The sequence below is a fragment of the Isoptericola sp. BMS4 genome (genome assembly GCF_011634835.1).
Classification (GTDB): Bacteria; Actinomycetota; Actinomycetes; order Actinomycetales; family Cellulomonadaceae; genus Isoptericola.
This window is the reverse complement of the sequence record NZ_SIRP01000001.1, coordinates 2335679-2392785: the sequence shown is the minus strand read 5'-3', so window position 1 is coordinate 2392785 and position 57107 is coordinate 2335679. Positions and strand designations below refer to the sequence as shown.

At 75.0% G+C, this 57107-nt stretch carries 53 protein-coding genes, 1 tRNA gene, 1 pseudogene and 2 riboswitches (1 of these 57 cut by a window edge); of the genes and pseudogenes, 19 read left to right on the top strand and 36 right to left on the bottom strand.

Going from position 1 to position 57107, the window contains the following annotated elements; all coding sequences use genetic code 11:
• The 3 genes from EYB28_RS10675 to EYB28_RS10665 form a co-directional block, all read right to left on the bottom strand.
• Window positions 1-721: the 5' end (the start) of an ABC transporter ATP-binding protein gene (locus EYB28_RS10675; protein ID WP_166847568.1), read on the bottom strand. The gene continues 1118 nt to the left of window position 1, outside the view; the window shows 721 of its 1839 coding nt (coding positions 1-721); it begins with the start codon at window positions 719-721; its stop codon lies beyond the left edge, outside the window.
• On the bottom strand, window positions 718-2742 hold the full coding sequence (locus EYB28_RS10670) for an ABC transporter ATP-binding protein (protein WP_166847565.1): 2025 nt from the start codon (window positions 2740-2742) through the stop codon (window positions 718-720). The genes EYB28_RS10675 and EYB28_RS10670 overlap by 4 nt, the downstream gene beginning before the upstream one ends.
• Before the next feature lie 93 nt (window positions 2743-2835).
• Window positions 2836-4569, bottom strand: a complete 1734-nt coding sequence (locus EYB28_RS10665) for a bifunctional hydroxymethylpyrimidine kinase/phosphomethylpyrimidine kinase (protein WP_166847562.1) — start codon at window positions 4567-4569, stop codon at window positions 2836-2838.
• Window positions 4560-4686, bottom strand: a riboswitch (TPP riboswitch). It overlaps the preceding gene by 10 nt.
• Before the next feature lie 81 nt (window positions 4687-4767).
• Here EYB28_RS10665 and EYB28_RS10660 point away from each other — a divergent pair.
• The 3 genes from EYB28_RS10660 (at window position 4768) to EYB28_RS10650 (ending at window position 6932) form a co-directional block, all read left to right on the top strand.
• A complete protein-coding gene (locus tag EYB28_RS10660) occupies window positions 4768-5412 on the top strand; it encodes a hypothetical protein (protein ID WP_166847559.1) in 645 nt (214 codons plus the stop codon).
• Between the two features lie 117 nt (window positions 5413-5529).
• Window positions 5530-6279, top strand: coding sequence for a YcnI family protein (locus EYB28_RS10655; protein ID WP_166847556.1), 750 nt, complete (start codon window positions 5530-5532; stop codon window positions 6277-6279).
• On the top strand, window positions 6276-6932 hold the full coding sequence (locus EYB28_RS10650) for a copper resistance CopC family protein (RefSeq protein WP_166847553.1): 657 nt from the start codon (window positions 6276-6278) through the stop codon (window positions 6930-6932). Before EYB28_RS10655 ends, EYB28_RS10650 begins: the two co-directional genes overlap by 4 nt.
• Window positions 6933-6976: 44 nt before the next feature.
• Here EYB28_RS10650 and EYB28_RS10645 read toward each other — a convergent pair whose 3' ends face one another.
• Together EYB28_RS10645 and EYB28_RS10640 are read right to left on the bottom strand one after the other, a co-directional pair.
• Window positions 6977-7684, bottom strand: a complete 708-nt coding sequence (locus tag EYB28_RS10645) for a hypothetical protein (RefSeq protein WP_205710889.1) — start codon at window positions 7682-7684, stop codon at window positions 6977-6979.
• Entirely contained in the window at window positions 7681-8280 is a 600-nt protein-coding gene (locus EYB28_RS10640; RefSeq protein WP_166847550.1) for a TetR/AcrR family transcriptional regulator, read from the bottom strand. The genes EYB28_RS10645 and EYB28_RS10640 overlap by 4 nt, the downstream gene beginning before the upstream one ends.
• Before the next feature lie 147 nt (window positions 8281-8427).
• Here EYB28_RS10640 and EYB28_RS10635 point away from each other — a divergent pair, with 147 nt between their 5' ends.
• The 4 genes from EYB28_RS10635 to EYB28_RS10620 all read left to right on the top strand — a co-directional run bounded on the left by EYB28_RS10635 (window position 8428) and on the right by EYB28_RS10620 (window position 11867).
• Window positions 8428-9873 (top strand): hypothetical protein, encoded by a 1446-nt coding sequence (locus tag EYB28_RS10635; RefSeq protein WP_166847547.1) that lies wholly within the window; start codon window positions 8428-8430, stop codon window positions 9871-9873.
• 221 nt (window positions 9874-10094) lie between these two features.
• Entirely contained in the window at window positions 10095-10403 is a 309-nt protein-coding gene (locus EYB28_RS10630) for an acylphosphatase (RefSeq protein WP_166847544.1), read from the top strand.
• A gap of 34 nt (window positions 10404-10437) precedes the next feature.
• Window positions 10438-10950, top strand: a complete 513-nt coding sequence (locus tag EYB28_RS10625) for a VOC family protein (RefSeq protein WP_166847541.1) — start codon at window positions 10438-10440, stop codon at window positions 10948-10950.
• A gap of 50 nt (window positions 10951-11000) precedes the next feature.
• Window positions 11001-11867 carry a MerR family transcriptional regulator gene (locus EYB28_RS10620; protein ID WP_166847538.1) on the top strand — a complete coding sequence of 289 codons (867 nt, stop codon included), beginning with the start codon at window positions 11001-11003 and terminating at the stop codon, window positions 11865-11867.
• On the opposite strand, the gene EYB28_RS10615 is transcribed toward EYB28_RS10620, so the two are convergent.
• The gene (locus tag EYB28_RS10615) at window positions 11824-12492 is read right to left on the bottom strand and encodes a class I SAM-dependent methyltransferase (protein WP_240930503.1); all 669 of its coding nucleotides are present in this window, start codon (window positions 12490-12492) and stop codon (window positions 11824-11826) included. The genes EYB28_RS10620 and EYB28_RS10615 overlap by 44 nt on opposite strands.
• A 4-nt stretch (window positions 12493-12496) precedes the next feature.
• The gene (locus tag EYB28_RS10610; protein WP_166847535.1) at window positions 12497-14665 is read right to left on the bottom strand and encodes a hypothetical protein; all 2169 of its coding nucleotides are present in this window, start codon (window positions 14663-14665) and stop codon (window positions 12497-12499) included.
• A 389-nt stretch (window positions 14666-15054) separates the two neighbouring features.
• On the opposite strand from EYB28_RS10610, the gene EYB28_RS10605 reads away from it, so the two are divergent.
• Together EYB28_RS10605 and EYB28_RS10600 are read left to right on the top strand one after the other, a co-directional pair.
• Window positions 15055-15768 carry a class E sortase gene (locus EYB28_RS10605; RefSeq protein WP_240930502.1) on the top strand — a complete coding sequence of 238 codons (714 nt, stop codon included), beginning with the start codon at window positions 15055-15057 and terminating at the stop codon, window positions 15766-15768.
• On the top strand, window positions 15768-15953 hold the full coding sequence (locus tag EYB28_RS10600) for a hypothetical protein (protein ID WP_166847530.1): 186 nt from the start codon (window positions 15768-15770) through the stop codon (window positions 15951-15953). Before EYB28_RS10605 ends, EYB28_RS10600 begins: the two co-directional genes overlap by 1 nt.
• Before the next feature lie 32 nt (window positions 15954-15985).
• Here the strand turns inward: EYB28_RS10600 and EYB28_RS10595 are convergent, their stop codons facing one another.
• Complete coding sequence (locus EYB28_RS10595; RefSeq protein WP_240930501.1) at window positions 15986-17761, bottom strand: ABC transporter ATP-binding protein; 1776 nt, start codon at window positions 17759-17761, stop codon at window positions 15986-15988.
• Between the two features lie 140 nt (window positions 17762-17901).
• On the opposite strand from EYB28_RS10595, the gene EYB28_RS10590 reads away from it, so the two are divergent.
• The 4 genes from EYB28_RS10590 (at window position 17902) to EYB28_RS10575 (ending at window position 20771) form a co-directional block, all read left to right on the top strand.
• Entirely contained in the window at window positions 17902-18483 is a 582-nt protein-coding gene (locus EYB28_RS10590) for a DUF2231 domain-containing protein (protein WP_166847527.1), read from the top strand.
• Between the two features lie 222 nt (window positions 18484-18705).
• Window positions 18706-19707, top strand: coding sequence for a D-isomer specific 2-hydroxyacid dehydrogenase family protein (locus EYB28_RS10585; RefSeq protein ID WP_166852164.1), 1002 nt, complete (start codon window positions 18706-18708; stop codon window positions 19705-19707).
• 88 nt (window positions 19708-19795) lie between these two features.
• On the top strand, window positions 19796-20218 hold the full coding sequence (locus EYB28_RS10580; RefSeq protein WP_240930500.1) for a hypothetical protein: 423 nt from the start codon (window positions 19796-19798) through the stop codon (window positions 20216-20218).
• 52 nt (window positions 20219-20270) lie between these two features.
• On the top strand, window positions 20271-20771 hold the full coding sequence (locus tag EYB28_RS10575; protein WP_240930499.1) for a bifunctional 2-polyprenyl-6-hydroxyphenol methylase/3-demethylubiquinol 3-O-methyltransferase UbiG: 501 nt from the start codon (window positions 20271-20273) through the stop codon (window positions 20769-20771).
• 126 nt (window positions 20772-20897) lie between these two features.
• Here the strand turns inward: EYB28_RS10575 and EYB28_RS10570 are convergent, their stop codons facing one another.
• From EYB28_RS10570 to EYB28_RS10560, 3 genes are all read right to left on the bottom strand, one after another.
• Window positions 20898-22091: an RNA polymerase sigma factor gene (locus tag EYB28_RS10570; RefSeq protein ID WP_240930498.1), complete on the bottom strand. Its 1194-nt coding sequence runs from the start codon at window positions 22089-22091 to the stop codon at window positions 20898-20900.
• Window positions 22088-22501, bottom strand: a complete 414-nt coding sequence (locus tag EYB28_RS10565; protein ID WP_166847521.1) for a YciI family protein — start codon at window positions 22499-22501, stop codon at window positions 22088-22090. Before EYB28_RS10565 ends, EYB28_RS10570 begins: the two co-directional genes overlap by 4 nt.
• 152 nt (window positions 22502-22653) lie before the next feature.
• Entirely contained in the window at window positions 22654-22923 is a 270-nt protein-coding gene (locus EYB28_RS10560) for a Rho termination factor N-terminal domain-containing protein (RefSeq protein ID WP_166847518.1), read from the bottom strand.
• A 375-nt stretch (window positions 22924-23298) separates the two neighbouring features.
• On the opposite strand from EYB28_RS10560, the gene EYB28_RS10555 reads away from it, so the two are divergent.
• Window positions 23299-23925, top strand: a complete 627-nt coding sequence (locus EYB28_RS10555) for a hypothetical protein (RefSeq protein WP_166847515.1) — start codon at window positions 23299-23301, stop codon at window positions 23923-23925.
• A gap of 745 nt (window positions 23926-24670) precedes the next feature.
• Here EYB28_RS10555 and EYB28_RS10550 read toward each other — a convergent pair.
• The 14 genes from EYB28_RS10550 to EYB28_RS10485 all read right to left on the bottom strand — a co-directional run bounded on the left by EYB28_RS10550 (window position 24671) and on the right by EYB28_RS10485 (window position 38789).
• Window positions 24671-24744: transfer RNA gene (locus EYB28_RS10550), tRNA-Pro, on the bottom strand.
• A 138-nt stretch (window positions 24745-24882) separates the two neighbouring features.
• A complete protein-coding gene (locus EYB28_RS10545) occupies window positions 24883-26571 on the bottom strand; it encodes a metallophosphoesterase (protein ID WP_166847512.1) in 1689 nt (562 codons plus the stop codon).
• A gap of 141 nt (window positions 26572-26712) precedes the next feature.
• Window positions 26713-27204 carry a 6,7-dimethyl-8-ribityllumazine synthase gene (gene ribH, locus EYB28_RS10540; protein WP_166847510.1) on the bottom strand — a complete coding sequence of 164 codons (492 nt, stop codon included), beginning with the start codon at window positions 27202-27204 and terminating at the stop codon, window positions 26713-26715.
• Entirely contained in the window at window positions 27201-28571 is a 1371-nt protein-coding gene (locus EYB28_RS10535) for a bifunctional 3,4-dihydroxy-2-butanone-4-phosphate synthase/GTP cyclohydrolase II (RefSeq protein ID WP_166847508.1), read from the bottom strand. The genes ribH and EYB28_RS10535 overlap by 4 nt, the downstream gene beginning before the upstream one ends.
• Window positions 28568-29206, bottom strand: a complete 639-nt coding sequence (locus tag EYB28_RS10530; protein ID WP_166847506.1) for a riboflavin synthase — start codon at window positions 29204-29206, stop codon at window positions 28568-28570. Before EYB28_RS10530 ends, EYB28_RS10535 begins: the two co-directional genes overlap by 4 nt.
• 1 nt (window position 29207) lies before the next feature.
• Window positions 29208-30314 (bottom strand): bifunctional diaminohydroxyphosphoribosylaminopyrimidine deaminase/5-amino-6-(5-phosphoribosylamino)uracil reductase RibD, encoded by a 1107-nt coding sequence (gene ribD / locus EYB28_RS10525; protein ID WP_240930497.1) that lies wholly within the window; start codon window positions 30312-30314, stop codon window positions 29208-29210.
• 210 nt (window positions 30315-30524) lie between these two features.
• Window positions 30525-30654: riboswitch (FMN riboswitch) on the bottom strand.
• Between the two features lie 151 nt (window positions 30655-30805).
• Window positions 30806-32362 (bottom strand): ribosome biogenesis GTPase Der, encoded by a 1557-nt coding sequence (der, locus tag EYB28_RS10520; RefSeq protein WP_166847504.1) that lies wholly within the window; start codon window positions 32360-32362, stop codon window positions 30806-30808.
• A gap of 118 nt (window positions 32363-32480) precedes the next feature.
• Window positions 32481-33176, bottom strand: a complete 696-nt coding sequence (gene cmk / locus EYB28_RS10515) for a (d)CMP kinase (RefSeq protein ID WP_166847502.1) — start codon at window positions 33174-33176, stop codon at window positions 32481-32483.
• A 97-nt stretch (window positions 33177-33273) separates the two neighbouring features.
• Window positions 33274-34053 (bottom strand): pseudouridine synthase, encoded by a 780-nt coding sequence (locus tag EYB28_RS10510; RefSeq protein WP_240930496.1) that lies wholly within the window; start codon window positions 34051-34053, stop codon window positions 33274-33276.
• A gap of 60 nt (window positions 34054-34113) precedes the next feature.
• Window positions 34114-34755, bottom strand: a complete 642-nt coding sequence (locus tag EYB28_RS10505; RefSeq protein WP_166847498.1) for an SMC-Scp complex subunit ScpB — start codon at window positions 34753-34755, stop codon at window positions 34114-34116.
• Complete coding sequence (locus EYB28_RS10500; RefSeq protein ID WP_166847495.1) at window positions 34752-35696, bottom strand: segregation/condensation protein A; 945 nt, start codon at window positions 35694-35696, stop codon at window positions 34752-34754. Before EYB28_RS10500 ends, EYB28_RS10505 begins: the two co-directional genes overlap by 4 nt.
• The gene (locus EYB28_RS10495; RefSeq protein ID WP_166852155.1) at window positions 35697-36590 is read right to left on the bottom strand and encodes a ParA family protein; all 894 of its coding nucleotides are present in this window, start codon (window positions 36588-36590) and stop codon (window positions 35697-35699) included.
• A gap of 112 nt (window positions 36591-36702) precedes the next feature.
• Window positions 36703-37707 (bottom strand): site-specific tyrosine recombinase XerD, encoded by a 1005-nt coding sequence (gene xerD, locus EYB28_RS10490; RefSeq protein ID WP_166847493.1) that lies wholly within the window; start codon window positions 37705-37707, stop codon window positions 36703-36705.
• 92 nt (window positions 37708-37799) lie between these two features.
• Entirely contained in the window at window positions 37800-38789 is a 990-nt protein-coding gene (locus tag EYB28_RS10485) for a heme o synthase (protein WP_166847491.1), read from the bottom strand.
• Between the two features lie 440 nt (window positions 38790-39229).
• Here EYB28_RS10485 and tkt point away from each other — a divergent pair, with 440 nt between their 5' ends.
• The 5 genes from tkt to pgl all read left to right on the top strand — a co-directional run bounded on the left by tkt (window position 39230) and on the right by pgl (window position 46057).
• Entirely contained in the window at window positions 39230-41350 is a 2121-nt protein-coding gene (gene tkt / locus EYB28_RS10480; RefSeq protein WP_166847488.1) for a transketolase, read from the top strand.
• A 115-nt stretch (window positions 41351-41465) separates the two neighbouring features.
• Entirely contained in the window at window positions 41466-42590 is a 1125-nt protein-coding gene (gene tal, locus EYB28_RS10475) for a transaldolase (protein ID WP_166847485.1), read from the top strand.
• Between the two features lie 95 nt (window positions 42591-42685).
• Window positions 42686-44233, top strand: coding sequence for a glucose-6-phosphate dehydrogenase (zwf, locus tag EYB28_RS10470; protein WP_166847482.1), 1548 nt, complete (start codon window positions 42686-42688; stop codon window positions 44231-44233).
• 103 nt (window positions 44234-44336) lie between these two features.
• A complete protein-coding gene (locus tag EYB28_RS10465) occupies window positions 44337-45272 on the top strand; it encodes a glucose-6-phosphate dehydrogenase assembly protein OpcA (RefSeq protein ID WP_166847479.1) in 936 nt (311 codons plus the stop codon).
• Entirely contained in the window at window positions 45269-46057 is a 789-nt protein-coding gene (gene pgl / locus EYB28_RS10460; protein WP_166847476.1) for a 6-phosphogluconolactonase, read from the top strand. The genes EYB28_RS10465 and pgl overlap by 4 nt, the downstream gene beginning before the upstream one ends.
• A 55-nt stretch (window positions 46058-46112) precedes the next feature.
• On the opposite strand, the gene EYB28_RS10455 is transcribed toward pgl, so the two are convergent.
• The 11 genes and pseudogenes from EYB28_RS10455 to EYB28_RS20325 all read right to left on the bottom strand — a co-directional run.
• Window positions 46113-46997: a phenylalanine 4-monooxygenase gene (locus tag EYB28_RS10455; protein ID WP_166847473.1), complete on the bottom strand. Its 885-nt coding sequence runs from the start codon at window positions 46995-46997 to the stop codon at window positions 46113-46115.
• Between the two features lie 79 nt (window positions 46998-47076).
• Window positions 47077-47442 carry an RNA polymerase-binding protein RbpA gene (locus EYB28_RS10450; protein ID WP_166847470.1) on the bottom strand — a complete coding sequence of 122 codons (366 nt, stop codon included), beginning with the start codon at window positions 47440-47442 and terminating at the stop codon, window positions 47077-47079.
• Between the two features lie 152 nt (window positions 47443-47594).
• Complete coding sequence (gene secG, locus EYB28_RS10445; RefSeq protein ID WP_166847468.1) at window positions 47595-47837, bottom strand: preprotein translocase subunit SecG; 243 nt, start codon at window positions 47835-47837, stop codon at window positions 47595-47597.
• Window positions 47838-48008: 171 nt separating this feature from the next.
• A complete protein-coding gene (tpiA, locus tag EYB28_RS10440; RefSeq protein ID WP_240930722.1) occupies window positions 48009-48776 on the bottom strand; it encodes a triose-phosphate isomerase in 768 nt (255 codons plus the stop codon).
• A gap of 166 nt (window positions 48777-48942) precedes the next feature.
• Complete coding sequence (gene pgk / locus EYB28_RS10435; RefSeq protein WP_166847462.1) at window positions 48943-50142, bottom strand: phosphoglycerate kinase; 1200 nt, start codon at window positions 50140-50142, stop codon at window positions 48943-48945.
• Window positions 50143-50343: 201 nt separating this feature from the next.
• Window positions 50344-51348, bottom strand: a complete 1005-nt coding sequence (gene gap / locus EYB28_RS10430; RefSeq protein WP_166847459.1) for a type I glyceraldehyde-3-phosphate dehydrogenase — start codon at window positions 51346-51348, stop codon at window positions 50344-50346.
• A 258-nt stretch (window positions 51349-51606) separates the two neighbouring features.
• Window positions 51607-52587: a DNA-binding protein WhiA gene (gene whiA, locus EYB28_RS10425; protein WP_166847456.1), complete on the bottom strand. Its 981-nt coding sequence runs from the start codon at window positions 52585-52587 to the stop codon at window positions 51607-51609.
• A gap of 79 nt (window positions 52588-52666) precedes the next feature.
• A complete protein-coding gene (gene yvcK / locus EYB28_RS10420) occupies window positions 52667-53638 on the bottom strand; it encodes a uridine diphosphate-N-acetylglucosamine-binding protein YvcK (protein WP_166847453.1) in 972 nt (323 codons plus the stop codon).
• Window position 53639: 1 nt separating this feature from the next.
• Window positions 53640-54614: an RNase adapter RapZ gene (gene rapZ, locus EYB28_RS10415; RefSeq protein WP_166847450.1), complete on the bottom strand. Its 975-nt coding sequence runs from the start codon at window positions 54612-54614 to the stop codon at window positions 53640-53642.
• Between the two features lie 174 nt (window positions 54615-54788).
• Complete coding sequence (gene uvrC, locus EYB28_RS10410; protein ID WP_166847448.1) at window positions 54789-56900, bottom strand: excinuclease ABC subunit UvrC; 2112 nt, start codon at window positions 56898-56900, stop codon at window positions 54789-54791.
• A gap of 82 nt (window positions 56901-56982) precedes the next feature.
• Window positions 56983-57107: pseudogene (locus EYB28_RS20325) on the bottom strand (carbohydrate ABC transporter permease); the annotation flags it as partial.

Here is a 57107-nt window from a genome sequence, read left to right as displayed (position 1 = left end):
CCGTCATCGTCTCGACGAACTTCACGATGAGGCGGGCCGACGCGGTGCGCTGCTCGCGGTAGTACAGCTGGGACTTCTTCTGGAACCAGCGCGTCAGCAGCCAGGCGGGCACCATCGCCACGGCGAGCACCAGCCCGGAGCGCCAGTCGAGCAGGAAGAGGCTCAGGCCGGTGAAGACCATGAGCATCAGGGAGGACACGACGCCCGTGAGCCCGCCGTCGAGCAGCTCGCGCAGGGACTCCAGGTCGGACGTCTGGCGGCTGATGATGCGACCCGAGGTGTAGGACTCGTGGAACTCCAGGCTGAGCAGCTGGGTCTGGCGGAACACCCGCCGGCGCAGGTCCAGCAGCACGCCCTGGGCGATCCGGGCCGCGGCGCGCACGTACGCACCGGCGCAGAGCCCGCCCGCGACGGCGGCGACGAGGTAGGCGGACCCGACGAGCGCGAGGGTCGAGGCGTCGCCGTCCGCGAGCGCCGGCACCGCCTCGTCGATGGCGAGCGAGACGAGCCACGGCCCGGCGACCTGTCCCAGCGTGGAGGTGACGACGAGGAGGCCGGCGACCACGAGAGCGCGGACCCGGGGGCGCAGCAGCTCACCGAGGAGCCGCTTGGAGCGCGACCGGACGGCGCGCGAGGTGGCGTCGTCGAGGCGGGTGGCGTCGTCGGAGGCCGCGTCGGTGGCGCGGTGGCCCGGCTCGGGCCGGGGTGCGGGGGCGTTCACCGGTGGTCCTCCGTCCTGCCGTGCGTTCCTGTGCCGTGCGGCTCTGTGCTCTGCGTGCCGGATCCGGGCGGCCCGTCGTCGTCCTCGTCGCGGTGCGCGCAGTGCTCCCAGTCCTCCTCGAGGTTGGAGATGACGTAGCGGTAGTGGGCGTCGGTGGCGAGCAGCTCGGAGTGGGTGCCGACGGCGGTGATCCGCCCGTCCTGCAGCACCGCGACGCGGTCGGCCAGGGCGACGGTGGAGGGCCGGTGGGCGATGACGAGGCTGGTGGTGCCGGCGAGCACGTCGCGCAGCCGGACGGTGACGGCCTCCTCCGTGGCCACGTCGAGGGCGGACAGGGGGTCGTCGAGGACGAGGACGGGCGGGTGCGCGGCGATGGCGCGGGCCAGCGCGAGGCGCTGCCGCTGTCCGCCGGACAGGGAGAGCCCTTCCTCGCCGATGCGGGTCTCGACGCCCTCGGGCAGGTCGTGGACGAAGCCCGCCTGCGCGACCTCGAGCGCCTCGCGCAGGCGCCGCTCGCGCTCGGGCTCCGGTACGGCGTCCGGTCCCGACTCGGGGACGCCGAGGAGCACGTTCTCGCGCACGGAGGCGGAGAAGAGCGTCGGGTCCTCGAAGGCCACGGCGACGGTGCGGCGCACGTCGTGGCGCCGCATGCGGCGGACGTCGACGCCGTCGAGGAGCACGCTGCCGCCGGTGACGTCGGCGATGCGGGGCAGGAGCATCGCGAGGGTGGACTTGCCGGAGCCGGTGAGGCCGACGAGCGCGGTCGTGGTCCCCGCGGGCAGGTCGAGGTCGACCCCGGCCAGGAGGGGGCGCGCCGCGTCGGAGTGCTGGTAGCGCACGCCGCGCAGCTCGACGTGCCCGCGGGCGGGGCCCGGGTCGACGGGGTCGTCCGGGTCGGCGAGCGGGTTGGGCGTCTCGATGACCTCGAAGAAGCGGTCGACGGCGGTGCGGGCGTTGAGCGTCATCGACAGCGTCATGCCGAGGTCGACGACCGGACCGTTGATGATCGCCGCGGTGAAGAAGAACGCGACGAGGTCGCCGAGGGAGATGCGGCCGTGCGCCGCGAGGACTGACCCGAGGACCAGGCAGACGGCGAGCGTGACCTCGGGGATGAGGTGGAGCGACATCGTCACGGTGGCCTGGTTCCCGGCCTTGCGCATCTCAGTGCGCCGTAGCTCCTCCGCCTGCCCGGTGAAGGAGGCGAGCGCGTCACGGCCGCGGCCGAAGGCCTTGAGCACGCGGATGCCGTGCACGGACTCCTCGACGGTGTTCGCCAGGTCGCCGGACTGGTCCTGCGAGAGGCGCGCGATGACGCGGTAGCGCCGGGAGAAGCGGAACGCGATGACGGTCACGGGGATCGCGCCGGCGAGGTAGACGACGCCGAGCCAGCCGGCGGTGGCCACGAGCAGCCCGACACCGACGACGATCGTCACGGTGCTGACGACGAGCTGCAGCAGCCCGAAGACCAGCCAGCGGCGCAGGAGGCCGAGGTCGCCCATCATGCGGCTGAGCAGCTGCCCTCCGGGCCAGCGGTCGTGGAAGGCGGCCGGCAGGTCCTGCAGGTGGCGGAACAAGGCCATGCGCATGGCGGCCTCGACGCGCGTGCCGGGGTACATCACGAGGTTGCGCCGCAGGAGCACGAACGCGGCCTCGGCGATGCCGAGCACGAGCACGGCGGCGACGGGCAGCACGAGGGCGGAGACGTCCCGGGTGGCGGCGCCGGCCGCGAGCGGGCCCTCGACGAGCGCCTGCAGCACGCGCGGGATCGCGAGGGCGGCGAGGCTGGCGCCGAGGGCGGAGAGCAGGCCGCCGACGAGGCGCGGGACCGCCGTTCGGACGTAGGGGTAGAGGCGCCGCACGGAGGCCCAGGTGGAGAGCTGGGATCCTGCCGGTGGCGTGGTCCCGCGCGCCTGGGGAGCGCTTTCCTCGGGCTCGTGGGCCGGGGTGGCGGGGAACCGGTCGTCGGGACTGTCGGACGCGTCTGCCGAGGACGCTCTCGGCGAGCTGGCTGTGTCAGGCATCACCCCTATTATCGCACCGGCCACCGACACGCTTGCCCCGGTCACGTGGCGCGGCGGCCGGCGGCCGGCCGCGCCACGCGGTCCCGCCGCAGGTCAGGGGCGCGCGGGAGCACCCTCGGGAGCGGGTGCCGGCACGGCTTCGGCGGCGGCATCGGAGCCGGCGTCCGCGGCCCAGGCGTGCGCCTGGTCGAAGAACGCCACCTCGTGCAGGCACGCGCGAGCGAACGCGGACCGCATCCGGTCCCGCTGCTCCGCCGTCGCGGTGCCGGCGGTCCGCCGCAGGATCGCCACCGCCTCGCGCGCGGCCGCCGCGAACGCGTCGTCGGCGTACGTGCTCAGCCACGCCGCGTACGGGTGGGCGTCGTGGTGGCGGGCCGCGAGCCGCTCCCCTACGTCGGCGTAGATCCAGTAGCAGGGCAGCACGGCCGCCACGAGCGTCGGGTAGTCCGACCCGGCCGTGCGCAGGTGGTCCAGGTACGCCCGGGTCGTGGGGCTCTGCGCCACGTCGTGCGGCTCGCCGCCCAGCCACGAGCCGTGCAGGTCGAGCTCGGTGGCCAGCGCCCCGTGCGCCCCGCCCGCCCAGAACGTCTGCTCGGCCCGCGTCGGCGCCAGCTCGGCCGCCCGGGCCAGGGCGCGGGCGTAGTCGCGCAGGTACAGCGCGTCCTGCTCCAGGTAGTACCGGAAGTGCGCGGCGCCCAGCGTGCCGTCGCCGAGGGCGCGCACGAACGGCAGGGCGTCGATCCGGGCACGCAGCGGTGCCGCGGCGGCCCACCAGTCGGCGACGAGGGCCGCCCCCTCGCGCTCGACCCGCGCCGCGGCGTCGACCGCGCCGTCCAGCGATCCGTCAGGTGCGGCACCGGCGGCCAGCCACCGCGCCACGTCCCCCGGCGCGCCGCCGGGCGCGGGCAGCACCGGCCCGCCGGCCCGCACCGCCACCAGGTGGTCGACCGGCCCGTTGCCCTCCCCCACCGCGAGCGCCTCACCGGCGGCGATGGCGCGGGTCAGCCAGTCCTTGGTCTCGCGCAGGGCACGCGCCCAGTCGTGGTGGCGCGCGTACCGCGTCGCCAGCCCCGCGGACAGCGAGCAGCCGGTGCCGTGCGTGGCGGTGGTGCCGACCCGGGCGGCGCCGACCTGCGCGACGAGGCCGTGCGGGCCCACGAGCGCGTCGGGCACGTCGGCGCCGGCGGGACCGTCGAGATGGCCGCCCTTGGCGACCACGAGGACGTCGTGGCGTGCGGCGAGGCGGCGGGCCTGGGCGAGCGCGGCGGGCCAGTCCACGGCGACCGGCTCGCCCGCGAGGACCGCGAGCTCGGGCAGGTTCGGCGTGACCACGTCGACGAGGCCGAGCAGGCCGGTCAGGGCGCGCTCGGCGTCGGCGTCGAGGAGGCGGTCGCCGCTCGTGGCGATCATCACGGGGTCCAGCACGACGGGCGGACGGCGGCGCGTGGCGCCCGAGGGCAGCGTGCCGAGCCAGTCGGCGACGACGGTGACGACGTCCGCCGCGCCGAGCATGCCGATCTTCACGGCGTCGATCGCCACGTCGTCGGTCACGGCCGCGAGCTGGTCGGCGAGGAACGCGGCGGGCGGCGTGTGCACGCCCCGCACGCCGCGGGTGTTCTGCGCGGTGAGCGCGGTGACGGCCGTCATGCCGTACCCGTCGGCCGCGGCGACCGACTTGAGGTCGGCCTGGATCCCGGCGCCCCCGGAGGGGTCCGACCCCGCGATCGCGAGGACGCGGGGGACGGCGGTCCCGGTCCCGGGTCCGGTCGCGGCCGTGCTTGCGGTGCTGGTGCTGGCGTCGTCGCGGCGGTGCAGCTGCACGCTCATGTCGACATCCCTTCGCTAGTGCGAGCTAGATCAGGTTCGACGGGTGTGCTCTCAGCACCACGGCGCCGGTCACGGCCCACGGCCGCGCCGACGACGGGTGCACCCCGTGTCGTGGGCGCCACCCTAGCGCGACGCCGGCACCGGGCGTCGAGCACCGCGTCTCCCGGCCGGGCGCACGCCGGACGGTACTGTGGCCCGGTGCCCGTGATCGTCCGCCGCGCCCGCGAGCTGCTCGTCGCCAGCACGACGCTCAGCATCGCGGCAGCCGCGCACCTGGTCGCCGGGGGCGTCCTGCCCTCGTCGGTGCTCGGGTGGGTGGTGCCCGTGGCGCTGACGCTGCCGGTGGCGGTCTGGACGGCGCGCCGCCGGCTGACGCTGCGGCGCCTGCTGCCGGCGACGGCGGCGCTCCAGGTGGTGCAGCACACGACGCTGTCGTTCATGGCGACCGCGGACGCCGTCCGCGGCGGCTCCTCGCCCGTCCCCGCGGGCGGGCACGGGGCGCACGCCGGGCACCTGGCGCTCGACGCCGGGGCCCTGGCCTCCCCCACGCTCGCTGCCGGCGGGCACGCGCACGACGCCGGCACGGCCACGAGCGCCCTCATGCTCGGCGCGCACGCCGCGGCCGTCGTCCTCACGGCGCTCCTCGTGGCCGCCGGCGACCGCGCCGCGGCCTTCCTCGTGGTCTGGCTCGGCGCCGTCGCCGTCCTGGTGGCCGCACCGCGGCCGCCGCTCCCCGCGCGCCGGAACCTGCCGCCGCGCACCACCTCCTGGGTGCCGCGCACCTGGTGGGCCCTGGCGGGCCTGCGGCTGCGCGGCCCGCCGGGCGCTCCCGCGCACGCCTGACCCCGGTCGACCTGGTCGCGCCGGGACGGTCGTGCGCGCCGGCACACGCCCCGCGGCGGCCCGCACCCGCCGCCGCCGAGGGCTCGACCCACCAGGCTCGACACCAGGAGCACAGACATGCCCTTCACCCGTCCCCGCATCCGCACCGCCGTCGCCACCGGCGCGGTGACCCTCGGCCTCGTCGCCCTCGGCGCTGGCGCCGCGTCCGCGCACGTCACGGTCGCCCCCGGGGAGACCGCCGCCGGCAGCTACGCGACCCTGACGTTCAAGGTCCCGAACGAGTCCGCCGACGCCTCGACGACGAAGCTGCGGGTGGACCTGCCCGCCGACACCCCGTTCACCAGCGTGTCGGTCGAGCCCGTGCCGGGCTGGACCGCGAAGGTCACCGATGCCGAGCTGCCCGAGCCCGTCGAGGTGCACGGCACCGAGGTGACCGAGGCGCCCCGCACCGTCGTGTGGACCGCGGACGACGACGCGGCCGCCATCGCGCCCGGCGAGTTCCTCCGGTTCACGGTCTCGGCGGGCGCCGTCCCCGAGGGCGTGGACGAGATCGTCCTGCCCGCCACCCAGACGTACTCCGACGGCGAGGTCGTCGCGTGGGACGACGAGGCCGCCGACGGCGCGGAGCCCGAGCACCCCGCCCCCACGGTCACGGTCACGCCGGCCGACGAGGACGGCGCGCACGGCGGCACGGCGTCGGACGCCGCCTCCGACGGCGCGAGCGCCGCGGCCGCCTCCGACGAGGCAAGCACCGAGACCTCGCCTCTCGCGCTCGGGTTCGGCGCCGCCGGCCTGGGGCTCGGGCTCGTCGGCGCCGTGACCGGGGTCGTCGCCCTGCGGCGGTCGCAGCGCGGGGGCGACCGGTGAGGCCCGGCCGCGCCCTGCGCGCGGGCCTGCGCGCCACCGCCACGGCGGGCGTCCTCGCCCTCGCCGGCAGCCTGGCCGCCGCCCCCGCGTCCGCGCACAACGTCGTCGTCGGCACCTCCCCGGGCACCGACGAGACCGTCACGACGGCCCCGGACGAGGTGTCGGTGACGTTCGACGACGTCGTGCTGAACGTGTCGGCCGACGGGTCCAGCACGGCGGTGCAGGTCACCGGCCCCGACGGCGCCGAGCACGCCGACGGGTGCCCCGCCACGCAGGACCGCACGATCTCGGTGCCGGTCGTCCTCGACGAGCCCGGCACCTACACGGTCGCGTGGCGCGTCGTCTCCGCGGACGGGCACCCCACGAGCGGCGAGTTCGCCTTCACGTACGCGCCGGAGGACGACGGCGCCGCCTCGACGGCCGGGGACGACGGCGGTCGTGAGGCGAAGGGGTGCGGGTCGCAGGCGCAGGCCGATGGCGCCGGCGCGCAGGACGGCGACCCCGGGCAGGCCGCCGGCGAGCAGGCGGCCGAGGCCGGCGACGCGTCGGGCGGCTCCGACCTGCCCGTCGTGCTGGGGATCGCGGCCGCCGTGGTCGTCCTCGCCGGTGCCGGCGTGGTGCTCGCGCTGCGCCTCGGGCGACGGCGCTCCTGAGGCCGGGGCCCGCCGGGAGCCCCTCCTGGCGGGCCCGGTCCCCCTCAGCAGCGGCGGTACTCCTGGGCGCCGCCCCGGTCACGCACGGCCACCCCGAGGCCGGTCAGCGCGTCGCGGGCGGCGTCCGCCTCGCCGGCCCGGCCGTCGGCCAGGGCGCGGCGCCGGTCGCGCAGGAGGGCGTGGGCCTCGGGTGCCAGGCCCGGCGCGTCGTCGACCCACGGCGTGAACCGGTCCTCCAGGGGATCCGTGGTGCCCAGCCAGCGGTAGCCGTGGTCGCCGAGGGCGGCGCGCAGCCTGCCCGCGACCGCGCGGTCGGCCTTGACCCGCACCGGTTCGGCGCCGGACGGCTCGCGGACCACGAGGTCCGGCTCGGCGAGGAGCACCCCGGCCACCCGGGCGCGGTCGACGTGGCGGCTCCAGTCGCCGCGGCGCACGGCCAGGCCCTGCGGGCCGACGGTCACGACCGGGTTGTCCTTCTCCCACGCGTCGGCGACCCAGAGCCCCCCGACCGCCCCGAGCACCCCGAGCACGGCCACCGCCCACGGCACCGGCAGCTCGGCGGCGAGACGCAGCGGCCCGGGGGCGCCGTCGACCAGGTCCAGCAGCAGGCCGACGAGGGGCCGCACGGCGAACCCGGCGCCGACGCCCAGCACCGCTCCGACGGCGGCCAGCACGGGATACCACGCGGGGGGCAGCCGCACGGTGGTGGCGGGCGCACCCACGCTCGGGGACGACGTCGCGGGATCGGTCACGGCAGGTCACCTTTCGTCGGTGCGAGGTAGGCGTTCACGGTGCGTCGCAGCTGGGCCCGCAGGTCGCGGCCCGGGGCGGCGTGCAGGTACACGGCGTCGACGAGGGCCTGGGTCCAGCGCGCGGACTCGCGCGGGTCGAGCGTGGGGTCGACCTGCCCGGTCGCGATCCCGCGGGCGACGAGGCGCTCGAGGCCGGCGACCACCGCCTCGTCGGTGGCCGTCATGACGGCCACGAGGGCAGGGTCGTGGTCCGCGCGCCGGAACAGCTCGGTCAGCAGCCCGGGCGCCGACTCGTCCACCGAGTCCGCCGCGAGCGCGTCGAGCACGCCGTGCAGCGCCTCGACCGGGTCGGTGACGCCGGACGCCTCCCGGAGCAGGGACTCGATCCGTGGCAGGTCGCGCTCGAAGACCGCGCGGAAGACGGCCGCCTTGTCCTCGAACCAGTAGAAGACCGCAGCCGTGCTCATCCCCGCCTCGGCGGCGATCCGCGACACCGGCGTCGCGGTGTAGCCGTACGTCCCGAACAGGCCGGCAGCCGCGCGGACGATCTGCTCGCGCCGGCGCGCCGCGCGCGCCACGTCGACGGTCCGCGCCACCGTCACCTCCCGGACGTCCGCTCGTCGGGGCCGTCGGCCGCATTCACCGACCCGTTCACTGACCCGGCGATCAGTGAATCCCCGAGGGACAACGTAGCAGCACCGGTCGTGTCCGGGCGGCGAGCCGGGGCCCGTACGATGCGGACCATGAACGCGGGGCAGGTCGTCGGCATCGTGACAGCACTGGTGATCGCCGTGGCGGTGGTCGCGGCCCTTGTCGGGTGGCGGCTGCGCCGGCGTCGCAGCGCTCGGGAGCGGGCGGCGCACGACGAGATCGAGCGGCTCGGCACGACCGCCGGCTCGGCGCTGGTGCGCACGGACGAGCGTGCCCGGCTCGCCGAGGACGAGCTGTCGTTCGCGGTCGCCGAGCTCGGTGAGCGCGACACGACGGAGCTGGCGCCGCTCCTGCGGCGGGCACGGGAGCGCCTGAGCGAGGCGTTCCACCTCAACCAGCTGCTGCACGACCACATCCCGGACACGCCGGCGCAGCAGCGCGAGTGGTACGGGCGCATCGCGGAGCTGTGTGCCTCGGCGGACGGCTTCCTCGACGAGCTCGACGCCGCGGTGGCCGCCAAGCGGTCCACGGTGCGCTCGACGCCGGAGCTGCTCGACCGCGTCGACGCCGAGGCGGCCCGGGTGCGCGGCGGCGTCGCGGACGCGGTGGAGGACGTCGCGCGCCTGGGTGCCGTGTACGCCGAGAGCGCGTTGCGCCCGGTGGCGGACAACCCGGAGCAGGCCGAGCGGCTGCTGGAGTTCGCGGCTCGCAGCACGGCGGCGGCCCGGCGGCGGCTGGAGGCCCAGCAGACGGGCGAGGCGGGGGCCGCGGCCCGCGCGGCGCAGGAGGCGGTCCGGCGCGCCGAGGGGCTCCTCGCCGCGGTCGGCGCGTTCGAGGCCGAGGCCCTGCGCGCCGAGTCCGCCCTCGGGGCCATGGTCGCCGAGTCGCGCGCGGAGCTGGCGGAGGCGCGGGCGCTGCCCGCGACCCAGCGTGCGGGCCGCGTGGACGGCGCCGTCGCGGCGCTGGAGGAGGCCCTCGCGGCGCTGCCGGCGCCCGGTGCCCCCACGGACCCGGTGGCCGACCTGTCGCGTGTGCGGCAGGCCAACACGGCGCTGGACGACGCCGTGCGGGAGCGTGTCGAGCGTGCGGAGCGGGAGCGCCGCATGGCGGCGCAGCTCGCTCCCGCGCTGGACGACGCGGAGCGGCAGGTCGCGTCCGCGCGCAGCGTCGTCGACGACTACCGCGCCCCGGTCGGTCCGGACGCCCGCACGCGGCTCGCGGAGGCGGAGCGGGAGCTCGCCACGGCGCGCTCGGCCGACGACCCGGAGCGGGCCGTCGACGGCGCCCGCCGCGCGGCGACGCTCGCCGCGGAGGCGGCCACGCTCGCCCACCGCGACATCGCGCGCGGCGGGCACGGCCAGCGCTGGGACGGCGGCTGGAACGGCCCGGGCGGCTACGGGCACGGCGGTGTCGGCGTTCCGGGTGGTGGGTACGGGCGCGGCGGGTACGGCCGGGGCGGCTCGGGCGCCCTCGGCGCGGTGCTCGGCGGGATGGTGCTCGGCGGCCTCCTCGACGACGTCGGCGACATGTTCGACTGAGGCGGAGGTGCAGCGCAGGGTGAGGGCCGAGGAACGAGGCACTCGCCCGCAGCGGAACCGCAGACTCAGACGACGGACCACACCGACTGAGGCGGAGGTGCAGCGCAGGGTGAGGGCCGAGAAACGAGGCACTCGCCCGCAGCGGAACCGCAGACTCAGGCGACGGACCACACCCGACTGAGGCGGAGGCCCGGCGGCGCGTCCACCGCTAGCCTGGGGGCATGCGGGTCCGCCGGCGTGTCGTCGTGCGCGGCCGTGTGCAGGGCGTCGGGTTCCGGTACGCGACCGTGCGTGCCGCGCTGGGCCACGGTGTCACGGGCTTCGTGCGCAACCTGCCGGACGGGACCCTCGAGGCGCAGGTGGAGGGCGCCCCGGAGGACGTCGACGAGATGCTGGCGTTCCTGCGGGCCGGCCCGCCCGGCGCGGTGGTGGACGCCGCGGACGTGACGTCCCTGCCGGTGCGTGGCGGGACCGGCTTCGCGGAGGCCCCGAGCCCCGACCCGCACGGGTGGCGCCCACCGCACGCTTGACCCTGACGCGGCGTCAGGGCCCACCGTGGGGCGCATGACCGACACGTTCCCTGCCTTCAGCCTCGGCCCCGTCCCCCAGCCCGTCCCGGGTGCGCCCGCTCCCGAGCTCTTCCGCGGCATCTACGGGATGCCCATGTTCGTCACCGTGCCCAGCGCCGACGTCGCCGCGTCGAGCGACTTCTGGGTGCGCGGCCTCGGCTTCTTCGAGCTCTTCGCGGTGCCGGGCGTCTCGCCCAGCCCGATGGTGCACCTGCGCCGCTGGGCGTTCCAGGACGTCCTGCTCGTCGCCGGCGAGCCCGCCGCGCAGGCGCCGGCGCAGACGGTCTCCTTCTCCTGCGTCCTCGACCAGGTCGACGAGATCGCGGCGGCCTGCGAGCAGGTGCTGGCGGGCTCGACGACCGGCCCGCGGACGACCCCGTGGAACACGGTGGACCTGGAGGTCGTCACGCCCGAGGGCACCCGGGTGGTGATGACGGCAGCGCGCCCGTGGGACCCCGACAGCGCCGAGGCGGCCGCCCTGCGCGAGATCGGCATCGACCGGCCGTGACCTCGCGCCCGCCCACGGCACCGCCGGCGGCGCGGTGCCACACTGGCGGCGTGACCGAGGCATGTCCCGACGACGACGGCTGGACCGTCGGCACCGCCGCGGACGCCGTCGGCGTCACGGTGCGCACGCTGCACCACTGGGACGCCGTCGGGCTGGTGCGGCCCTCCCGGCGTTCGGCGGCCGGCTACCGCCTGTACACGCCGGGCGACGTCGCCCGCCTCCGCCGCGTGCAGGTGTACCGCGACGTCGACGTGCCGCTGGAGCAGATCCCCGCCCTGCTGGACGCCCCGGCCGAGGAGGCGACCCGGACCCTGCTCGGCCTGCGCGACCGCGTGCGCGAGCGGGCCGACCGGCTGCGGACGGTGGCGGACGCCCTCGACCGGCTGGCCGAGGCCAGGGACGGCGGGCTGCCGCTGTCGGAGGCGGAGCAGGCCACGCTCTTCGGCGCGGGGTGGACACCGGAGCACGTGGCCGGGGCGCGCCGCCGGTGGGGCGACTCGGAGCAGTGGGCCGAGCACGCGGAGCGCGCGGCGGGGCGCACGCGCGAGGACTGGGACCGGCTCGCCCGCGAGGCGGACGCCGTGCAGGCGGACCTGGCGGCGGCGTGCCGCGCCGGGCTCGACCCGGCGGGCGACGAGGCGCGCGCCCTGGCGGAGCGGCACCGGGCGATGCTGCAGGCGTCGTTCGCCTGCACGCACGCCATGCACGTGTGCCTGGGCCGGATGTTCGTGGACGACGCAGCTTTCGCCGCGCACTACGACGCGCTCGCTCCCGGGCTCGCACGCTGGCTGCGGGACGCGGTCGAGTCCAACGCCCGCGCCCACGGCGTCGACCCGGAGCGAGCGACGTGGCCGGCGAGCGGGCCGCCCGCGGTCAGCCCGCCGCCGCGGGGACCCTCGCCGCGACCCACTCGATGACGCCCGCGCGGGTGCGCTCGTGGTGCTCCACGACGAGGTCACCGGCGGCGACCCAGCGCATCGGGCGCCGGCCGAAGTGCTCACCCGCCCACGGGACGCTCACCAGGTCGGCGGCGGCCTGCAGCGCGCGCAGCGGCCACACGGTCGAGGCGACGTGGTCGGCGAGCAGCAGGCGGCCGCCGGGGCGCAGCACGCGCACCATCTCCGCGAGCGCCGTCTCGTGGTCCGCCACGGCGCACAGCGAGAACGTGCACACCACGGTGTCGAACGACCGGTCGGGCAGGTCGAGCCGCTGCGCGTCGCCGACCCGCAGGTCGACGTCGAGGCCGAGGGCGTCCGCCCGGCGGCGCGCGACGTCGAGCATGCCGGGGCTCCACTCCACCGCCGTGAGGTGCCCGGCGGTGACGGACCGGGGGTAGTGCGGCAGGTTGAGCCCGGTGCCGGCCGCGACGTCGAGGGTCTCGCCGCGTGCCAGGCCGCACAGGCGCCGCCGCAGGTCGGGGAACATGCGCCCCTCGATCCTGGTGAACAGGCGGTCGTAGTCGGCCGCCTCCCGGTCCCAGCGCCGGCGCAGGCGCGTCGCACGCCGGCCGCCGCCTGTGGTGCTCGCCGCGTCTCCCGTCACGGTCTCAGCGTGGCACGCCGTCCGGGTCCGTGTCCCGGTCCGTCTCCTCGTCCGCGGACCGTCCGGCGTCCTGGACGGTCCGCCGGCCCGTCCCCTGTCCGGTCCCCTGGTCCGTGGCACGGTCCGTGGCACGGTCCGTGGCCGGCGTCGTCGCGTCAGCGTCGTCCCCGGCCGGTGCTGCGAGACCGGGACCCGGGTCGGGCGCCTGCGCGGCCGTCACCCGGGCGCCGCGACGGCGCGCGCCGCGGCGGGCGAGGACCCCGAGCGCCGCGAGGACGGCCGCGGCGGCCAGGAGGACGCCCGCGCCGGCGCCGGTCGCCCAGCCCGCGCGGTCCGTGACGCCCTCGGCGCGGGTCGTCGCCGCCGCGAGGTCCCCGGCGGCGAGCTCCTGCCGCGACGCCCGTGCCCCGGCGTCCAGGCGCAGCACGACCGCGCCGAGGCGGGAGACGGGGTCCCGCTCCCGGTCGGCCTGCGCGACGGCGTTCCCGACGGCGGTGAGGGCGTCGGTCGCCCGCGGCAGGGTCGAGGCGAGCTCGCGGTACTCGGCGGCCGAGCTCGCGTCCTCGTACGCGGTGCGGACGGCGTCGGGCACGGTCAGGCCGGCGGACCGCGCGGCCTGCTGCACGGTGCCCGCCTCCTCGGCCGTGGTCGCGAGGGACTTCACGGCGTCGACGGCGTCGGCGAACTCCCACCCGGTCATGGACTCGCGCACGCCCAGCGGCGGCAGCCAGGCGCCGTCCGTGTCGTCGAGCTCGGTGTACCGGTCGCGGGCGTCGGCACGGTCGGCGAGGAGCCGGCGCTGGTCGCCGTCGACGACCCAGGTGCGGTACGTCTTCGCGCCGTGCTCGACGCCGCCACGCACCTCCGCGAGGTCGAGGAACCGGCGCCAGTCGGTGCGTGCCTGGTTGTGCTCGAGCGACCCGGCGGGCTCGTAGGCGCTCTCCCCTGCCAGCGCGGCGGCGACGACCTGCGCGAACGTCTCGTCGTCGAGGTCGCCCAGCAGGCGCCGCACGGCGGTGTACGAGGCCGCGTAGGCGTAGTCCTCCGTCTCGGCGGAGGGTTCGCCCTCGCGCCACGACGTGAGGGGCAGGGCGGCGTCGTCGTCCCGGTCGGGCGTCTCGCGGGGATCGCTGCCCCGGGCGCCGGTGCGGTCCAGGACGCGGTAGGCGACGGTCTCGGCGAGGCCCTCGTACAGCCAGCGGCCGCCGAGCCGGTCCGGGTGCAGCCAGGCGTGCGAGAGCTCGTGGTAGAGCAGCGCCGCGTCCAGGTCCTCGGGCACGACGATCTCGTCGGCCTGCGCGTCGAACCAGGCGTACCCGAGTGCCTGTGGCGAGACGTCCTCGCGGATCGTGCGCAGGCCGCCCGGCCACGGCTGCCCGACGACGTCCTCCAGTGCGGGCAGGCCGCGCTCCACCTGTGCGGCGACGAACCGCAGCCATCTGCGGTCCCCGGGGAAGGCCCGCAGCGTCACGGTGGCGTCACCGACGGTCACCTCCCGCGTCTCGACCTGCTCCGGGTCGCGGGCGGAGACGACGGCCCAGATGCCGTGCTCGTCGGTGGCTTCCGTCGCCCGGTAGGTGGTGGTGCGCCCGTCCTTGCTCGGGGTGAACGTGTCGCCGGTCGTGTCGAACGTCATCGCGCTCGGCACGACGACGTCGACGGAGGTCTGCCCGGGGTCGCCGGTCGCCTGCACGGCGAACGTGGCGTACCCCGGTCCGACTCGGGTGCGGTCGTCGGACCGCACCGGCTCGCCGGGGATCGTGAAGCTCCACTCGATCGTGCGCGAGCGGCCGTAGTTCAGGGCGGAGAACGACGCCGTCGCCAGCGCGGTGCTGGGGTCCTCGGTGGCGGTCACCGCGACCGGGAGCGAGGCCCCGCCGCTCGCGGCGCGGACGTCCTCGGCGCCCGCGGGCACCGGGATGCCGTAGCGGTCGTAGTAGTAGACGTAGCCGCCGCTGGAGGGCGTCGTGTTCCGGATGGTCGTGGTCACGGTCGCGCGGACCTCGGACGCGTCGGCCTCCAGCACGTACCTGCTGCGGGAGGACTCGGCCAGCCCCTCGTCGGCAGCGGCACCGGGCAGATCGGTGCCGGACAGATCGGTGCCCGGCAGCACGGCGGGCCCCACCGCCAGCGCGGCAGCCAGGGCCGCGACGAGCCCCGCACGCCGCGACACGGCCGATCCGCGATGCCGGGCCCGCCCTCGCGTCGTCGTCCTGCCTGCGCGCACCGCACCCTCACCGTCTGTCGTGGACCTGCCGTCGGACCCGCCGCCGGGCCTGCCTGGCCCCGACGTGCCCGCACGCCGTCGCACGGGCGCCACCCGGTGCCGTCCCGGGCGGGGCCGGCGTCACTGTAGCGTCTCGGCGCCACGGAGCGTCGTCCGGGGCGGGGCGCGCGCACCGTCCGCCGGGCCGCACGCGGCCCTCGCCGGCGCAGGCCGGCGGACCGGCGCGCCGGTCGGCGGACACCTGTCCCGGCAGGCCCGTGACCACGTAATATGCGGGTGTGAGACACGTCGCCCCCGCCGGTGCCCATGGCCGTCGTCGCCGAAGCGCCGGTGGTGTGATCGTCGGCGGCCTCGGGGAGCTCCTGATCACGGTCGGGGTGTTCCTCGGCCTGTTCGTCGTCTGGCAGCTGTGGTGGACCTCGGTGGAGGCCTCCGCCCAGGCCACCGAGATCATGGACGAGTTCCGCCACGACCTCACACCGGCGAAGACGGAGCCCGCACCCGAGGGGCTCGTCACCGACGAGCCGCCGCCGGTCCCCGACCAGGTCGGGTACGGCGAGACGATCGGCACCCTCATCGTGCCCGAGTGGTACGGCCTGACGAACAACGCGATGCCCGTCGTGGAGGGCACCGGGCAGGACGTGCTGGACCAGGCCCTCGCGGGGCACTACGAGAAGTCCCAGCAGGTGGGCGAGGTCGGCAACTTCGCCCTGGCCGGGCACCGCCGCACGCACGGCAACTCCTTCCGGCACGTCGACGAGCTCGAGAAGGGCGACCAGATCATCGTCGAGACCGCCGACACCTGGTACGTCTACGAGGTCATGAGCGAGGAGATCGTCACGCCCGACCAGGTCGAGGTCGTGGCGCCGGTCCCCCACCACCCGGACCAGGAGCCCACCGACCGGCTCCTGACGCTCACGACCTGTCACTCCCTCACGCTGGGCGAGTACGGCAACGACCACCGGTGGATCACGTACGCGTCGTTCGTCGGGTGGATGGCCCGCGAGGACGGCACCCCCGAGCAGGTGCTCGAGAACGGAGGCGCGTGATGTACGGCTGGATCTTCCGCCACCTGCCGGGCAACCTGTTCTGGCGCACCCTGCAGGCCCTCGTGCTGCTCGCCGGCGTCGTCGTCGTGCTGTTCGAGTGGGTCTTCCCGGCCGTCGCCCCCTACATGGCGATCCTGCAGGGCGACCCGAACCTCGGCGAGCCGGGCGACCCGGGCGTCGGCTGAGACGACCGGGACCCCGCGGTCGGTCGACCCGGTCAGCCGGCCTGGGCGGCGTGCAACGCCGCGTAGCGGCGGCCGGCGACGAGCAGCTCGTCGTGGGTGCCCACCTCGACCACGCGCCCGCGCTCGAGGACCACGATGCGGTCGGCGCGGCGCACCGTCGACAGCCGGTGCGCGACGACGAGGGTGGTGCGGTCGGCCATGAGCCGGTCCAGCGCGTCGCGCACCGCCGCCTCCGACTCGGGGTCGAGGGCGCTGGTCGCCTCGTCGAGGAACAGCAGCCGCGGGTCGCGCACCAGCGCGCGGGCGATCGCCAGCCGCTGGCGCTGCCCGCCGGACAGGCGGCTGCCCCGCTGCCCGACGACGGTGTCCCAGCCGTCCGGCTGCTCCCGCACGAAGTCCAGCGCGTTGGCGTCCCGCAGCGCGGCGAGCACGCGCTCGTCGGACGGGTCGTCGAGGCCGTAGGCGACGTTCTCGCGGATCGTGCCCTCGAAGAGCACCGACTCCTGCGGCACGACCGACACCGACCGGCGCACGGTCCGCAGGTCGAGGTCTGCCATGTCGGCGCCGTCGAGCAGGATCCGCCCCGAGGTGGGGCGCACGAACCCGAGCACGAGGTTGAGCAGCGTGGACTTCCCGGACCCCGACGAGCCGACGAACGCCACGGTCTGGCCCGCGCGGACCTCGAGGTCGACGTCGTGCAGCGCGTCGTCCTCGGCGTCCGGGTAGCGGTGCGAGACGTGCTCGAGCCGCAGGTCGCCGCGGACCTCGCCGACGGTGCGTCGACCGGCGTTGCGTTCCAGGTCGGGCTCGGCCAGCACCTCGGCGACCGAGCGCACCGACTCGACGCCGCGGGCCGTGACCGGCACGAGGTTCAGCACCTGGGTGAGCCCCTGCGTGAGCAGGCCGAAGTACGTCGACAGCAGGACGACCTCGCCGGGCGTGATCGGCACCAGGCCCGTGAGCGACACGACGGCGGCGAGCACCAGGCAGCAGACCCCGAGCAGCTGCATCGCGACCCACGACACCGACGCGACGCGACCGTTGAGCATGTCGAGGCTCAGGGCCGCGCGACGCACGTCGTCGGCACCGCTGGCCACGCGGGTGGCGGCGGTGCGCTCCAGGCCGTGCGCCCGCGTCACCGGGATGAGGGTGGCCATGTCGCCCACCTGGGCGGAGAACCCCTCGATCTCGCGGCGGAAGGCCTCGTTGCGCGCCCGCGAGCGCCGCGCCATGCCGCGGCGGATCAGCAGGGCCACGGGCACGGCCAGGGCGTAGACGGGCAGGAACTGCGGCACCTTGATCACGGTCATCGTCACCGCGCCCACGACGACCATCAGCGCCGACAGCAGCGGGTGGGTCACCTGCTGCAGCATGAGCTCGACGTTCTCGACGTCACGCACCACCTTGCTCTGCACGACCGCGGCGCTGGCCCTCGAGTGGTACCCGATCGACAGGGACTGCAGGTGCTCGACGAGGGCGTTGCGCACCGTGGCCCCGGTGCCGCGGACGACCGACATGAAGTTCCGGGTGTACAGCAGGTGGTTCGGGTAGTGCTGTGCGAGGAGCACGACGGCGACGGCGAACCAGACGAGCACGGACGTGACCGGGCCTCCGTCGGCGACGACGTCGATCACGGCGCCGGTGATCACCGGCAGGAACCACAGGGGCGTCTCCTTGACCGCGAACGCGCACAGGGCGACGGTCATGCGCCGCGGCTGGGTGCCCAGCAGCCGCAGCAGGGAGCGGACGGGCCGCTGGCCGTCGAGGAGAGGATGGTCGGGGACGCCGGTAAGGGCTTTCCTTCGCACGAATCGATTCTATCGGCAGCCCCCTGCCGCGCGGCCGGGACGGCCGCCCAGCGACCGCACGAGCCGGCACGGGGGGCGCCGCCCGGGCGAGCGCCACCGCTCTGTCATAGGTTCGGCGGACGACCGCCGCAGGAGGAGCGATGAGCCGTACCACCGACGACAGGACCGCCACCGGGACGAGCCCACTCGACGACCAGGCCCGGCGCCTGGAGCGGGCCACGGGGCTCGACGCCCTCGCGGACTCTCTCGACCATGTCGCTGCGGCCGTCGTGCCCCGGCCCGGGCGCCTCCACGACGAGCTGCGAGGGCGGTCGCTCGGCCACCCGGCGCACGGGGTGCTCACGGACCTGCCCGTCGGGCTGTGGGCCGCCACGGCGCTGCTGGACGTCACCCGTCCGACGGACCACAGGCCAGCCGCCCGCCGGCTCCTCGGGCTGGGAGTCCTCGCGTCCGTCCCGACGGCCCTGACAGGCCTGACGGACTTCAACGCCCTCGGCCCTGCCGCCCGGCGGGTGGCCGCCGTGCACGCCGCCGTGAACGGCTTCGGCAATCTGCTCGCGACCGGGTCGTGGCTCGCGCGACGCCGCGGACGGCACGGCGCCGGCACGGCCCTGACTCTCGGGGCCCTCGCCGTGGCGGGAGCGGGCGCCTACCTCGGCGGGCACATCGCCCAGTCCCTGCACGAGCCCACGTCGGTCCCCGGCGCGACGCCGCGCGGCTGAGCGAGCGGCGCCGCGCCCGTCCGCCGCCCTGCCCGGCCCCGGCCCGTGCGTCGGCGTGCGCCGCCCACCGGTTCGCGGCGCCGGGACCGGAGCCCGGGCCCAGGGCACGGCCTCCTCGGGCGGATGTGTGATCATCTCCCCGGACCGCGTCCGCTCCCCGGCACCCGGGGACGAGCGGACGGCCGACGACGCAGGACGAGCGAGGAGACGCCAGCGGTGACGATGCAGGACTCGACCCACCCGGCCCCCGACGGGCCGGGGCCACGGCACGTGAGCGCCGGGACCGCGGGCCCGGGCGTCACCGTCGCGCCCGAGGCGCCACCGTGGGCGGCGCGGGCCGTGACCGACGCCGGGGCACGGCTCGTGCCCGTCGGGCCGCGGACCGAGGGGCTGGTCTGGTTCGGGCCGCTGGGCGTGGCCGGCCTCGGCGAGACGCTGGCGGCCGCGCCGCGCACGCGGTGGGTTCAGCTGCCGTCCGCGGGCGTGGACGCCGCTCTGGAGGCGGGCCTCATCGACGGGCGGGCCGGCGGCGTCACGTGGACGTCCGCCAAGGGCGCCTTCGCCGAGCCGGTCGCGGAGCACGCCCTCGCCCTCACGCTCGCCGCGCTGCGCCGCCTGCCCGAGCGGGCGCGCGCCCGCACGTGGGGCGACGAGGCCGGGACGTCGCTGTACGACGCCCGGGTGCTCGTCGTGGGGGCCGGCGGCATCGCCCGCGCGTTCCTCCGCCTGCTCGCGCCGTTCCGCGCCCGCACCACCGTGGTGCGACGTCACCCCGTCGCGGTGCCGGGCGCCGACCGGGTGGTGGCGGGCGACCAGCTCGCCTCGACGCTGATCGAGGAGCTGGCACGCGCCGACGTCGTCGTGCTGGCCGCGGCCCTCACGCCCCGGACCCGCGCCCTGCTCGGCCCGGCCGAGATCGCCGCGATGCGACCCGGCGCGACCCTGGTCAATGTCGCCCGCGGCGCGCTCGTCGACACCGACGCCCTGGTCGCGGCGCTGCGCTCGGGGCACCTCGGCGCGGCCGCGCTCGACGTCACCGACCCCGAGCCGCTGCCCGACGGGCACCCCCTGTGGGACCTGCCGACCGCGCTGGTGACCCCGCACACGGCGGACACCCCGGAGATGGTCGACCCGCTGCTGCGCCGGCGCGTCGAGCGCAACCTCGCCCGGTTCGTGGCCGGAGACGGCCTCGAGGGCGTCGTCGACCCGACCGCCGGGTACTGACGGTGCGGTCCTCGCCACAGTCGCGCCGAAGCGGCTCTCGGCGTGCTCCGGCGCGACTAGCCTGGGACCCGTGGCTACCTTCTCGAGCGTGACGCGCCAGCACATCCTCCGAGCGATCGAGGAGCACGACGACCGGGGGGCCGACGCGTTCGTCGGCGTCTACGGCTACACCCCGGCCCCGGGCTACACCCTCGTCCACGAGGGGCGGACGTACGACTCCAAGGCGATCCTCGGCGTCGCCCACCGGTACGCGACGGGCCGCCCCGCCGCCGCCGAGGAGCTCGTCGACGCCAAGGTCGACGCCGTCGCGATCCTGCGCAAGTGCGGCTTCGAGGCCACCGCGCCCGTCGCTGCCCGCGCCGCGGCCGCCCCGCGGCGCACGGCGCAGCCCCGGCGCCGGGCCGCGAGCGCCCCCGCCCGCAAGCAGGCGGCCCCGGAGCCCGTCGTCGCCGTCTGCCCGACGTGCTTCATGGCGCTGCCCGCGACCGGGGTCTGCGACAGCTGCGGGTGACCGCGCCGCGGCCGTGGCGCCGTGCGCGCCGCCGCGTGGTGCACTGGGGGGCGTGACGAAGTACACGCGCATGTACCGGCTCGGCATCACGCCGTGGGAGGGGTACGCCGAGGCCGCCGCGCCCAGCGTCGCCGCCGTGCTCGACCGCGAGGAGGCGGACCGCACGCGGCCCCTCGGCCGGGCGCTCGACCTCGGGTGCGGGCGCGGCCAGTACACCCCCGAGCTGGCGCGCCGCGGCTGGGACGCCGTCGGGATCGACGTCGTGCCTCGCGCGATCGAGGCTGCGCGGCGCCGCGGGAGCCCGGGCGTGACCTACGTGGTCGGTGACGTCACCGACCTTCCGGCGGCCGGCCTGGGGTCCTTCGACCTGTTCGTCGACATCGGTTGCTTCCAGGGCCTCGACCCCGCCTCCCGGGCCGCCGAGGCACGCGGCGTCACAGCCCTCGCCTCGCCCGGCGCCACCGTACTCATGCTCGCCTTCGGGCCCACCCGGTGGCGGCGCCTGGTCGAGGGCGTCGGCGAGGCCGAGGTCGTGGCCGCGTTCGAGGGCTAGGAGCTGGACGACGTGCGTGACGCGGACACCGCCGGGCTCGGCTGGCCGATGAACCGCACGCGGCCGCGGTGGTACCGCCTGCGGCTGCCTGCCGCTCCCCCGGCCGCCTGACCTGCGTGCGACGGGTCAGCGCCGGGTGGCGTGGTGCAGGCGGCCCGCCTGCACCGTGAGGTGCGTCCGCTCCGGGCTGCTCGTCGCGGCGTCCGCCGCCGCGGCGTACAGCCTCGCCGCCTCGGCCAGGTTCCCCGCCCGCTCGTGCAGGTAGGCCGCCGTCGCGTCCCGCCGCGGCAGGTCCGGCGCCAGGCCCTCCACGAGGCGCAGCCCGGCGAGCGGGCCGTCGACGTGGCCGACGGCGACCGCGCGGTTGAGCCCGACCGCCGGGTTGCGGGGCTCGAGGGCCACGAGCTCGTCGTACCACTCGAGGATCTGCGGCCAGTCGGTCTCCTCCCACGTCGCGGCGTCGTCGTGCAGGGCGGCGATCGCGGCCTGCGCCTGGTAGGGCCCGAGGCGGTCGCGGGCGAGCGCGCCCCGCAGCAGGGCGACGCCCTCGGCGACCATGGCCGTGTCCCACAGGGCGCGGTCCTGCTCGGCGAGCGTCACGAGCTCGCCCGATGCCGTGGTGCGCGCGTCCCGCCGGGCGTGGTGCAGCAGGAGGAGCGCCAGCAGGCCGGCCGCCTCCGGGTCGTCGCGCTCCGGGCCGTGCGACGCGCCGACGAGCTGCCGCGTCAGCCGGATCGCCTCGGCGGCGAGGTCGACGGCGCCCGCCGGACCGTCGGTGAACCCGCGGTCGAACATCAGGTACAGCACGCGCAGCACGGCGCGCGCGTCCCCCGGGACCCCGAAGCGCTCCCCCGTCACGGTCCGCTTGGCGCGCGAGATCCGCTGCGCCATCGTCGCCTCCGGCACGAGGAACGCCTGGGCGATCTGCGCCGTCGTGAGTCCCCCCACGGCACGCAGCGTCAGCGCCACCGCCGAGGACGGCGACAGGGCCGGGTGGCAGCACCTGCTGAGCAGCAGGAGGGTGTCGTCCCCCTGCTCCGTCGGGCCCGACGGCGGCTCCAGGCTCACGCGGACCTCGCGCTGCGCACGGGCCGACGCCGCCCGCCGCGCGTCGAGGAACTTGCGCCACGCGACGGTGACGAGCCAGGCCTTCGGCTCTGCCGGGACACCGCCGGCCGGCCAGCGCCGCACGGCCTCGACCAGGGCCTCCTGGACGGCGTCCTCGCCCGACGCGAAGTCGGCGCCGCGGCGCACCAGGGCCCCGAGCACCTGCGGGACGAGCTCCTTGAGCTGCTCGTCCCGCAGACAGGGGCCGGTCACCCCGTGACCTCGCCGGCGTCGGTGAGGAACGGGCGCACCTCGATCCACTCGAACAGCGGCCGACCGCCCGGGCCCGGGGCCGAGGAGAGGTGCGCCGCGGCCTCGTGGGCGCGCTCCTGCGAGTCGACGTCGATCACCATCCACCCCGCGACGAGGTCCTTCGTCTCGGCGAACGGGCCGTCGGTGACGGGCGGGCGCCCCTCGCCGTCGTAGCGCACGAACGTGCCCCGCGGCGACAGCGCCTGCGCGTCGACGAACTCCCCGCGCTCCCTGAGGTCGTCCGCGACGCGCTCCATGAACGCGACGTGCTCGCTGATCTCGTCCGGGGACCACCGGTCCATCGGCACGTCGGTGCCGGGGACCGGCTCCGGGTTGCCACGGTAGTGCTTCAGCAGCAGGTACTTGGCCATGGGTCCATCCTCCGTTCCCGGGCGGTGCGTGTCACCGCCGACGTCCCGGGGACGGAGCCGTGGCGCGGTTCTCGACATCGACCCACGAAGCACCGCGAGGGTCGCGGGCCCGCACTCCCCAGCGGCGGGCCCGCGACCCTCGCGGTGGTTCGTCAGTGCGACCGCAGGGCGTCGATCAGCTCGCCCTTGCGCATGCTGGAACGCCCCTCGATGCCGATCTCGGAGGCGCGCTTGCGCAGCTCGTCGACCGTCCAGTCCTCGTAGGCTCCGGACCGGCCGCCCTTGCGGCCCACGGAGCCACGGCCACGCGCGGCCGCGGCGTTCGCGATCCGGGCCGCCTTCTCCTTGCTGTTGCCCTCGTCGCGCAGCTCCTCGTAGAGCTCGTCGTCCTTCACGCTCGGGCCGGGGTCTCGTCGAGGCACCGTGTGCTCCTCTCCCGTCGGGTCCGGCGGCCGGTCACGACGTCCGCCGGTCCCAGCCTGACCACGACACCGCTCGGTCGCATCTCGTGGTGCTCGCCGGCACGGGGCGTCGTCAGGGCCGCCGCGCCGCCGCGCTCGGTGGGCTGCATCAGGTTCCTCGTGATGTGGAACGGGTCCTTCACCGGCGCGAGGGCCGTGCGTGCCTACGCCACCCTCCGCGTCGGCGACATCGAGTGTCCCTGAGCGACAGCACACTGCGCCCTGAGGTGACGGACTACTCTCATCGGCTCGGCCGACCGGGCGGCCACGCCTCCCTTGGCCCCGGCCGCCTGCGTCGCGCCTGCTCACGGCTCCGGCGGCGGCTAGGGTCGGGAGATGATCTCGCGACGTACACCTCAGCCGACCCGGATCCGCCGCTCGCTCGTGCTGGCGTCTGCCGGCGCGATCGGCACGGCCGGCCTGCTGGCCGCGTGCAGCCCGGAACCGGAGTCTGCTGAGTCCCTCGGCGCCCGCACCGCGGAGGCGATCCGCGAGTCCGGGACGGCGCGGTTCGAGTTCGAGAGCGACGACGGCCAGCGCTTCGAGGGCGCCATCGAGTACGAGGACGGCGCTGTCGCCGCGCTCGAGCTGGCCACCTACGCCGAGGACAGCGAGGAGCCGACCAGCCGCGAGGTGTGGACCGACGACGCGGGGATGGCCGCCGACCCGGACGGCGGCCCGCCGTCGGCCGAGGAGCTCCCGGACCTCGTCCGGGCGTGGGACTGGGCGCAGGTCCAGGAGGACCTGGCGGACGCGGCGACCTCGGTCGAGGAGGTCGGCGAGCGCGATGTCGACGGCGTCGCCGTGACCGGCTACGAGCTGACGTCGTCGGAGCGGACCGAGACCTGGTGGGTCGACGACGAGGGGCGGTTGCGCTCCGTCGAGTACTCGGACGCCGACGGGTCCACGGCGCAGGGGCGCCTGTACGACTACGGCGCCGATGTCGACATCACCGCGCCGTGACCACCCGGGCACGGCGCGGTGCTCGCGTGACCAGCAGTCGCCCGCTCTGTGCCCGGGTGTGCGTCGGTACGTCCTCGCTCGGCATGGTGATCGACCATCGCCACGTCGCACTCGACCGCGAGACCACGGACCTCGCCCACGCGCGCTGACGGGTGCCCCACGACACGCGCGTCGTCAACACCGCCACCGGCGAGATCCTTCGCGAGCTCACCATCGACCTCACCCGCGACGACCAGCCACGCCGCACCAACCTCCAGAAATGGGTTGGCGGCCAGAACGTGCGAATGGAATCGCCTCGGAGGCGCGTGAACCAGCGGATGCACCGGTCACCACCCACGCCACCGATGTCTTCACCGAACCCGTCGGACCCATCGGCCACGACATCGCCACGACCGCCCACGGAGGTCTCCGGGCCCGCACGGGCCGGGCCGGACGCTCACACTGAGCACGACACACCCGAAGCCGTCCACACGTATCGGCCGCTCCCCCCAGAAACGACGAATGACCCGGATCCACTCATGGGTATCCGGGCCATCCCGATGTCCTGAGACATCACAACGGTCGGGCTGACAGTGTCCAGTCTCAGGACATCGGAATGGGGTGTCTCAAGACATCGGCATAGCGTGTCTCACCATCGACCTCACCCGCGACTACCAGCCACGCGGCACCAGCACCCAGAAATGACAATGGCCCGAACCCACAAACGTGGGTCCGGGCCATCCCGATGTCCTGAGACATCACACGGTCGGGCTGACAGGATTTGAACCTGCGACCCCTTGACCCCCAGTCAAGTGCGCTACCAAGCTGCGCCACAGCCCGTGGGCTCGCGAACGAACCGAGAAGAGATTACCCCAGCGCGGGCGGATTCTCCCAATCGAGGCACGCGTGCCTCGGGCCCGGCGGGCGCCGTGCGGCGCGGGGGCACGACGCCCGCCGGGACGATGCCGTGTCCTGACGTCAGCGCAGGTCGCCGGGCCGGCCGGAGCCGTCGGGCGGGCCGGGTCGCGCGGGCTTGCCGCCGTGGCCCCGGCCCGGCGCGTCCGCGCCGCCGCCGGTCGGCACGGGTAGGTCGACCCGGTCGATCGTGTCGCCGGTGAGGAAGTCGTACGACGTCACGCGCACCCGGTCGTCGTACACGGAGACCCGCAGCCCGGTGGCGGTCTCCTCGGCGACACCGGTCTCGCCCCAGTCCCCGCTGAGGGTGTAGGCGGTGGTCAGCGCCCCGGTGTTGACGACGGGCACGCCGCGCTCGGCGGTGTTCTCGCCGACGGTGCCGCGGTACTCGACGGCCCAGTCGTCGCGCTGGAGCTGCCAGTGGGTGTGGGAGGTGAACAGCACGACGTTCGGGTTGTCCAGCAGGAGCCGCTGGAACCGCTCGTCGTCCGCACCGAAGTCGTTGCGGTAGAAGCTCGCGAAGGTGCCCGACACGCTGCGCGGCAGCACGTCGTGGCTGAACAGCAGCACGGGCCTGCCCTGCTCGCGCCAGTACGCGAGGCGCTCGGTGAGCCAGGAGAACTGCTCGTCGGAGAGCTCCACGAACGGCCCGCTGCCGGTGAGGGCCGCGTAGTCGTAGCCTTCGCTGCCGATGCTGAGCACGGGCACGCCGTCGACCACCCGCCCCTGCCACGGCTCGCCGAGCCCGAACTGGTCGAGAAACCTCTGCAGGTAGACGTCGGAGCCGTCGTACCCGTAGAACTCGTGGTTGCCGATCGTGGGGAGCATCTCGCCGGAGACGTGCCCGCCCGCGGCGTCGTACGCGGCCTGGAAGGCGTCGTACTGGGCCTGCGAGCCGTTGCTGGTGATGTCGCCGTTGACCACGAGCAGGTCGGCAGGGTCCGGCAGGCCGTTCAGCAGCGGCAAGGCGTCGTCGCGCAGGTGCCGGTTGCCGACCGAGCCCTGGATGTCGCTGAGCACGTCGATCGTGGTGACGGGTCCGGCCGCGGGCTCGCCCATCGGCTCGGTGAGCTCGACGTTGTCCACCATCCAGTACCAGTTGTTGCTGCTGTTGCGGTACGACCAGGTGACCTGGGCGCTGCTCGCGCCGGCGGGCACGGTGAAGGCGAGTGCCTCGCGCCGCGACTCGACGGTGCCGCCCGCGTTGTCCGCGTCCGCGTCGTTCGAGTACTCGAGCAGCGTGCGCGTCTCACCGGTGTCGAAGGCGACCCGCACGTCCGCGGTCTGCCCGTACCCGGCGCCGCCCTGGCGGTAGTGGCTGTCGAAGCGCAGCTCGTACGTCGTCCCGGCCTCGACCGGGTACGACGGCGACGTCAGGCCGGACGTGAACGTCCCGGAGGCGGGGCGGTTCTGGTCGCTCTCGACGACGGCGACCGTGCCGTGCGCCCGCGTGAACGCCTGGCGCAGGTCGGTGCCCCAACGGTCCACGACCTCGTCCAGCGTGTGGAACGACCAGCCCGCCCAGCCGTCGGCCATGCCGTCGGTGTTCTCGTAGGTCACCTGCCAGCCGTCCGGCGCGGTGGCCCCCGCTCCCCCGGCGAACCCGTCGAAGGCGTGCCGCGGCTGGGTGAACCCACCCTCCGCCGCGCTGGCAGCGGCGGGCGCAGCGCCCGCGGCCGCCAGCGCGGCCGCGAGCGCTGCGGCGGTCAGCGCGCCGCCGGTGGTGCGGCGTCGATCGTGAGGTGCGTGCATCGTCGAACCCTCCTCGTCCCCGGACCCTCCGCCGCCGGCGCGACGGGCGCCGATGTGATGGATCACATCGGTACTGGCCAGGAACGATAGGAGCACGCATCCCGATGGCGCAACGTGATGCGCGAGATGACGCTTTCTCGGTCAGTTCCGTTCACCGACAGGCCGGACGCCGTTCACCACGCGCGCGGTGGCCAGCGCCGCGGCGGCAGCCTCGTACCCCTTGTCCTCGTGCGATCCGTTCAGCCCGGCCCGGTCGAGGGCCTGGGCCTCGTCGTCGCACGTCAGCAGGCCGAACCCCACGGGGACCGTGTGGTCCAGCGCCACCCGGTTCAGGCCGTCGGTGGCGGCGGCGCACACGTAGTCGAAGTGGGGCGTGCCGCCGCGGATCACGACGCCGAGCGCCACGACGGCGTCGTACCCGGCCGCCGCGAGCGCCTGCGCGGCCACGGGCAGCTCGAACGACCCCGGCACGCGCACGACGCGCGGGTCGGCGACCCGGTGGTCGGCGCACGCGCGCAGGGCGCCGTCGAGCAGGCCGTCCATGACCTGCTGGTGCCAGCTGGCCGCGACGACGGCGACGCGCAGGTCCGAGCAGTCGACCGGCGCGGCAGCCGGGGCGCCGGCGCCGCTCATCGGCGAACCCCGGCGGCAGTCGTGGTGGTGGTCGTGGTCGTCATGGTCGGGGGTCCTCCGTGGTGGGTGTCGGTCTCGCCCGCGGGGGGCAGGTCGCGCGCCCCGGGCAGGCCCAGGTGCGGCAGGTCGTGGCCCATCCGGTCGCGCTTGGTGCGCAGGTAGGCCTCCGCAGCCGGGCTCGCGGGCACGGCGAGGGGAAGCCGTTCGACGACGCGCACTCCCCCGGCCTCGATCCCGGTCCGCTTGTCCGGGTTGTTCGTGAGCAGGCGGACGGCGTCGACGCCGAGGTCGCGCAGCACGTGCGCCGCCGCCGTGTACTCGCGGGCGTCGGCGGGCAGGCCCTGCTCGAGGTTCGCGTCGACGGTGTCGAGCCCGGCGTCCTGCAGGGCGTAGGCGGCGAGCTTGGCGCCCAGGCCGATGCCGCGGCCCTCGTGCCCCCGCAGGTACACGACGACGCCGCGACCCGCGGCCACGACCCGGCGCAGGGACTCGTCGAGCTGCGGGCCGCAGTCGCACCGCCCGCTGCCGAACGCGTCGCCGGTGAGGCACTCGGAGTGCACGCGGACGAGCACCGGCTCGCCGTCGCCGGTCGTGCCGGTGGGGAGCACGTCGAGCGGGCCGGCGACGAGGGCGACGTGCTCCTGCCCGGTGAGGCGGTCGCGGTAGGCGACGGCGGTCAGGTCGCCGTGCCGGGTGGGCAGGGCGGTGACGACGAGCCGCTCGACGTGCGTCTCGGTGGCGCGCCGGTAGGCGACCAGGTCCGCCACGTGGATGAGGGTGAGGCCGTGCTCGGCGGCGAAGTCTCGCAGCGCGGGCAGGCGCATCATCTCCCCGTCGTCGTGCACCAGCTCGGCGAGCACACCCGCCTCGCCGCGGCCCGCGAGGCGGGCCAGGTCGACGGCGGCCTCGGTGTGACCGGTGCGTTCCAGCACGCCGCCGTCGCGGGCCCGCAGGGGCAGCACGTGGCCCGGGCGGGTGAGGTCGGCGGGCGCGGCGCCGGGGTCGGCGAGCAGCCGCGCGGTGCGGGCGCGGTCGGCGGCGGAGATCCCGGTGGTGACCCCGGCGGCGGCGTCCACGGTCACGGTGTAGGCGGTGCGGTAGGCGTCCTCGTTCTGCTCGACCATCAGCGGCAGGCGCAACCGGTCGAGAGTGGCGCCGGACGCGCCCACGCACACGAGCCCGCTCGTGTGCCGCACGAGGAAGCCCATCGTCTCGGGCGTGACGGCGGACGCGGCGACGATGAGGTCGCCCTCGTTCTCGCGGCCCGCGTCGTCCGCGACGACGACGGGGCGCCCCGCGGCGACGTCGGCGATCGCGCGGCGGACGCGGTCCACGGCACCGGCGTCGGGGGCGGTGGCGGCGCTCATCGTGCGGCCTCCGTCGCCTCGGCGGGCCGGCGGGCGAGGTGTCGCTCCACGTACTTGCTGAGCACGTCGACCTCGAGGTTCACCGGCTCGCCGACCGCGCGGGCGCCGAGCGTGGTGCGCTCCAGCGTCTCGGGGATGAGGCTGACCGTGAACGCGTCGTCGCCGGCGTGCACGACGGTGAGGCTGACGCCGTCGACGGCGATCGACCCCTGAGCGACGACGTACCGGGCGAGGTCCGCGGGCAGGGAGATCTCCACGACCTCCCACTGCGTGCCCGGCGTGCGGGACAGCACGGCGCCGGTGCCGTCGACGTGGCCCTGGACCACGTGCCCGCCGAAGCGGCCGCCGGCGGCCAGCGCCCGCTCGAGGTTGACCCGGTCGCCGGGGCGGCGGTCGCCGAGGCTGGTGCGGCGCAGCGTCTCGGCCATGAGGTCGGCGGTCCAGTGCGCGAGCCCGCCCGCGGTGCCGGCGTCCTCGATCGTGGTGACGGTCAGGCAGCAGCCGTCGACGGAGATCGAGTCCCCGGGGCGGGTGCCGTCCAGGACGGTGCCCGCGGCGACGGTGAGCCGCGCGCCGTCGGCGACCTCCCGCACGTCGACGACGGTGCCGAGCTCTTCGACGATCCCGGTGAACATGTCAGCTCTCCTTCCGCGGCCGCAGGGTGAGCCGCACGGTGGTGGTGTCGCCCGGTCCCGCAGGGACGGCGCCGGAGTCAGGGCCGGCAGAGGGGTCGGCGTCGGCGGGCAGGACGGTCACGTCGGTGAGGTCCAGCCGCGCGGCGTCGGCGATGGTCCCGATGCCGAGGTCGGCGACGGCGGGCGCGCCGAGCCCGAGCAGGACCGGCGCGACGTACGCGACGACGTCGTCGACGAGCCCGGCGCGCCAGAACGCGGCGGCGAGGGCGGGCCCGCCCTCGAGGAGCACGTGCCGGTGCTCGCGCAGCCACAGCGTGTCCAGCGCCTCGTGCAGGTCGTGGGTGCGCAGGTGGTGCACGGGCTCGCCGGCCCGGGCGGCGCGCGCCAGCCGGGACGACGGCGGCAGGTCGCGCAGCCCGACGACGACCCGCTCCGGCGCCGGGCCCTCCAGGGGCACGTGCCGCACGGTGAGGTCGGGGTCGTCCGCCAGCACGGTGCCGGTGCCGACCACGACGGCGTCCGCGAGGGCGCGCAGCCGGTGCACGTCGCGGCGGGCGGCCCGGCCCGTGATCCAGCGTGACGTGCCGTCGACGGCGGCGGCACGCCCGTCGAGCGTGCTCGCGAGCTTCCACGTCACGACGGGCCGCCCGAGCTCCACGGCGCGCGTCCAGGTGTCGTTCAGTGCGGCGGTCTCGTCGCCGAGCAGGCCGCCGACGACGTCCACCCCGGCGGCGCGCAGGCGCGCGGCACCGCCCGCGGCGGACGGGTTCGGGTCGGCCTGGCCGTGCACGACGCGGGTCACGCCGGCGTCCAGCAGGGCGTCCACGCAGGGGCCGGTGCGCCCGTGGTGGGCGCACGGCTCGAGGGTCACGACGGCGGTCGCGCCGCGCGCGGCGTCCGGTCCGACGTCGGCTCGGGCCCGCAGCAGCGCGTCGACCTCCGCGTGCGCGGTGCCGGCGCCGCGGTGGAAGCCCTCGGCGAGGACGGTTCCGTCCGGCCGGAGGAGCACGCAGCCCACGCGCGGGTTCGGACCGTGGGAGGGTCCGCGCGCGGCAAGCTCGAGCGCGCGGCGCATCGCGGCGTGCTCGGCGTCCGTCGTCGGCGTCATGGCGTGCGCGCCGGGTGCCCTCGGTGGCCCCTCGGCGTCTCGCTGCGTGCCGTCCATCCCTGCCCCTGTCGTCCGGTCGCGGACCCCGGGGGCGGGAAGTGCGGGGTCGGGACGTGCTCGCGACCGGCCGGTCGCCCACCACCGCGACGGGTGGCACGGGCCCTCGTCGACAGAGGCGTCGGGGCCGGGGACGGACCGGACGGGGAGCCGCCGCGTGCGCTTCCCATCCGGACTTTGACCGTCGGTCCAGGAGTTCCACCTGGTCAACCGGTCACTGGAGGTGACCGGGTCGCGGACTTTCACCGCCGGTTCGGAGTTTCACCGACCCCAGAGCACGCGAGCTTCTCGCTCGTCACGCCGACCGTGACACGGGCGAGGCCCGTCGCGCAAGCCCTCGTGACGCACGTCTCACGCGCGACGGGGCGTCGCCGCGCCCTGGCGCGGCGACGCCCCGTCCACGCCGACCGCGAACCGGCCGCAGGCCGACCGGGTCAGCGGCGGCGCTTCTCCCGCACGCGCACGCTGATCTCGATGGGCGACCCCTCGAAGCCGAACGTCTCGCGCAGGCGGCGCTCGATGAAGCGCCGGTAGCCCGCCTCGATGAACCCGGTGGCGAAGATGACGAACCGCGGCGGGCGCGTGGACGCCTGGGTGCCGAACAGGATGCGGGGCTGCTTGCCGCCGCGCAGCGGGTGCGGGTGCGCCGCCACCAGCTCGCCGAGGAACGCGTTGAGGCGCCCCGTCGGGATGCGGGTGTCCCAGGAGTCGAGCGCGGTCTCCAGAGCCGGGACGAGCCGGTCGGTGTGCCAGCCGGTGCGCGCCGAGACGTTGGCGCGCGGCGCCCACGTGACCTGCACGAGGTCCTTGTCGATCTCGCGCTCCAGGAAGTGGCGGCGCTCGTCGTCCATGAGGTCCCACTTGTTGTACGCGATCACCAGCGCGCGACCGGCGTCGACGACCTGCGAGATGACGCGGGTGTCCTGCTCCGTGAGCGGCGTCGAGGCGTCGATCAGCACGACCGCCACCTCCGCCTTCTCGATGGCGGCCTGGGTGCGCAGCGACGCGTAGAAGTCCGCGCCGCGGGTCTGGTGCACCCGCCGGCGGATGCCCGCGGTGTCGACGAACCAGTACGGCACGCCCTTGATCTCCACCAGCTCGTCGACGGGGTCGCGCGTGGTGCCGGCCTCGTCGTCGACGACGACGCGCTCGGCGCCGGCGATCTTGTTCAGCAGCGACGACTTGCCGACGTTCGGGCGCCCGATGAGCGCCACGCGGCGCGGCCCGTCCGGCCGCAGCTCGCCGTGCTCGGACTCCGTGGGCAGCACCGCCATCGCGGCGTCCAGCATGTCGCCGGTGCCGCGCCCGTGCAGGGCGGAGACGGGGTGCGGCTCCCCCAGGCCGAGCGCCCACAGGTAGGCGGCGTCCGCCTCGCCGGAGGGCCCGTCGACCTTGTTGGCGCAGAGCACCACGGGCTTGCCGGAACGGCGCAGCAGCTCCACGACGCGCTCGTCCGTGGACGTGGCGCCCACCGTCGCGTCGACGACGAAGATCACGGCGTCGGCGAGGGAGACGGCCACCTCGGCCTGCTCGGCGACCTTCGACTCGATGCCCGCGACGTCGACCTCCCAGCCGCCGGTGTCCACGAGGGTGAACTCGCGGCCGGACCACTCCCCCAGATAGCTCACGCGGTCGCGCGTGACGCCGGGGGTGTCCTCGACGACGGCCTCGCGCCGTCCGAGGATGCGGTTGACGAGCGTCGACTTGCCGACGTTCGGGCGCCCGACGACGGCGAGGACGGGCAGCGGGGCCGCCCCGGAGCCACCGTGCTCGGCGTCCCACTCGACGTCGAGCAGCGCCCGGTCGGACTCGTCGAGCTCGAACTCCTCGAGGCCGGCGCGCAGCGCGCGCTCGCGCGCCTCGTCGTCGGGCTCGGCCAGCGCCTCGGCGACGGCGTCACGCGAGGTGGGCTCGTCAGCGGTCCCGGGGGTGGGCTCGTCGGCAGGCTCGTCAGCGGGCACGGTCGCGAAACCGTCGGCGGGAGGGGTCATGCCCCCCATTCTCCCAGGCCGACGGCGCGACTTCGACCGTGGCGCCCCGGGCGGCGGCGTGACGTCGCTCGCCACCACCGCCGCGTCGGGCGCGTCCCAGGCTCGCGGCGCGGGCGGGTCAGGCCTCCGCGGCCTGCCCGACGGCCGCGAGGACGGCGTCGACGGTCTGGTCGAAGTCGAGCTCGGACGAGTCGACGGTGACGACACCGTCCGCGGCGACGTGGAACTGGCTCACCGCCGAGTCGTCCCGGTCGCGGCGCAGCACCTGGTCGCGCGTGGCCTCCACGGCCGAGGCGTCGGCGGCGCCGTGCACCTCGAGGGACCGGCGCCGCAGCCGCGCCTCCTCGCTCGCGGTCAGCAGGATGCGGGCGTCGGCGTCGGGCGCGACGACGGTCGTGATGTCGCGCCCCTCGGCGACGACGCCGCGGCCGCCGGAGAACCCGTCCGGCGCGCTCTCCGCAGCGATGACGGCGCGCTGACGACGGCGCAGCTCGTCACGCACCTCGAGGTTGGTCGCCACGGCGGAGACGGCCGTCGAGACCTCCGTCGTGCGGATCGCGGCGGCCACGTCCTCGCCGTCGAGGGTCACGGTGGGCCCCGCCGGGTCGAGCCCCATCGTCAGCGGCATCGCCCGCACGGCGGCGGCGACGTCGTCGGCCGCGGCCAGGTCGACCTGCCGGCGCGTGCACCACAGCGTCGCCGCCCGGTACATGGCGCCCGTGTCCAGGTAGGCCAGCCCCAGGCGGGCGGCGACGGACTTGGAGACGCTGGACTTGCCGGACCCGGAAGGACCGTCGACGGCGATGACGACCACGTGTGGCTCGCTTTCTGTCGTTGTGCGGACGGGGCCCGGCGGTCAGGGCCCCCGGGAGAGTGTCACATGCCGGTCGCGTGCCGAGTCACATGTCGAGTCACATGTCGACGGCGCGCATCAGCGCCCCGAGCTCCGTGCGCCCCAGCACCCGCGTGCGCCCGGCGCGCAGCGTGCCCAGCGTCACGGGGCCGATCCGGGTGCGCACGAGGCGCGTGACGGGGAACCCGACGGCGTCGAGCATGCGGCGCACGATGCGGTTGCGCCCCTCGTGCAGCACCACCTCGAGCATCGTCGCGCCCGGGACCGAGTCCACGACGCGCACCGAGTCCATGCGCGCCGGGCCGTCGTCGAGCTCCACCCCGGAGCGCAGCGTCTTCGCGTGCCGGGGGAAGAACCCCTCCCCGGACACGGTCACGAGGTACGTCTTGGCGACGTCGTACCGCGGGTGGGTCAGCCGGTTGCCGAGCTCGCCGTCGTTCGTCAGCAGCAGGAGGCCCTCGCTGTCGGCGTCCAGGCGCCCGACGTGGAAGAGCCGCTCCGGCCGGTCGGCGACCAGCTCGCCCACGGTGGGCCGGCCCTGCGGGTCGCTCATCGTCGACACGACGCCGAGCGGCTTGTTGAGGGCGACCGTCACCTTCGTCGGGTCGAGCTGGACCCGCGTGCCGTCCACGCGCACCACGGCGGTCGCCGGGTCCACGCGCACGCCCAGCGCCGTGGTCCGCACGCCGTCCACCTCGACGCGGCCCGCCGCGATGAGGTCCTCGCAGACGCGCCGCGACCCGAGGCCCGCCTGCGCCAGCACCTTCTGCAACCGCACCCCGTCGGGGTCGTGGACGTCGCGGTCGGCGGGCAGGTCGGCAGGCGGAGGTGCGGGCATGGCCCCATCTTCCCATGTCGTCCCCCGCATCTCGTGCGAGCGACGACCACGCGCGAGGTGTCAGTACGCGTCCCCGCCCAGCGCGGCGACGTCCGCCACGCCCGGCAGGTGGGGCGCCAGGGGCGGGAGCTCGTCCAGGGACGTCCAGCCCATCCGGTCGAGGAACTCCCCCGTCGTGCCGAACAGGGTGGCGCCCGACGTCGGGTCCTGGCCCGTCTCGGCGATCAGCCCGCGCGCGAGCAGCGTGCGCACGACGCCGTCGACGTTGACGCCGCGCACCGCCGAGACCTGACCGCGCGTCACCGGCTGCCGGTACGCGATGACCGCGAGCGTCTCCAGGGCCGCCTGGCTCAACCGCGACGACTGGCCCTCCAGCACGAACCGTGCCACCACGTCGCCGTGCGCGCGCGCCGACCAGAAGCGCCAGCCCTCGGCACCCTCGCGCAGCTCGAACCCGCGCGGGCGCCCGCCCGCTGCCCCGGCGCCGGCGTACTCGTCGGAGAGGTCGCGCAGGGTCGCGAGCACCTCCGGCACCGGCCGGGACACGGCAGCGGCGAGCCGCTCCACCGGCACCGACGACTCCGCGACCATGAGGACGGCCTCGAGCGCGGCCGCCAGCCCGCCGGGCAGGGCGGCCACGTCCGGGACCTCGTCGGCCGCGGGCTCCGCGGTGGTCGCCTCGTCGTCCGTCCCCGTACTCATGCCGCGCCCTCCGCCGGTGCCTCTCCGCCGGCGCCCTGCGCCGGCGTGCCCTCGAACTCCTCGAACCCGGCCGACGCGACGGTGTCGCCGTCGGGCCCGGTCCACCGCACGGTGAGCTCCCCGAGCGGTGCCGCCTGCTCGAACGCCACGTCCCCGTGGCGGAACAGCTCCAGCAGCGCCAGGAACCGGGCCACCGCGACGAGCCGCTCGGCGCCGGCGACCAGGCCGCGGAACGTGGCGGACCGGTCGCGGCGCAGCCGGCGCGCCACGACCTGCGCCTCGTCGCGCACGCTGACGGCCGGCGAGTGCAGGTGCGCCAGCTCCACGACCGGCGGCGGCTTGGGCGTCAGCGCTCCGGCAGCCAGCTCGGCGAGCCGGGCGCCGTCCAGCGTCCAGACGAGCTCGGGCAGGAGGGCGGTCAGCTCGGGCTCCATCGGGACCGCGCGGGGGGCGCGGCGCCCTTCCGACGCCATCCGCTCGGCGAGGACCGCGGCGACGTCCTTGTACGCGCGGTACTGCAGCAGCCGGGCGAACAGCAGGTCGCGGGCCTCCAGGAGCTCCAGGTCCTCCGCGTCCTCCTCCACGACGCCGGGGAGCAGGCGGGCGGCCTTGAGGTCGAGCAGCGTCGCGGCCACGACCAGGAACTCGCTGGCCGTGCCGAGGTCCCACGACGGGTGCTCGTCACCCCGGGCGAGCGCGTCGCGCGCCGCCTCCTCGGCGGCGCGGATGTGCGCGACGAACTCGTCGGTCACGACCGCCAGCGCCACCTCCGTGACGTCGAGCTCGTGCTTGGCGATGAGCGACAGCAGGAGGTCGAACGGGCCCGAGAAGTTCTCCAGGTGCACCTGGAACCCTGAGGGGGACCCGCCGCCCTCCGTCCCGGGCGCGGCGGCCTCGGCCGCGCCCGGCGGCGCGACGGCCGCCGTGGCCGTCTCCGACACCTACGCGGAGTCCCCTCGCGCCACGAGCTCGCGCGCGAGCTGCCGGTACGCGGCGGCACCCGCGTGCGACGGCGCGTACGCGGTGATGGGCTCGGCCGCGACGGAGGCGTCGGGGAACTTCACGGTCCGCCCGATGACGGTGTGCAGCAGCGTCTCCCCGAACGCCTCGTGCACGCGGGCCACGACCTCGCGCGAGTGCAGGGTGCGCGAGTCGTACATGGTCGGCAGGATGCCGTCGATCTGCAGGGCGGGGTTGAGCCGGTCCCGCACCTTCTCGATGGTCTCGATGAGCAGGGCGACCCCGCGCAGCGCGAAGAACTCGCACTCCAGCGGGATCAGCACGCCGTGGGCGGCCGTCAGCGCGTTGACCGTCAGCAGGCCGAGCGACGGCTGGCAGTCCACCAGCACGACGTCGTAGTCGTCGAGGGCGGGCCGCAGGGCCCGGGCCAGCACGGACTCGCGCGCGACCTCGCCCACGAGCTGCACCTCGGCCGCGGAGAGGTCGATGTTCGCCGGCACGACGTCCAGCCCGTCGATCGCCGTCGGGAGCACGACGTCGTCCAGCTGCACGTCACGGTCCATGACGAGGTTGTAGACGCTGAGCTCCAGGTCGTGGGGGTTCACACCCAGGCCGACCGACGCCGCCCCCTGCGGGTCGAAGTCGACCAGCAGCACCCGGCGCCCGTACTCCGCGAGCGCCGCCCCCAGGTTGATCGTCGTGGTCGTCTTGCCCACGCCGCCCTTCTGGTTGCACATCGCCACGATCCGCGCCGGGCCGTGGGAGGCCAGCGGTGCAGGGTCGGCGAACTCGGGCAGCGGTCGGCCCACCACGTCGGTGGGCACCTCCGGGCGCGGGATGTCCAGGGTCGCGTCGTACGTCACCGTCTGGGTCATCGCGTCGCTCCCGGGTGCCTCGCTCACGCCCGCCACGCTACCCCAGCGCCCCCGGACGTCGACTCGCCACGCCCGGCGTGCCGCCCATCGCCACGCCGGAGCCCGGGCGCCGTCACAGCGCGCGCGGGTGCGTCGCGGCGTACACCTCCCGCAGGGTGTCGGGCGTGACCATCGTGTAGATCTGCGTGGTCGTCACCGAGGCGTGGCCCAGCAGCTCCTGGACCACCCGGACGTCGGCGCCGCCGGCGAGCAGGTGGGTCGCGAACGAGTGCCGCAGGGTGTGCGGCGACACGTGCTGGGTGAGCCCGGCCCGATCGGCCGCCGTCTGCAGCACGGCCCAGGCGCTCTGGCGCGACAGCCGCCCGCCCCGCGTGTTGAGGAAGAGCGCCGGCGTCCCCCGTCCGGCGGAGGCCAGCGGCGACCGGGCGCGCACGAGGTAGGACTCCAGCGCCTCGACCGCGTACGAGCCCACCGGGACGATCCGCTGCTTGTCGCCCTTGCCGTGCAGCCGCACCGTGCCGCGCCCGCCGTTGCCCTCGCGACCGGGCGCACCGTCGCGCGGGAGGCCGTCGAGGTCGTGCACGTCGTCGACGTCGAGCCCCACGACCTCGCTGATGCGCCCTCCCGTGGAGTACAGCAGCTCCAGCAGCGCCCGGTCCCGCAGCGGCACCGGCCCCTCGCCCGTGCCGGCGGCCTCCAGCAGGCGCGCCACGTCGTCGACCGACAGGGCGTGCGGCAGGCGCCGCAGGGCGCTCGGCGCCGACACCTGGCCGGCCGGGTCGCCCGTCGTGATGCCCTCCGCGTGCGCGAACCGGTGCCAGCCTCGCACGGCCGCCAGGGCGCGGGCGGTGGACGACGGCGACAGCGCGGCGGCCCCGTCCGTGCCCGCGCGCAGCACCGTCACGTAGTCGGTGACGTCGCCCTCGACCACCTGGTCGAGGTGGGTGCGGCCGAGCCCCGCGAGGTGGCGGGCGTACCGTCCGAGGTCGCGCCGGTACGCCGACAGCGTGTTCGCCGACAGCCCCCGCTCCACACCGAGGTGGGCGAGGTAGTCGAGCCGCGCGCGGTCCAGGGCCGCGGGCAGGTCGCCGTCGGGCGCGTTCGGGAGGTCGGGCACCCGCCCATCATGCCGCGAGCCGCGACGGCCCGGCGTCACCTCGGGGTGGGGGACGGCGTCGGAGCGGTGGTCGGAGCGGTGTCGGGACGGCGTCAGAACGGCAGGAAGACGTCGACCGCCACGGCGACGAACAGGAGCGTCAGGTAGGTGATCGAGGCGTGGAACACCTTCATCGCGCCGAGCTTGCCGCTCATCCTGCCGTGCGCGCGCAGCAGCATCGCCACCACGAGCCACGCGAACCACGCGCCGAGCCCGGCCGCGACGACCGTGTACACCCAGGACATCCCGGCCAGCGGGACGAGGACCAGGGAGCAGGCGATCATCGCGAAGGTGTGCGCGAGCATCTCGATCGACACGCGCCGGTCCGAGGCGACCACCGGCAGCATGGGCACGCCCACGGTCGCGTAGTCGCGGCGGAACTTCACCGACAGCGGCCAGTAGTGCGCCGGCGTCCAGAAGAAGATGACGCCGAACAGGGCGACCGACGCCCAGCTCAGCGAGCCCGTCACCGCCGCCCAGCCGATGAACACCGGCATGCAGCCGGCGATGCCGCCCCACACGATGTTCTGCGACGTGCGCCGCTTGAGGATCATCGTGTAGCCGACGACGTAGATGGCGATCGCGGCGAACGCGAGCCAGGCGGAGATGACGTTGACCAGCAGGGCCAGCCACACCAGCGCCACGACCCCGAGCACGGTCGCGAAGACCAGCGCCGAGCGAGGGCTGACCTCACCCGTCACCAGGGGCCGACGCTTGGTCCGGTTCATGTGCGCGTCGATGTCGCGGTCGAGGTAGCAGTTGAACGCGTTGGCGGAGGCCGCCGCGAGCGCGCCGCCGACGAGCGTCGCCACCACGAGCCACAGGCCCGGCAGCCCGTCCGCCGCCAGGAACATGGTCGGCAGCGTCGTGGTGAGCAGGAGCTCGATGATGCGCGGCTTCGTCAGGGCCACGTAGGCGCCGGCGCGCTCCCGCCACCCGGTGCCGTGAGCGCCACCGCTGCCGGCACCCTCCCGCCGCGACCGGTGCGCGGCGGCACGGGGAGGCGTCGACGGGTGGGACGTCGTGGTGCTCGTGGTGCTCACGCGCGCTCAGGTTCCGTTCTCGGCTGGGGGACTCGGCCGGTGCCGGCGCGATCGGTCTGGGCGAACGACGACGGCGGAGCGATACGACCGCTCGTCGCTCATCGTACGCCGCACCCCCAGGTCACGTGACCCGCGGGAGGCGGTCCGAGGTGTGAGAAACGCCCGGCCTTTCCCACCTGGTGGGACGAACGCGGCGGCGGTGGGGCCGGTGGGAATGCGCGGCGCTAGGGTGGTGCTGCACAGGCAGTGATCGCACTGCAGTCACACGGCAGGAGGCCCGGGCGGGCACTCCTCGTCCGGGCGGGGCCCACGCCCCGAGCCGGACGGGCACCACGCCGTGCGGGCGGTGCGCGCCCCGCGACGGGGCTCGTGCCGACGCCCGGTGACCGGCAGAGCAGCAAGCACCCCGGGCACGCCCCGGGCAGGAAAGAGGCACATCTGTGAACGCGTTCGACCCCGCCGTCGCCCCGCTCGAGTGGAACGACCTCGACGACCGCGCGGTGAAGACCATCAAGGCGCTGGCCGCGGACGCCGTCGAGAAGTGCGGCAGCGGCCACCCCGGCACGGCCATCTCGCTGGCCCCGGCGGCGTACCTGCTGTTCCAGAAGGCGATGCGGCACGACCCGAGCGACCCGACGTGGGTGGGCCGCGACCGCTTCGTCCTCTCGGCCGGCCACTCCTCGCTGACGCTGTACCTGCAGCTCTTCCTGGCCGGGTACGGCATGGAGATGGAGGATCTGGCGGCGCTGCGCACGTTCAACTCGCAGACCCCGGGGCACCCCGAGTACGGCCACACGCCGGGCGTGGAGATCACGACGGGCCCGCTCGGCCAGGGTCTCGCCTCCGCCGTGGGGATGGCGTACGCCTCCCGCCGCGAGCGGGCGCTGCTCGACCCGGACGCCGCTCCCGGCACCTCGCCGTTCGACCACCACGTGTACGTCATCGCCTCCGACGGCGACCTGCAGGAGGGCGTGACCTCCGAGGCCTCGTCCCTCGCCGGCACGCAGCAGCTCGGCAACCTCGTCGTGATCTGGGACGACAACAAGATCTCCATCGAGGACGACACCGAGATCTCCTTCACGGAGGACGTCGTCGCCCGCTACGAGGCGTACGGCTGGCACACCCAGCGGGTGGACTGGACGTCCGGCGGCACCGGCTACGCCGAGGACGTCGACGCGCTCGCCGCGGCCATCGACGCCGCGAAGGCCGAGACCGGCCGGCCGTCGTTCATCGCGCTGCGCACGATCATCGGCTGGCCCGCGCCCACGAAGCAGAACACGGGCGGCATCCATGGCTCGGCCATGGGCGCCGAGGAGGTCGCGGGGCTCAAGAAGGCCCTCGACCTGGACCCCGAGGCGACCTTCGCCATCGACGACGACGTGCTCAAGCACACCCGCTCCGTCGCGGAGCGCCACGGCTCTGAGCGGTCCGCCTGGGACTCGGCCTTCGACGCGTGGCGCACCGCCAACCCCGAGGGCGACGCGCTGCTGAAGCGGCTCACCGCCCGGGAGCTGCCCGCGGGCTGGACGGATGCCCTGCCCGAGTTCGAGGCCTCCGAGAAGGGCCTCGCCACGCGCGCCGCCTCCGGCAAGGTGCTCACCGCGCTGGCCGACGTGCTGCCCGAGCTGTGGGGCGGCTCCGCCGACCTCGCCGGGTCGAACAACACGACGATGGACGGCCAGCCGTCGTTCATCCCCACCGAGCACGCCACCAAGAAGTTCCCGGGCAACCCGCAGGGCCGCACGCTGCACTTCGGCATCCGCGAGCACGGCATGGGCGCGATCCTCAACGGCATCGTGCTGCACGGTCTCACCCGCCCGTACGGCGGCACGTTCCTGCAGTTCGCCGACTACATGCGGGCCTCGGTCCGCCTGGCGGCGCTCATGGAGATCCCGACGACGTTCGTGTGGACGCACGACTCCATCGGACTCGGCGAGGACGGTCCGACCCACCAGCCCGTGGAGCACCTCGCCGCGCTGCGGGCCATCCCCGGCCTCGACGTCGTGCGCCCCGCCGACGCCAACGAGACCGCCTGGGCCTGGCGCGGCATCCTCGAGAACACCGCCAACCCGGCCGGCATCGTCCTGACGCGTCAGGGCGTGCCGACGTTCCCCCGCGGCACCGACGGCTTCGCCGACGCCGCCGGCACGCTCAAGGGCGCGTACACCCTCGTGGACGCGGTCAACGAGTCGACCGGCCGCCCGGACGTCGTCCTCGTCGGGACGGGCTCCGAGGTCCAGCTGGCCGTCGAGGCGCGCGAGATCCTCGCCGCCGAGGGCGTCGCCGCCCGCGTGGTGTCCATGCCGAGCCGTGAGTGGTTCGACAAGCAGGACGCCGAGTACCGCGAGTCGGTGCTGCCGGCCGGCGTGCGCGCCCGCGTGTCGGTCGAGGCCGGCGTGGCCCAGGGGTGGCGCGAGATCGTCGGCGACGCCGGCCGGTCCGTGTCCCTCGAGCACTTCGGCGCGTCCGCCGACTACAAGACGCTCTACCGCGAGTTCGGCATCACGGCCGAGGCCGTGGCCGCGGCCGCCCGCGAGTCCGTCGCCGCGGCAGGCGCCTGACGGACCGGGGCGGCCGCCGGCGCGCGGTCGCCCCGGTCCTCCCGCCCACGGCACGCACGGACCGCACGGCGTGCCGCGGACCTCGACGACATCCGTAGGAGAGGAAGGCAGCCCGATGACCGAGAGCACGACCGAGGAGACCCGACCGACGCGGCGCCTCAGCGAGGCGGGGGTGTCGATCTGGCTCGACGACCTGTCCCGCGAGCGGCTGGACACCGGCAACCTGGCGGAGCTCGTCTCCACCCGCGACGTCGTCGGCGTGACGACGAACCCGACCATCTTCGCCAAGGCGCTCTCGGACGGGGACGCCTACTCCGGCGTGCTGGCCGAGCTGGCCGGCACCGACGTGGAGCCCGCCGTCGAGCGCATCACCACCGACGACGTGCGCGCCGCCGCCGACGTGCTCCGCGGGGTGTACGACGCCACGCAGGGCGTGGACGGCCGCGTGTCCATCGAGGTCGACCCGCGGCTCGCCCGCGACACCGAGGCCACGGTCGCCACCGCGAAGCGCCTCTGGGCGACGGTGGGCCGGCCCAACGTCATGATCAAGATCCCCGCCACCGTCGAGGGTCTGCCCGCCATCACCGCGGTCCTCGCCGAGGGCATCAGCGTCAACGTCACGCTGATCTTCTCGATCGAGCGCTACCGCGCGGTGATGGACGCCTTCCTCGCCGGCCTCGAGCAGGCCCGCGCCAACGGGCACGACCTCGCGCCGATCGGCTCGGTCGCGTCCTTCTTCGTCTCCCGGGTCGACTCCGCCGTGGACGCGGCCCTGGAGGCCGAGGGCGGCGAGGAGGCGCTCGCGCTGCGCGGCAAGGCCGCCATCGCGAACGCGCGGCTGGCGTACGCCGCCTACGAGGAGGTCTTCGCCTCCGAGCGGTGGTCCGCGCTCGCCGCGGCCGGCGCGCACGCCCAGCGGCCGCTGTGGGCGTCGACCGGCGTCAAGAACCCCGAGTACCGCGACACGATGTACGTCGACGAGCTGGTGGCGCCGGGCGTCGTCAACACGATGCCCCAGGCCACACTCGACGCGTTCGCGGACCACGGCCTCGTCGTGGGCGACACGGTGTCGGGCACCGCCGAGGACGCGGCCGCCACGATCGCCGCCATCGAGGCCCACGGCGTCTCGATGGACGACGTCACCCGCCGGCTCGAGGACGAGGGCGTCCAGAAGTTCGAGGTGAGCTGGGACGAGCTGCTCACCACCACGAAGACCGGCCTGGACGCCGCCGGCGCCTGACCCGCCCGTGGCGCCGGGCTCCCGTCCCGGCGCCACGGCCGGCCGCGCGCCGACGCCCGGCGCAGCCCACACCACCGCACGAGAGACGGGACACCGTGACACCCGCGAACATCACCGCCGAGCACAACCCGCTGCGCGACCCGCTGGACCTGCGCCTCCCCCGCATCGCCGGGCCCTGCGGCCTGGTGATCTTCGGGGTCACCGGCGACCTGTCGCGCAAGAAGCTCATGCCCGCCGTGTACGACCTGGCGAACCGCGGCCTGCTGCCGCCCGGCTTCGCGCTCACCGGCTTCGCACGGCGTGACTGGGAGGACCAGGACTTCGCCCAGGTCGTGCACGACGCGGTCAAGGAGCACGCCCGCACCCCGTTCCGGGAGGCGACCTGGAAGCAGCTCGCGGAGGGCATCCGCTTCGTGCAGGGCTCGTTCGACGACGACGCGGCCTTCGACCGCCTGCGGCAGACGGTCGAGGACCTCGACGCCGAGCGCGGCACCGGCGGCAACCACGCCTTCTACCTGTCCGTGCCGCCCGGCGCGTTCCCGCTCGTGTGCCGCCAGCTGTCCGAGTCGGGCCTGTCCCGGCCCTCGGACGACACGTGGCGGCGGGTCGTCATCGAGAAGCCGTTCGGGCACGACCTGGCCAGCGCGCGCGAGCTGGACTCCGTGGTCTCGGAGGTCTTCGACCCCGAGTCGGTGTTCCGCATCGACCACTACCTCGGCAAGGAGACCGTCCAGAACCTCCTCGCCCTGCGGTTCGCCAACCAGCTGTTCGAGCCGCTGTGGAACAGCAACCACGTCGACCACGTGCAGATCACCATGGCCGAGGACATCGGCATCGGTGGGCGCGCCGGCTACTACGACGGCATCGGCGCCGCCCGCGACGTGATCCAGAACCACCTCCTGCAGCTCCTCGCCCTCGTCGCGATGGAGGAGCCGGTGAACTTCGACGCCGCGGCGCTGCGCGCGGAGAAGATCAAGCTGCTGTCGTCCGTGCGCCACCCCGACGGCGAGCTGTCCGACCACACCGCCCGCGGCCAGTACACCGCCGCGTGGCAGGGCGGCGAGAAGGTCGTCGGCTTCCTCGAGGAGGAGGGCTTCAACCCCGAGTCCACGACGGAGACGTTCGCGGCCGTCCGCCTCGACGTCGACAACCGGCGCTGGGCCGGCGTGCCGTTCTACCTGCGCACCGGCAAGCGGCTCGGCCGGCGCGTCACCGAGGTCGCCGTCGTGTTCAAGAAGGCGCCCCACCTGCCGTTCGAGTCCTCGCTCACCTCCGAGCTCGGCAGCAACGCGCTGGTCATCCGCGTGCAGCCGGACGAGGGCGTGACGCTGCGGTTCGGCGCCAAGGTCCCCGGCACCGCGATGGAGGTCCGGGACGTCACGATGGACTTCGGCTACGGCCACTCGTTCACCGAGTCCTCCCCCGAGGCGTACGAGCGGCTCATCCTCGACGTCCTCCTCGGCGACCCGCCCCTCTTCCCCACCCGGGAGGAGGTCGAGCTGTCCTGGAAGATCCTCGACCCGATCATCGAGCACTGGGCCGCGTCGGGCACGGCGCCCGAGCCGTACCCCTCCGGGTCCTGGGGGCCGTCGTCCGCCGACGCCATGATGGCCCGCGACGGCCGCGCCTGGCGACGCCCGTGACGATGCCCCCGAGCATCCCCGTCAGCCCTCCCGTGGGCACGGACCCGCACGACGCCGAGACGCGGGCGGGGGCCCGCGGCGGCCACCGCAGAGGAGACCTCCGATGATCATCGACATGCCGGACACGACGACGAACGCCGTCGGCAAGCGGCTCGACCGCCTGCGCGACGAGGGCGGCGCCGTCGCCCTCGGCCGCGTCCTGACCCTGCTCGTCCTCGCCGACGAGGCCGACGTCGAGAGCGCGATCGACGCCGCGAACCACGCCAGCCACGAGCACCCCTGCCGCGTGGTCGTGGTGCTTCCCCTCCCGGAGCAGGACTCCCCCGCCCGGCTCGACGCCGAGATCCGCGTGGGCGGCGACGCGGGAGCGTCGGAGGTCGTGGTCCTGCGCGCCTCGGGCGAGATGCTCGAGCGCACCGACACCCTCGTCATGCCGCTCCTGCTGCCGGACGCGCCCATCGTCGTGTGGTGGCCCGGCGGCGGGCCCGACGTCCCGTCGGCGCACCCCGTCGGGGGCATGGCGCAGCGACGCATCACCTGCACCACGGCCGCGGACCAGCCCGTGGCGATGCTGGACCGGCTCGCCAGCGGCTTCCGCCCCGGCGACACCGACCTCGCCTGGGCGCGCGACACGCTGTGGCGCGGGCTGATCGCCGCCGCGCTCGACCAGCCGCCGTACGAGCCGGTCACCGCGGTACGCGTCGAGGGCGAGGAGCAGCACACGTCGCTGGACCTCCTCGCCGCCTGGCTCGGGCTCAAGCTCCAGTGCCCCGCGACGGTGGTGCGCGTCCCCGACGCCGACGCCATCACCCGCGTCACCCTCGAGCGCGACAGCGGCCCGATCGTGCTCGACCGCCCCGACGGCCGGCTCGTGACGATCACCGAGCCGGGCAAGCCGGACCGCCGCGTGTCGCTGCCGATCCGGACGCTCAGCGAGGCGCTCATCGAGGAGCTGCGCCGGCTCGACCCCGACGAGCTCTACGGCGAGGTCCTCACCCGGGGCCTCGCCCTGGTCGAGACGGTGCGGGAGAACGCGTGAGCACGCCCGCACCGCACGACCCGCTCGTCGTCGTCCACCCGGACGCCGGCACCCTGGCGCAGGCGGCCGCCGCCCGGCTCCTCACCCGTCTTCTGGACGTGCAGTCCGTGCGCAGCCCCGTGCACGTGGTGCTCACGGGCGGGACGGTCGGCATCCGCACGCTCGCGGCGGTCGCCGACAGCCCGCTGCGCGGCGCCGTCGACTGGTCCGCCGTGCACCTGTGGTGGGGCGACGAGCGGTTCCTGCCCGACGGCGACCCCGACCGGAACGCCACGCAGGCCCGGGCAGCGCTCCTCGACACCCTCGTCGCCGACTCCGGCCTCCCGCCGGCCCACGTGCACGAGATGCCGGCACCGGGGACGGTCGTCGACGGCGCGACCGTCACGACGCCGGAGGAGTCCGCGGCCGCCTACGCCACCGAGCTCGCCCGGTACGGCGACCCGCTCCCCCGGTTCGACGTCCTGCTGCTGGGCATGGGCCCCGACGGGCACGTCGCCTCCCTCTTCCCCGGGCACGAGGCCCTCGGCGCCGCTGGCGTCGCGGTGGGCGTGCACGGCTCGCCCAAGCCGCCGCCGGAGCGCGTCTCCCTGACGTTCGACGCCGTCCGGCGCGCGCGGGAGGTGTGGGTCGTGGCGGCGGGCGCGGAGAAGTCCGCGCAGGCCGCCGCCGCACTCGCTCGCGGACCCGTCGCCGAGGTCCCCGCCGCCGGCGCGACCGGGAGCGAGCGCACCCTCTGGCTGCTGGACGCGGCCGCCGCCGGCGCCACCGCACCCTCGCGGGGCTGACCGCGTCGGCGGCCTCGGGGCGGGTCGTCCCGCCCCGAGGCCGCGGTGGGAGCTGTCAGGCGCGGGCGGCCGCCAGCCGCGCGGGAGTCTCGTCGTCGAACTCGGCGAAGAACTCGCCGACCCGCTCGGTGAGCTCGTTCATCCCGTCGCACGCGAACAACGTCGGCTGGTAGTGCGAGATGTCGTACTCGACCGTGCCCATGGCGTGGAAGTCGAGCGGCAGGATGGTCGCGTCCCGGAACTCCTCGATCTCGCCGTACGACGAGAGCAGCCCGGCGCCGTAGCAGCGCAGCTCACCGTCCTCGTACATGACGCCGAACTCGATGGTGAACCAGAAGACGTCGGCGACGAACTGGAGGCCCTCGGCGGTCTCGCAGCGGCGGGCCGCCTCCCCCGCGCGCCGCTTCACCTCGGCGATCCGCGGGTTCGCCAGCAGGTTCCCGTGCCCGACGATCTCGTGGATGATGTCCGGCTCCGGCGTGTACAGGGGCTGCGAGCCGTGGCGCAGGTACTGCGTGGAGTGGAACACCCCGTCGGCCAGCGACCCGTAGAACACGTCCAGCGGCACCAGGCCGGCGGCCGGGTGAAGCCGGAAGTCGCTGAGCTCCGTGAGGCGTGCGCTCACCTCGTCGAGCTGCGGCACGCGGTCGGTCGGCAGGCCGAGGTCCTCCTTGCCCTCGAGGAACCCGCGGATCGCGAGCCGTTCGTGCTTCGGCGCAAGCTCCTCGCTGACCCTGCGCCAGATCTCGTTCTCCTCCTCGGTGTACTCGACCGTCGGAACCGGGGCGCCCGGGGTCCACCGCAGCGCCGGTCCGGCGATCTCCTCACGACGTCGCCGGTAGACCGCATCGTGTGCGCCCGGGTGGTCGTCCGTCAGGTGTACTGTGACGCCCTTGTCGTCCTCGGTGACGGGGGCGTACAACTGTCCTTCTTCGAACATGCTGGCGAGCCTACGCCCGGGCCGAGCCGTTCGACATCCCGCACGGACGCCCGGGCGCCGGGCGGCTCACCACGCGGTCCTACCCCGCTCTGCGCAGCCCCGACCGGCGTGCCTGCAACGTCTCCAGCGCCTCGGCCAGGAGGGCGGCGCCGTCCTCCTCGGATCGGCGCTCCTTCACGTACGCCAGGTGCGTCTTGTACGGCTCGTTGCGCAACGGGTCCGGCGGGTTGGCGGCGTCACGCCCGGCGGGGAACCCGCACCGCGGGCAGTCCCACACTTCGGGGGGCTCGACGTCCTCGCCCGCCGAGAAGCTCGGGGCGGTCTCGTGCCCGTTCGCGCACCAGTACGGCACCCGCACCCGCGGCGCCGCCTCTCCTCGTGCTGTCTCACCCATCGGGCCCGCGCCCACGCGCGAGCCCCGGATCGCATGACCGGCAGTAGCCACGTCGTGTCGTCCTCACCTTCGACTCAGTGGGCGTTCACCCACGGACGATCTTCGTGATTGTCGGTGGCCGGCCCCCCGAGCCCCGACCCACCACGTGTGCCCCCTGCACCTCCCGCACGGCGGCAGCCGCCGCGCGGACGATGACGGAACTGCTAGCTGACCTTGGTGATGAGCCCGAGCAGGACGACGACGACGAACCACACCAGGGCGAAGCTGACCGTGATGCGGTTGAGGTTGCGCTCGGCCACGCCGGAGCTCCCGGCCGCGCTCGAGATGCCGCCGCCGAACATGTCGGACAGGCCGCCGCCCTTGCCCTTGTGCATGAGGATGAGCATGATCAGGAACGCGCTGGTCAGCACCAGCACCACCTGAAGGATGATCTGCAAAACGTCCACGTCGCGCTCGCCCGTCCTCGTTCGTCGTCTCTGCTGCGTCGGTCCACCCCGGGCGTTCCCCCGGGGCCTGGTCAAGACTATGTGACGAGAGCCTCCCGAGGCGAACAGCGATGTTTCCACCGCGTGACACCCCGGGAGGCTCTCCGCGCCGTCGTCTCAGGCGCCGTCGGCTCAGGCGACGTGCGCCTGGTAGCGCACGATCTTCGCGAACTCGACCGGGTCGAGGCTCGCGCCGCCCACCAGGGCGCCGTCGACGTCGGGCTGCGCCATGATCTGCGCGACGTTCCCCGACTTCACCGAGCCCCCGTACAGGACCCGGACGCCCGACGCCAGCTCGGCGTCGTAGAGCTCGGCCAGGCGGCCGCGGATCGCGCCGCAGACCTCCTGGGCGTCCTCGGGCGTGGCCACCTCGCCCGTGCCGATGGCCCACACGGGCTCGTACGCGACCACCACGGACGCGACCTGCTCGGCCGGCACGTCCGCGAGGGCGCCGTCGAGCTGCGCCAGCGTGTACGACACCTGGTCGCCCGCCTTGCGGACGTCCAGGCCCTCGCCGACGCACAGGATCGGCACGAGACCGTGCTCGAACGCGGCGCGCACCTTGGCGTTCACCAGGGCGTCGTCCTCGGCGTGGTACTCGCGGCGCTCGGAGTGGCCCACCGCGACGTAGGTGCAACCGAGGCGCGACAGCATCGGGCCCGACACCTCGCCGGTGTACGCGCCCGACGCGTGCGCGGACACGTCCTGCGCGCCGTAGCGCACGTCCAGCTTGTCCGCGTCGACGAGCGTCTGCACGGAGCGCAGGTCCGTGAACGGCGTCAGGACCGCCACCTCGACCTCGGCGTAGTCGTGCTTCGCGTCCTTGAGCGTCCACGCGAGCTTCTGCACCGTGGCGATCGCCTCGGTGTGGTCCAGGTTCATCTTCCAGTTGCCCGCCATCAGGGGCGTGCGGTTCGTGGCCACGGTGGCTCCTCGTTCTGGGTCGTACGGGTGGGTTGCGGGCGGCGCGCCGGCTCAGCCGCGGTGTTCACGGTCGGCCCGTGCCTGCGCTCCGCGCCGGGCGAGCGCCTCGTTCCTCGGCCCTCACCCTCTGCTGCGCTCCGGCTCAGTCCTCCAGGACCTGCAGGCCCGGCAGGACCTTGCCCTCGAGCAGCTCGAGGCTCGCGCCGCCGCCGGTGGAGATGTGGCTGAAGCCGGCCTCGTCGAAGCCGAGCGCACGCACGGCGGCCGCCGAGTCCCCGCCGCCCACGATCGAGAAGGCGCCCGCCGCGGTCGCGTCGACGATCCCCTGGGCGACGGCGCGCGTGCCGCCCGCGAACGCGTCGAACTCGAACACGCCCATGGGGCCGTTCCAGGCGATCGTCTTCGCGTCGGCCAGCTTGGCGGCGAACTCCGCGCCCGAGGCCGGGCCGATGTCCAGGCCCATGGTGCCATCCGGGATGGCGTCCGCCGGCACCGTGCGGTGCCGGGCGTCGGCGGCGAACGAGTCGGCCGCGACGATGTCGGTCGGCAGCACGATCTCGACGCCGTTCTTCTCCGCGTCGGCCAGGTAGCCCTTGACCGTGTCGACCTGGTCCTCCTCGAGCAGGGAGGAGCCGACCGAGTGGCCCTGCGCGGCGAGGAAGGTGAAGACCATCCCGCCACCGATGAGCAGGCGGTCCGCCTTGGTCAGGAGGTTCTCGATCACCCCGAGCTTGTCGGACACCTTCGACCCGCCGAGGACGACCGCGTACGGGCGCTGCGGGTCGGTGGTGGCGCGCGAGAGCGACTCGACCTCCGTGAGCACGAGGTCGCCCGCCGCCGCCGGCAGCACCTTCGCGACGTCGTACACCGACGCCTGCTTGCGGTGCACGACCCCGAACCCGTCCGAGACGAACGCGTCGGCCAGGGCGGCGAGCTCGCCTGCCAGCTCCTCGCGCTCCGCGTCGACCTTCGAGGTCTCGCGGGCGTCGAAGCGCACGTTCTCCACGAGCGCGACCTCACCGTCGGACAGGCCGGCCACGGTCGCCTGCGCCGACGGACCCGTCACGTCCTCGGCGAGCCGGACCTCCTTGCCGAGCAGCTCGCCCAGCCGGGCGGCGACGGGGGCCAGGGAGTACGCCGCATCCGGGGTGCCCTTCGGACGACCCAGGTGGGCGGTGACGACGACGCGGGCGCCGGCGTCCGCGAGACGGCGCAAGGTGGGCAGCGCGGCGCGGATGCGGCCGTCGTCGGTGATGGTGGTGCCGTCCAGCGGCACGTTGAAGTCGGAGCGGACGAGGACGCGCTTGCCGCGCAGGTCGCCGAGGGAGTCGATGGTCTTCATGGGCACACCTTGTCCAGGTCGGAGCGGATACGAGGGGTGGGCGGGGCCGCCGGGTGGCGCCCCGCGACCGAGCGGGCGGAGAGCGGCCGGAGGGGGCGTGCGCGGGTGTCGCAGCCCGCGCACGCGACGACGTCCGCGTGCGCAGCCGCCGTGGCGGCGCTCACGCGGACGTCGTGGCTCACGCTCGGTCGCCCGGGCGGGTCAGAGCTTCTCGCCGACGAAGGTCGTCAGCGCGACGAGGGAGTTCGAGTAGCCCCACTCGTTGTCGTACCAGGAGACGACCTTGACCTGGTTGCCGATCACCTTGGTGAGCTTCGCGTCGAAGATGCTCTGGTGCGGGTCGGTCACGATGTCCGAGGAGACGATGTCGTCCTCGACGTACTCGAGCACACCCTTGAGCGGGCCCTCGGCGGCGGCCTTCACGGCGGCGTTGACCTCGTCGACCGTGACCTCCTTCGAGGCCTCGAAGGTGAGGTCGGTGGCCGAGCCGGTGATCACCGGGACGCGCACGGCGTAGCCGTCGAGCTTGCCCTTGAGCTCCGGCAGCACCAGGGAGACCGCCTTGGCCGCACCGGTCGAGGTCGGCACCAGGTTCTGGGCGGCGGCACGCGCACGGCGCAGGTCCTTGTGCGGGCCGTCCTGCAGGTTCTGGTCACCCGTGTAGGCGTGGATCGTGGTCATCAGGCCACGCTCGATGCCGATCGAGTCGTTGAGGGCCTTGGCCAGCGGCGCCAGGCAGTTGGTGGTGCACGACGCGTTGGAGATCACGTGGTGCGCGGCCGGGTCGTACTGGTCGTTGTTCACGCCCATGACGAAGGTCGCGTCCTCGTTCTTCGCCGGGGCGGAGATGATGACCTTCTTGGCGCCGGCGTCGATGTGCGCCTTGGCCTTGGTCGCGTCGGTGAAGAAGCCGGTGGACTCGATGACGATGTCCGCACCCAGCTCGCCCCAGGGCAGGTTGGCCGGGTCGCGCTCCGCGAGGGCGCGGATCTTGTGGCCGTCGACGATGATGTTGTCGTCGTCGAACTCGACGTTCTTGGGGAACCGGCCGAGCACCGTGTCGTACTTCAGCAGGTGGGCCAGCGTCTTGTTGTCGGTCAGGTCGTTGACGCCCACGACCTCGATGTCCGCACCCGACTCGGTGAGAGCGCGGTAGAAGTTCCGTCCGATCCGGCCGAAGCCGTTGATCCCGACGCGGATGGTCACGATTGCCCTCCTCAGGGCGCGCCGGGAATGGTCCGGCGCACACGGTTGATGCCGACTTCCGCGCGTCTCGAGCGACGCGCTGATGACTCACGCGCGACCCCGGCGCCCGCGACGTCAAGCCTCCGAGCGTTCTGCCTGGGGTCACGTCGTCGTCACCTGACGTGCCGAGCCTATACCCAACATGTACCCCCCGCCGACCCGGTCACGACCGTGAGACGCGTGGTCTTACCTCACGGTTCGGGGCCCGCGGGGCATGCCTCAGAGGTCCAGCAGGTCCGGCGAGAGCCCCGCCTCGGTGTCCGGCAGCCCCTGCTCGAGCGCCTTCTTGTCGGCGGTGGACAGCAGCCGCCGGATACGGCCCGCGACCGCGTCCTTCGACAGCTGCGGGTCGGCGAGCTGGCCGAGCTCCTCGAGCGACGCCTGCTTGTGCGCGAGGCGCAGCTCCCCCGCCTGGCGCAGGTGCTCGGGCACCTCGTCGCCGAGGATCTCGAAGGCGCGCTGCACGCGCGCGCCCGCCGCGACCGCGGCACGCGCCGAGCGGCGCAGGTTCGCGTCGTCGAAGTTCGCCAGCCGGTTGGCCGTGCCGCGCACCTCCCGCCGGGCCCGGCGCTCCTCCCAGGTCGCGCGCGTGGTGACGGCGCCCATGCGCCGCAGGACCTCGCTGATCGCCTCGCCGTCGCGCACGACCACGCGATCCACGCCCCGGACCTCGCGCGACTTGCCCTGCACGCCCAGCCGCCGGGCCGCGCCGACCAGGGCGAGCGCCGCCTCGGGGCCCGGGCAGGTCACCTCCAGCGCCATCGAGCGCCCCGGCTCCGTCAGCGAACCGTGCGCCAGGAAGGCACCGCGCCACACGGCCTCCGCCTCGGCCACGCCCGCCGACACCACCTCGGGGGCCAGCCCGCGCACCGGGCGGCCCCGCGAGTCCAGCAGGCCCGTCTGCCGGGCGAGCGACTCGCCGTCGCGCACCACCCGCACCACGTAGCGGTGGTGCTTGCGCAGGCCGCCCGCCTGCACCACGATCAGCTCGCTCGTGTGCCCGTACAGGTCCGTGATCGCCCGCCGCAGCCGCGCGGCGGCGGACTCCGTGTCCAGCTCGGCCTCGATGACCACGCGACCGGAGATGATGTGCAGACCACCGGAGAACCGCAGCATCGCCGAGACCTCGGCCTTGCGGCACGACGTCCGCGTCACCTTGATCTGCGCGAGCTCGTCCTTCACCTCTGCAGTCAGCGCCATGGCGTCATCCTGCCACGCCGTCGCCGACCGGGGCCCCCGGGCGAACGTCGGCGGGCGGGGGGCGCGGCACCGCGCGCGCTCACACGTCCCCGTACACGCCCTCGAACACGTCCCGGAACGCCGCGGCCAGCCGCAGGGGGTCGTGCTGCGCGCTGCCGTCGCCCCGCCGCACCTGCCGCATGAGCAGCCGGGCACCCATGCCGTTCGCCGACGCCGCCAGCGCGGCGACGTCGTCGACCGCGGAAGGGTCCGCGACGACGGCGTCCACACGCAGGTCGGGCGCGTGCCGGTGCAGCGCCGCCAGGTGGTCGGGCGCCGACAGGCCGTGGGTCTCGCCCCGCTCCGCCGACAGGTTGAGCGTCACGCACACCCGCGCGTCGGTCTCGTGCAGCGCGGCGGCGAGCTCCGGCACCAGCAGGTGCACGAGGACGGACGAATACCACGAGCCGGGCCCGAGCACGACCCAGTCCGCCGCGCGCACGGCCTCGACGGCCTCCGCGCACGCCGGCGGGTCGGCCGGCACCAGCCGGAGCTGCTCGATCCTCCCGTCGGTGACGGCCACCCTGCTCTGCCCGACGACCGTCTCGCGCGCCACCGCCCCGTCGTCGCCGTCGCGGTGGACGTCGGCCTCGACCACCAGCGGCACCGACGCCATCGGGAGCACGCGCCCGCGCGCCCCCAGCAGCCTGCCCACCCAGTCGAGGCCCGCGACGGTGTCGCCCAGCTGCTCCCACAGGGCGACGATCATGAGGTTGCCCATCGCGTGGTTGTCCAGGTGGCCCGACGAGACGAACCGGTGCTGCAGCAGGTCGCTCCAGGTGCGCCCCCAGTCCGAGTCGTCGCACAGCGCCGCCAGCGCCATGCGCAGGTCGCCCGGCGGCAGCACGTCGAGCTCCTCGCGCAGCCGGCCCGACGAGCCGCCGTCGTCGGCGACCGTCACCACGGCCGTGAGCCGGTCGGACATGAGCCGCAGGGCCGACAGGCTGGCGGACAGCCCGTGCCCCCCGCCCAGCGCCACGACCGCCGGCGCGCTCGACGTCGTGCGCCCCACGTCACTCCTTCCCGAGGTCCCGCGCGGTCACGGTCACGCGCTGCCCGGCCTCGCCCAGCCGACGCCCGATCTCGCCCGCGATCGCCACCGAGCGGTGCTTGCCGCCGGTGCACCCGACCGCGATCGTCACGTACCGCTTCTCCTCGCTGAGGTATCCCGCGAGGACCGGCTCGAGCGCCGACACGTAGCGGTCGATGAACTCGCGCGCCCCGGGGCGGGCGAGCACGTAGTCGCGCACGGGGGCGTCGCGGCCGGTCAGGTGGCGCAGCTCGGTGATCCAGTACGGGTTGGCCAGGAACCGCACGTCGACGACGTGGTCGGCGTCCAGCGGGAGCCCGTACTTGAAGCCGAAGGCGAGCACGTTCACGCGCAGCGCCTCGGGGGCGCCCTGCGCGACCGACGCACGCACCTCACGCGCCAGGTCGTGCACCGACATGCCCGAGGTGTCGATGACGACGTCGGCCCGCTCGGCGATCGAGGCCAGCGCCCGGCGCTCGTCCGCGATGCCGTCCAGGATCCGCCCCTCGCCCTGAAGGGGGTGCGGGCGCCGCACGCTCTCGTAGCGGCGGACGAGCACCTCGTCGCTAGCGTCCAGGTACACGATGCGGTAGTAGACGCCCGCGTCGCGCAGGTGCTCCAGCACCTCGCTGAGCTGCGAGAAGTACTCGCGGCCGCGCACGTCGACCACCACGGCCAGCCGCTCGACGGACGAGCCCGCCCGCGTCATGAGGTCCACCAGCGGGACGATCATCATCGGCGGGAGGTTGTCCACCACGTACCAGTCGAGGTCCTCCAGCACGCCCGCCGCACGGCTGCGCCCGGCACCCGACATCCCGGTGATCACCACGACCTCGGGCTCGGCGGGCTCCGGCGCGGGGGTCGCCGCCTCGATCTCGGGGATGCCCTGCGGGACCGTGGTCGGGGACGGTTCCGCGGACGGCGGGGTGTCCGGCGTGGGGCGCGACGGGTCGCTCATGCGGAGTCCTCCCTGCACGATCGCTGCGGTGCCTCGCTCCGGCACACCTCGTTCCTCGGCATCCCTCCGCGGGGGCTCCTCGCGCTCATAAGGTGTCCCTCCTGCACGATCGCTGCGGTGCCTCGCTCCGGCACACCTCGTCCCTCGGCATCCCTCCGCGGGGGCTCCTCGCGCTCATGCGTCCAGCATGCCAGCGCTCCGCCGGCCCGGGTCGCTCGGCGCGCTGGCCCGCGGCGGCTCCGAGCCTCCCGTGCCGGCCAGGGCCGCGACGACCGCCTCGGCCGTGCGGCGCCCGACGCCCGGGACCTCGGCGATCTCGGTGACGTCCGCGGCCCGGAGCCGCTTCACCGAGCCGAAGCGCTCGAGCAGCGCCTTGCGGCGGGCGGGTCCCAGGCCGGGGACGTCGTCGAGCACGGACGACGTCATCCCCTTGCTCCGGCGGCGCCGGTGCTGCGCGATCGCGAAGCGGTGCGCCTCGTCGCGGACGCGCTGCAGCAGGTACAGGCCCTCCGAGGACCGCTGCAGGATCACGGGGTAGTCCTCCCCCGGCACCCACACCTCCTCCAGCCGCTTGGCGAGCCCGCACAGCGCGACGTCGGTGATGCCGAGCTCGTCGAGCGCACGGGCGGCGGCGGCGACCTGCGGAGGACCGCCGTCCACGACCACGAGGTTCGGCGGGTAGGCGAAGCGCTTGCGCTGCTCCTCCGGCTCGGCAGCGACCTCACCGGACCGCAGGCCGCCCGCGGCGCCGGCCCCGCCGTGCTCGCCCCTGTCCTCGTCGCTGTCGTCCAGCTCGACCTCGCCGGAGGCGAGCCGGTCGGCGAGGTAGCGCCTGAACCGGCGGGTGATCACCTCGTGCATCGCGGCCGTGTCGTCGCGCGCGCCGTCGCCGTCGGGGCCCCGCACGGAGAACGAGCGGTACTCGCTCTTGCGCGGCAGCCCGTCCTCGAAGACGACCATGGACGCGGACTGGTACGAGCCCTGGGTGTGGGACACGTCGTAGCACTCGATCCGCAGCGGCGCCGAGTCGAGCTCCAGGGCCTCCTGGATCTCCCGCAGCGCCTGGCTCCGGGTGGTGAGGTCGCCGGCCCGTCGTGTCCGGTGCAGGGCGAGCGCGTGCTCGGCGTTGGCCCGCACCGTCCCGGCGAGCTCGCGCTTGGGGCCGCGCTGCGCCACCCGCAGGTCCACGCGCGCCCCCCGCAGCCCGCCGAGCCACGTCGCCATCTGCTCCGGGTCGGGCGGGAGCACCGGCACGAGCACCTCGCGCGGCACCGCGTCCCGTGCCTCGGCACGGGCACGCGCACGGGTCTCCGGGTCGTCGGACGACCCCGCGGAGGCGCGCGCGTCGTCGGCCGCGCCGTAGACCTGCTGCAGCAGGTGCTCGACGAGCTCGGCGTCCGTGACGTCCTCGACCTTCTCGACCACCCAGCCGCGCTGCCCACGGATGCGGCCGCCGCGCACGTGGAACACCTGGACGGCGGCCTCCAGCTCGTCGCCGACGAGAGCGAAGACGTCGACGTCCGTGGCGTCGGGCAGGACGACGGCGTTCTTCTCCGTGGCCCGCCGCAGCGCGGCGATGTCGTCGCGCAGCCGCGCGGCCTGCTCGTACTCGAGGTTTCGCGCCGCCTCGGTCATCCGCTCCGTGAGCCGCCGCTCGAACCGGCCCGTGTCGCCGGCCATGAAGTCGCAGAAGTCCTGCGCGAGCTGCTTGTGGTCGGCCTCGGAGATCCGGCCCACGCACGGCGCGGAGCACTTGTCGATGTACCCCAGCAGGCACGGCCGGCCGCTGGCGTGCGCCCGCTTGTAGACGCCGGCCGAGCAGGTGCGGACAGGGAACACCCGCAGCAGCAGGTCGAGGGTCTCGCGGATGGCCCACGCGTGCCCGTACGGGCCGAAGTACCGGTTGCCGGGCCGCTTGGCGCCCCGCATCACCTGCGCCCGCGGGACGGCGTCGGCCATCGTGACCGCCAGGTAGGGGTACGACTTGTCGTCGCGGTACTTCACGTTGAACCGCGGGTCGAACTCCTTGATCCACGAGTACTCGAGGGCGAGCGCCTCCACCTCCGTGCCGACGACGGTCCACTCCACCGAGGCGGCGGTGGTCACCATCGTCTGCGTGCGGTGGTGCAGGTGCGCGACGTCCTGGAAGTAGCTCGACAGCCGCGCCCGGAGGTTCTTCGCCTTGCCGACGTAGATCACCCGCCCGTGCGGGTCCCGGAAGCGGTAGACCCCCGGCGAGGTCGGGATCTCCCCCGGCTTCGGGCGGTACGTCGCTGGGTCTGCCATGCACGCCAGGGTAGGCCAGGGCACCGACGTCCCCGGCCCGCGGTCGCGGGGCCTCCTGCCCGCCCCGCGACCGCGCGACCTCCTACTTCATCGTTCCCTGGGTGACGGAGCCCTGGAGCTGGCGCTGGAAGATCAGGTAGGCGATGAGCACCGGCACGATGGTGATGACCACGGCGGCGAACATCGCCCCGAAGTCGACCGCGTACC

Coding starts and splice junctions, on each gene's coding strand:
- ribH (WP_166847510.1), bottom strand. CDS start 27,204: ATGAGCGGCGCCGGCGCCCCGGCTGCCGCGCCGGTCGACTGCTCGGAC.
- pgk (WP_166847462.1), bottom strand. CDS start 50,142: ATGAAGACCATCGACTCCCTCGGCGACCTGCGCGGCAAGCGCGTCCTC.
- EYB28_RS10585 (WP_166852164.1), top strand. CDS start 18,706: ATGCAGGACTCGACCCACCCGGCCCCCGACGGGCCGGGGCCACGGCAC.
- EYB28_RS10465 (WP_166847479.1), top strand. CDS start 44,337: ATGATCATCGACATGCCGGACACGACGACGAACGCCGTCGGCAAGCGG.
- EYB28_RS10565 (WP_166847521.1), bottom strand. CDS start 22,501: ATGGCCAAGTACCTGCTGCTGAAGCACTACCGTGGCAACCCGGAGCCG.
- EYB28_RS10655 (WP_166847556.1), top strand. CDS start 5,530: ATGCCCTTCACCCGTCCCCGCATCCGCACCGCCGTCGCCACCGGCGCG.
- EYB28_RS10530 (WP_166847506.1), bottom strand. CDS start 29,206: ATGTTCACCGGGATCGTCGAAGAGCTCGGCACCGTCGTCGACGTGCGG.
- EYB28_RS10545 (WP_166847512.1), bottom strand. CDS start 26,571: ATGCACGCACCTCACGATCGACGCCGCACCACCGGCGGCGCGCTGACC.
- EYB28_RS10630 (WP_166847544.1), top strand. CDS start 10,095: ATGCGGGTCCGCCGGCGTGTCGTCGTGCGCGGCCGTGTGCAGGGCGTC.
- EYB28_RS10555 (WP_166847515.1), top strand. CDS start 23,299: ATGATCTCGCGACGTACACCTCAGCCGACCCGGATCCGCCGCTCGCTC.
- whiA (WP_166847456.1), bottom strand. CDS start 52,587: ATGGCGCTGACTGCAGAGGTGAAGGACGAGCTCGCGCAGATCAAGGTG.
- EYB28_RS10455 (WP_166847473.1), bottom strand. CDS start 46,997: ATGTTCGAAGAAGGACAGTTGTACGCCCCCGTCACCGAGGACGACAAG.
- der (WP_166847504.1), bottom strand. CDS start 32,362: ATGACCCCTCCCGCCGACGGTTTCGCGACCGTGCCCGCTGACGAGCCT.
- tpiA (WP_240930722.1), bottom strand. CDS start 48,776: ATGGCGGGCAACTGGAAGATGAACCTGGACCACACCGAGGCGATCGCC.
- uvrC (WP_166847448.1), bottom strand. CDS start 56,900: ATGGCAGACCCAGCGACGTACCGCCCGAAGCCGGGGGAGATCCCGACC.
- EYB28_RS10635 (WP_166847547.1), top strand. CDS start 8,428: ATGAACGCGGGGCAGGTCGTCGGCATCGTGACAGCACTGGTGATCGCC.
- tal (WP_166847485.1), top strand. CDS start 41,466: ATGACCGAGAGCACGACCGAGGAGACCCGACCGACGCGGCGCCTCAGC.
- EYB28_RS10510 (WP_240930496.1), bottom strand. CDS start 34,053: ATGCCCGCACCTCCGCCTGCCGACCTGCCCGCCGACCGCGACGTCCAC.
- EYB28_RS10600 (WP_166847530.1), top strand. CDS start 15,768: ATGTACGGCTGGATCTTCCGCCACCTGCCGGGCAACCTGTTCTGGCGC.
- EYB28_RS10505 (WP_166847498.1), bottom strand. CDS start 34,755: ATGAGTACGGGGACGGACGACGAGGCGACCACCGCGGAGCCCGCGGCC.
- EYB28_RS10665 (WP_166847562.1), bottom strand. CDS start 4,569: ATGAGCGTGCAGCTGCACCGCCGCGACGACGCCAGCACCAGCACCGCA.
- EYB28_RS10495 (WP_166852155.1), bottom strand. CDS start 36,590: ATGACCCAGACGGTGACGTACGACGCGACCCTGGACATCCCGCGCCCG.
- ribD (WP_240930497.1), bottom strand. CDS start 30,314: ATGACGCCGACGACGGACGCCGAGCACGCCGCGATGCGCCGCGCGCTC.
- EYB28_RS10535 (WP_166847508.1), bottom strand. CDS start 28,571: ATGAGCGCCGCCACCGCCCCCGACGCCGGTGCCGTGGACCGCGTCCGC.
- EYB28_RS10590 (WP_166847527.1), top strand. CDS start 17,902: ATGAGCCGTACCACCGACGACAGGACCGCCACCGGGACGAGCCCACTC.
- EYB28_RS10670 (WP_166847565.1), bottom strand. CDS start 2,742: ATGCCTGACACAGCCAGCTCGCCGAGAGCGTCCTCGGCAGACGCGTCC.
- rapZ (WP_166847450.1), bottom strand. CDS start 54,614: ATGAGCGACCCGTCGCGCCCCACGCCGGACACCCCGCCGTCCGCGGAA.
- EYB28_RS10625 (WP_166847541.1), top strand. CDS start 10,438: ATGACCGACACGTTCCCTGCCTTCAGCCTCGGCCCCGTCCCCCAGCCC.